This window comes from Serratia sp. ME47, from assembly GCF_903970925.1.
Classification (GTDB): domain Bacteria; phylum Pseudomonadota; class Gammaproteobacteria; order Enterobacterales; family Enterobacteriaceae; genus Serratia; species Serratia ureilytica.
This window is the reverse complement of sequence record NZ_CAJCKE010000022.1, coordinates 1-57,671: the sequence shown is the minus strand read 5'-3', so window position 1 is coordinate 57,671 and position 57,671 is coordinate 1. Positions and strand designations below refer to the sequence as shown.

Below are 57,671 nucleotides of genomic sequence, written 5' to 3'. Positions count from 1 at the left end.
GGCCAGCGACGCGAACTGCAGGCAGTTGAGCGCGCCCGATTCATTGCGCAGCAAACGCTGCGTATGACCCCGCACCATGTTGGCCGCGCCCCGGTGTTCGCACAGCGTGCCTTTCGGCCGCCCGCTGGTGCCGGAGGTGTAAATCACGTAGGCCAATTGCCGGGCTTCGACATTCGGCAGGCTCGCGGCATCCGCATCGGCAAGCGATTCATCCGCCGCCAGGCAAACGCCGTCCGGCGCCAGTCGCTGCGCCGCCCCTTGCAATGCGCTTTCCGTCAGGACGATGGGGCTGTTCACCTCTTGCAGAATATATTCCAGGCGCTGCGCCGGCGCCGCGGGATCCAGCGGCACATATGCGCCGCCCGCCTTCATGATGGCCAGCATCGCCACCACCGCTTCCGCGCTGCGCTGCAGATACAGCGGGATCAGCGTCTCTGGCGGCATGGCGGCGCCGCGCAACCGGCGATATTCTTCCCTCAGCCGTATTGCCAGGCGATCGCTGCGCTGCGCCAGTTGGCGGTAGCTGAGCGAACCGTTGGCATCGGTTACGGCGATGCGTTCCGGATGACGGCGCGCCTGGCGAGCCACGCCGTCGAGCAGTGTCGCCCCTGGGTCGGCCGTGTCCGGCTCGCTCTCCCAGGCGTCGCGGCAGCGTAAAACCTGCTGCGCCGTGAGCTGCGGCCACGCGGCTATCGGCGCGTCCGGTTCGGTTAGCGCACGCCGCAATAGCCCGAGATACTGATCCGCCATCTCCGCCATTTGCGTGGCGTCGAACAGATCGGGCCGATAACGCAGGCGAAACTCAAAGGCCTGCTCGGTCGGCTGATACTCCAGCAGCAGTTCCGAACCGGCCAGATCGACGTTGTAACGGTGATTGACGCCGATGCGGCAACCGTCAATCGCCAGCGGCGCATCTTTCAGGTAAGCCTGAGTGAAATTGACGTTCAGCTCGCGCACCGGGCTGAGGTTCAGCATGTCATAAACCGGCAATTGGCTGTGCCGCAGCTTGCCCGTCGCCTTGAGCGCTTTGCTGTAGGCCAGCGTCGCGCGGTACAGCTGGTTGAACGTGGCTTGCGGGGCGAGCGTTAAGGGAAACACCGCGGTGTTGACCTGGGCGCCGAAAAACAGCGGCTCGCCGCCGTCCGGCGCGACGGGATAACCGATATGCACCGTGTCCTGCGCGGATTGCCGGGCGATCAGCAACGCCCACAGCGTTTTGAATATCAGGAATGGGTTGGCATATCTGACGCCGGACTTCAGCGCCTGCCACTCGGCGAACGGCAACGTAAAGCGCACTTCACCGGCGCCGGGTGCTTCGGGGGCTTCACCGGGGAGATAAGGCAACGCTACGCGCGGGGCGCATTCGGCCAACCGGTCGCCCCAGAATGACGCGGAAGCGAAGTCCTGCTTCAACGCCGCGATATCCGCCTCATAGCGCCGGTACAATCGACAAATGTCCGTTTCATCCGCCTGCGGCGGCGCCACGGCAGCCCCGCGATTGTAATAGGCGGAAACGGCGTTGTAGAACTCCTGGCCGGACAGGCCGTCGATCAGGATGTGATGAACGACAATGATCAAATTATAGCGCTGCGGCGCCAACTCAATCAGGTAGAAGCGGCACAGCGGCCCCTCCCGGAGATCGAACGGCGTATTGATTAATTTACCGGCATCGCAATCGGCATCAAGCGTTTCCAACGCAATTTTCTTCTCCGTCTTTACCCAGCGTAATTGCGGCGAGCTGTCGTCGAGGACATGGTGAAACAGAATATAGTCCCGGCACACGCCCTCGACCGCCGCGCGCAGTCGATCGACGTCCAGCGCCCCCTCAATGGTCTGATCCAGCACCAGGTTGTACTCGCAGGAGTGTGGATTGAGGACGTATTCATTCCAAAACGTGTGGGTATAGGGTGAAGCGATGATCGCGCCCATGAATCAATTCCCTTTTAATATATTCCAATAATATATGAATAGATATTTATGCATGGCATAAATAACGTGATGGTTATGCGATTGAGCTGTTAGGCGAAAACTTAAAAAACATAAGAGCGAATATTATTTTATTTTTATAAAAAATAAAGCTACAAAAACACAAATAAACTAAAACCAATAAAAACAATGACATAAAAAATAATTTATCATTTAAAAATGAATCTTGGCTTTTCATTCATAAATAAAATAACTATTGTAAATAAATTAAAATCAAGGATGGGAATATATTTAATATAAATAAATCTAATTTAAAGGTATCGCGGAAAAATCGATAAAAAAGAGAATCTTCTTAAATTAAAACACGCATCTTTCAGTTGCGCTATTCCAAAGCGTACGGTGTCGGAATATCCTATACTCGTTGCAGGATGCAGTTTCCCTCCCATTGAATGCCAGTACAGGGAGTCACAAATGGCTATTTTCGCCCACTTGCGGGCAATTTTTTCAGCATTATTGGCAGAATTATCTGATGAATAAAAAACGTCCCGTCTTGACCCCGGCAACCCTGTTATTGCTGCAGCCGGTCTGCATCGGTTCGGCCCTGGCGGCGGATCAGAAAGACAGCGATACGCTGGTGGTAATGGCGCAACCCATCGGATTGACCGAGCTGGGATCGCCGGTGTCCGTCAGCGTGATCGACGGCCAGGACCTGCGCAACGCCGCACCGCAGATTAACCTGTCGGAAAACCTTGGCAGCGTGCCGGGTCTGCAGCTTCAAAACCGGCAAAACTATGCGCAGGATCTGCAGCTGTCGATACGCGGATTCGGCAGCCGATCGATGTTCGGCGTGCGCGGGGTGCGCATGTACGTCGACGGCATCCCCGCCACCATGCCCGACGGCCAGGGACAAACCTCCAACATCGACATCAACTCCGTCGAGCGCATCGAGGTGCTGCGCGGCCCCTATTCCGCGCTGTACGGCAACGCTTCGGGCGGGGTGATCAACGTTGACACCCAGACCGGCGCCCAGCCGCCAACGCTGGAGGCCGGCAGCTATTTCGGCAGCGACAACACCTGGCGCTACGGGGTGAAAGCGACCGGCGCCACCGGCGACGGCACCCAGGCCGGCGACGTCAACTACACTATCTCCGGCACCCGCTTCACCACTCAGGGCTATCGCGATCACAGCGCCGCGCGGAAAAACCTCGGCAACGGCAAGCTCGGCGTGCGGTTGGACGACGTCAGTACCCTGACGCTGATGTTCAACAGCGTCTCCATTGACGCCGGCGATCCGGGCGGCCTGACCGAAGCGGAATGGAAGGAAAACCCGCGCCAGGCGCCGCGCGCGGATCAATACAACACCCGCAAGTCGCTCGATCAGACCCAGGCCGGTCTGCGCTATCAGCGCCAGATGAGCGAGCGCGACGAACTGACGCTGACCGCCTACCACGGCGAGCGCCACACCACGCAGTACCAATCCATTCCACGCGGGCCGCAGCTCAACCCTACCCACGCCGGCGGGGTGATCGTGCTGGAAAGAAAATATCAGGGCATTGACACTCGCTGGAAGCATGAGGATACTCTCGCCTCGTTACCGGTAACACTGATCGGCGGTCTGGATTATGAAACCATGACCGAACGCCGGCAGGGGTTTGAAAACTTTATTCTGCGAGACGGCACAGTGGACTACGGCGAGAAAGGCGACCAGCGGCGCAACGAGAAAAACCGCATCTGGAACCTGGATCCTTACCTGCAAACCTCCTGGCAACTGACGCCGCACTGGACGCTGGACGCCGGCCTGCGCTACAGCACGGTCAGCTTCGACTCGACCGACTACTACATCACGCCGCGCAACGGCGACGACAGCGGCAGCAAACGCTACCACCAGTGGCTGCCGATGGGCTCGCTCAACTATAAAATCAATCCGGCGTGGAACGTTTATCTCTCCGCAGGCCGCGGCTTTGAAACCCCGACCATCAACGAACTCTCCTATCGCCCCGACGGCCAGGCCGGCCTGAACATCGGCCTGCAGCCGTCCACCAGCGACACCGTCGAACTGGGCAGCAAACTGCGCCTCGGCAACGGCCTGGTGAGCGCCGCCCTGTTCCAGACCGATACCGACAACGAGCTGGTGGTGGCGGAAAGCAGCGGTTGGCGCACCAGCTACGCCAACGCCGGCAAAACCCGGCGGCGCGGCCTTGAACTGGCGCTGGATCAAGAGTTCGCGCTGGACTGGCGCCTGCATATGGCCTGGACGCTGCTGGACGCCACCTACCGCAGCGAGATGTGCGGTAAATCCGGCTGTACCCCCGCCGGCAATCGCCTGCCGGGCATCGCCCGCAACATGGGCTACGCCTCGCTGGCCTATGCCCCGCCGGAAGGCTGGCACGCCGGCGCGGAACTGCGCTACATGAGCGACATTCAGGCCAATGACGCCAACAGCGCGCAGGCTCCCTCTTACACCGTGGCCGGCGTAAACGCCGGTTATCGCTTTACCTGGAACCGCTGGGCGCTGGACGTGTTCAGCCGGGTGGACAATGTTTTCGATCGCCGATACGTCGGTTCGGTGATCGTCAACGAAGGCAACGGCCGCTACTTCGAGCCGGCGCCGGGGCGCAACTGGGGTGGCGGCGCCACCTTGTCTTATCGCTTTGAATAAGGCAAAGCACCTTAAGGTTAAAAAACGGGATGGGTTTTACGTCACCCTAGCGGCTTCTCGCTGAAATAATAGGGAGAAACCGCGTGTTTTTTCCGATTTGGCTTAATCTCTAAATCGGGGACTTTCATTTTTGGTAAGGGTATTGCTATGCAAAATAAAGCGTCACTATCGCCGCTTATCGTCATAACGGCGCTGTTTGCCGCGCTGAGCGGGCTTTATCTGCTCGGCGGCGGCATCTGGCTGGCCAAGTTGGGCGGTTCGCTATATTACATCATCGCCGGGCTGGTGCTGCTGGCGACCTCTTGGCTGCTGTTCCGCCGTCGCGCCACCGCGCTGCTGCTGTACGCGGTATTCCTGCTGGGCACCACGATTTGGGCCCTGTGGGAAGTGGGCCCGGACTTCTGGGCGCTGACGCCGCGCCTGGACGTCACCTTCTTCTTCGGCCTGTGGCTGGTGTTGCCGTTTATCTACCGCAAGCTGGTGGCCAACGGCAAATTCGCCTACGGCGCGCTGAGCGCGGCGCTGGCGATCACCGTCATCGCGCTGGCCTATGCCGTGTTCAACGATCCGCAAGAGATTAACGGCACCCTCGACGCCGCCCAGGTACAACCGAAAGACGCCACCGGCGCCGACTGGCCGGCCTATGGCCGCACCCAGGAAGGCACCCGTTACTCGCCGCTGAGCCAGATCAACGACAAAAACGTTGGCCAGCTGCAAGAGGTTTGGCGTTTCCAGACCGGCGATCTGAAGACCGCCAACGATCCGGGTGAGATCACCAACGAAGTCACGCCGATCAAGATCCGCGATACCCTTTACATGTGTACGCCGCACCAGAAGCTGTTCGCGCTGGATGCCGCCACCGGTAAAGAAAAATGGAAGTTTGATCCGCAGCTGAAATACAACCCAACCTTCCAGCACATCACCTGTCGCGGCGTGTCTTACCACGAAACCGCCGCAGCCGCAGGCGCCGCCGGCGACGCCGCTCCGGCGATGTGCGCACGCCGCATCATTCTGCCGGTCAACGACGGCCGTCTGTTCGCACTGGACGCCGAAACCGGCAAACCCTGCCCGGACTTCGCCAACAACGGTGAGCTGAACCTGCAGAGCAATATGCCGTATGCGACGCCGGGCCACTACGAGCCGACCTCGCCGCCGGTGATCACCGATAAAGTGATCGTCGTCGCCGGTGCCGTGACCGACAACTACTCCAACCGCGAGCCTTCCGGCGTGATCCGCGGCTTCGACGTCAACAGCGGCAAGCTGCTGTGGGCCTTCGATCCGGGCGCGAAAGATCCGAACGCCATCCCGGCGGACGAGCACCACTTCGTGCCGAACTCGCCGAACTCCTGGGCGCCTGCCGCCTATGACGCCAAGCTGGATATCGTTTACCTGCCGATGGGCGTTTCCACTCCGGACATCTGGGGCGGCGATCGCACCCCGGAAATGGAACGCTACGCCAGCGGCCTGTTGGCGCTGAACGCCTCCACCGGCAAACTGGCCTGGTTCTATCAGACGGTCCACCATGACCTGTGGGATATGGACGTGCCGGCGCAGCCGACCCTGGCGGACATTACCGACAAGAGCGGTAAAAAAGTGCCGGTCATCTATGTGCCGACCAAAACCGGCAACATCTTCGTGCTGAACCGCACCAACGGCGAACTGGTGGTGCCGGCACCGGAGAAACCGGTACCGCAAGGCCCGGCCAAGGGCGATCGCCTGTCACCGACCCAGCCGTTCTCCGAGTTGACCTTCCGTCCTGAGAAGAAACTGACCGGCGCCGACATGTGGGGCGCGACCATCTATGATCAGCTGGTCTGCCGCGTGATGTTCCACAGCCTGCGTTATGAAGGCACCTTCACCCCGCCTTCCGAGCAGGGCACGCTGGTGTTCCCGGGTAACCTGGGCATGTTCGAATGGGGCGGCCTGGCCGTCGATACCGATCGCGAAATCGCCATCGCCAACCCGATCGCGCTGCCGTTCGTCTCCAAACTGATCCCGCGCGGCCCAGGCAACCCGATTGAGCCGCCGGAAGGCGACAAAGGCGGCAGCGGCACCGAGTCCGGCGTACAGCCGCAGTATGGCGTGCCGTTCGGCGTCACCCTGAACCCGTTCCTGTCGCCGTTCGGCCTGCCGTGCAAACAGCCGGCCTGGGGTTACATTTCCGCCGTGGATCTGAAAACCAACGACATCGTGTGGAAAAAACGCATCGGCACCGTGCGCGACAGCTCACCGTTGCCGCTGCCGTTCAAAATGGGCATGCCGATGCTGGGCGGCCCGGTGACCACCGCCGGTAACGTGTTCTTCATCGGCGCCACCGCGGACAACTACCTGCGCGCCTTCAGCGTGACCAACGGTGAAAAACTGTGGGAAGCGCGCTTGCCGGCCGGCGGCCAGGCGACGCCGATGACCTATGAGGTCAACGGCAAGCAGTACGTGCTGATCTACGCCGGCGGCCACGGTTCCTTCGGCACCAAGCTGGGCGACTACGTGGTCGCTTACGCCCTGCCCGATCAGAAGTAACCACCGCCGTTAGTACCCCGCAAAGCACGCCGCAAGGCGTGCTTTTTCTTTTCCCGCCCCGCCGGCTGCCCCCTCACAATACCCTTAATTTTTTCATTTCCATTATTGATAATGGTTATCATTCGCAATATTATACCTCTGCGGCCCCGGCAGCGGCTGCGATCCTCTCCAGCTTAATGGGCAATACAACGATCGGCCGCCTTCGGGCGGCCCTATTCGGAGGCGCATGGTCGACCATACTCGGAAGCATCGAAAGAAGATTTTGCAAGCGGCGGTGAAAACGCGACGCGCCGGCCTGACGTTCGCGCCGGCATCGCCGGCCACGTCGCCCTTTATCGGCCAGCACCGCCAGACGCAAGCCGTACTGATACACCTGATCGGCCATGATGACGCCCAGGAGGAACATGAATGAACCTGCAGCCCTTTACCGCCATGCTGATGTTCGCCTATGTGCTGCTGATGGTGCCGCTGCTCTACGTCATCGATAGCCGCCTGAGCGCCAGCAAACTGGTGCGCAAAGCCACGCAAAACCTCATCATCATCGCCTTGACGCTGTTGTTCTTCAGCGCGATGACGCTGCTGTATTGACCTTGCCGCGGCTGTCGGCGGCGGATCGTCACCCGGCGTCCGAGCGCCTGGCCCGCGGATATTTCCACAGCCAGCGCCCGCTGACCATGCGCCAGTAGAATAAGGCGCCGCGCACCGCCCAATCGAGGAACATCCCCAACCAGACACCCACCACGCCCATGCCCAGTTCGATGCCCAACGCGTAGCCGGCCACCACGCGGCACCCCCACATGCCGAGCATCGTCACCCACATGGCGAAGCGGGCGTCGCGCGCGCCTTTCAACCCGGCGGGCAAGACCCAGGAAGCGGCCCAGATCGGCATAAAGGCGGCGTTGAGCCAGATCAGGGTTTTCACCACCGTTTTCACATCATCCTGCGAGGTATAAAACGCGGCGAACACCCCGGCCAGCGGCGCGGTGCCCCAGGCGATGGCGGTCAGCCCAAGGGTCGACAGCCAGAAAATATGGCGCAGCTGCCGCTCCGCCTGGCCGATCTCGCCTTTGCCGAGCCGCCGGCCGACGATAATGGTCGAAGCCGATCCCAACGCGTTGCCCGGCAGGTTGATCAACGAAGCGATGGAGAAAGCGATAAAGTTGCCGGCGATCACGTTGGTGCCCATGCCGGCGACAAACATCTGCGTCAACAGCTTGCCGCCGTTAAACAGTACCGACTCGACGCTGGCGGGAATGCCGATCCCCAGCACTTCCCACAGGATGCTCATTTTGAGCGGCGTGAAATAGCTTTTCAACGTGATGTGCAGCGCCGGATTAAAGCCGATCGCCAGCACGTAGAGGATGGCGATGGCGCCGATATAGCGGGAAATCGTCAGCCCCAGCCCGGCGCCGACGAACCCCAGGCCATGCCAGCCCAGCATGCCGTAAATCAGGATGCTGCTGATGATGATATTGAGGATATTCATGCCGCCATTGATAAGCAGCGGGATCTTGGTGTTGCCCGCGCCGCGCAGGGCGCCGCTGCCGATCAACGCAATCGCCGCCGCCGGGTAGCTCCACACCGTGGTTTGCAGGTAAGAGAGCGCCAGCGCTTTCACCTCCGGCGAGGCCGCGCCGGCGATCACATCAATGATAGGCTCACCCGCCAGGTGAATGCCCGCCGCCAACAGCAGCGCCACGCCGGTCATCAGCACCAGCGACTGACGCGCCGCCGCCCGCGCCCGCCGGCGATCGCGCTTGCCGAGGCTGAAGGCCACCACCACGGTGGTGCCGAGATCCACCGCGGCGAAAAAGGCGATGATCACCATGTTGAAACTGTCCGCCAGCCCCACTCCGGCCATCGCCTCTTTGCCGAGCCAGCTCACCAGAAAGGTGCTCAGCACCCCCATCAGCAGGACACAGGCGTTCTCCAGAAAGATGGGCACCGCCAGTGGCGTGATCTCGCGCCAGAACAGCACGCGGTAGCTTTTCCGTTTGGCGTACCAGCGCGTATTTTCCACGCGCTGACGCAGTGCGGCATACAGGTTCAAGATGGGCTCGATGGGTAAAAGTGAAACATCATTTCAAATGATGATCGATAAATCGTTATCCTGCAAAGAATTTTGGGGCACCCATGAAGCGCGCCCGAAAGGCATGCCGGCGCGCTACTCCATGTAATCTTCCTGATCGGCCTGCGCCGCCGCGATAAAGCGGGCAGTACTGCGGCTGAGCGCAGCGCATTTTTCCGTCAGCAGCTGATTGTCCTGTTGCAGGGTCAGGTAACGCGCCTGGGTAAGCGCCGGCAACTGCCGATACCCTGCCACCTGCGTGTCCCAGCCGCGGCGCTGCGCCGCGCGCATTGCGGTGCGCTGCAGCTTCACGTCGTCCGGTATCTCGCTGCGCCCGCAGTCCACGCGCAGGAAGTGTCCGCCGGCCAGCATCGAAGCGATGTGATCCAGCTGCGCCTGCAGCGGCGGCGCCGGTTTATGCGCCGTCTGCTGACAACCGGCGAGCAGCAGCAATGCCAGCGCGCCGCAAAGAGACGTGCGAAACAGAGTCGACATGGGGGCTCCGGGAAAACCTGTGGGTGATGAGATGATCTTAGGTGAGCGGACGTCGGGCGGCAAGGCGAGCAGCACGCGCGGCCCGCTTAACGTCGGCCGCTGCTGACCTTGGTGGCGCGGGCGGGGTTGCCGGCGACGAATTCCAGCGTGGGGGAATAGTAAAACGGCAGCCAGGCGTTATAGCCGCTCTCCCACTCCCATTTGACCGGGCAAGGCCACAGCATGTCTTCATGCAGGATGTAATAGATCCACCGCCCGGGCGGGCGGCGCGGTTTGCGCGTTTTCATAGCGGGTTCGACGGCCTGATGGAATGCGATAGGGTCAACTGCTGCATTTTACCGCGATTTTCGCCGTGGGGACAGCCTGCATTGCCGGCTTCGCCCCGGCGCCGGCAAGCGCCCTTTATTCACCGCCGCCTGCCGGCGCGCCGCTCTCGGCCCCCAGCACCACTACCCTGTCGGCCGAGTCGATGGTCGACTTTCTGTGGGCGACGATCACGCGCGTAATATTCAGCGAAGATATCGCCCGGTTGATCGCCGACTCATTCTCAACGTCCAGATGGCTGGTCGCTTCATCCATAAACAGCACGCTCGGGCGGCGATAGAGGGCGCGCGCGATAAACAGACGTTGCTTTTGCCCGCCGGAGATGCCGTTGCCCAACTCGCCGATCAGGGTTTCGTAGCCCATCGGCATCTGCATGATTTCATCGTGGATATTGCTGTGTATCGCGCAGGCCATGATCAGCTCTTTATTGGCATTGACCTCAAACCCGCTGATGTTTTCCGCAATGGACCCGGAGAACAGCCGGTCGTCCTGCAGCACGCAGGCGATCGCGTTACGGTAGTTATTCACCCCGACTTTATGGATATCCATCGCGTCGGCCAAAACCTGGCCGGAAGTGGGGCTGAGCAAACCGCACATCACCTTCAGCAAGGTGGTCTTGCCCGCGCCGGAGGCGCCCACGACGGCCACGCTTTCGCCGGCCGCAATGCGCATGTTCAGGTCTTTGAAGATCGGCCGCGACAGCGCGTCATATTGATACGTAAGGTTTTTTACCTCAATGGCAATCCCCGTGCCCGAGGGGAAAACCTGTCGCGGCGCGGACTCCGTCTCCGCATCGGTAAAGACGATGTCGGATATCCTCTCATTGTGCAGCGACAGCATGCGCAAGCCGATCGCCAGGTCGATCAGGCTCGAGGCCCGCTGAGAGAACTGGCCGCGATAGGCATTGAACGCCATGAACATGCCGAGCGTCATGGAATTGTCGATGACCATCATGGCGCCAAGCCACAGGATCGCCACCTGATCGAGCGTCGTGATAAAAGTATTGATCCCGCCGAACATCATATTGAATCGAGTGATTTTGATATTGGTATTGGCGGCGTCGACGTTCAGATTGAGCCAATAGCTGGAGCGCGTTTCCTTGATGCCCAGCGCCTTGACGGTCGAGATGCCGTACAGCGTCTCCATGAAATGCGAGTTGGCCTTGGCCGCCTTGACGATCTGCTCCTCCGAGAATTGACGGTAGGTTCTGTAAGTCATCATCCTGATGAGGATGTAGATCAGAGTGAAGCCCGCCACGACCCAGACCAGCCAGCCGCCGTAGACCATCATCATCGCGAACAGCCCGACCGTCATGATGCCGTCGATGATCCCGCTGACGATATTATTGGTAAAGGTGGTTCTGATCGCATCCAGCGAGGAAAAGCGCGATTGAATGTCCCCCAGGTGCCGTTTCTCGAAAAAATCCAGCGGCAGCTTCATCAGGTGTTCAAACAGCGTCGTCTTCCACTGAATATCGGTCAGCGTCCCGAGCACGATGGAGATCCAGGCCCTGGCGATACTGACCACCGCGCGGAACAAGGTGAAGAAGATCAGCCCCAAACAGATGACCGTCAGCAGGCTGTAGTCATGCGCCTGAATGACATGGTCGGTCACCAGTTGCGTTCCCACCGGCAGCAGCAGGTTGACCGATTCGATGACTATCGATAACGCAAAGATCTTGAGCAGCGTCCCCGGCAGGCCCTCGATGTTTTTCATCAAATCCAGCAGGCGCAAACGGGTCTTGAGGGTCTCTTTTTGAAAGGCCCTGTCGGGCCACAGCTCCAACGCGATGCCGGTAAAGTGATTCGACATCTCCTGCAGCCCGATCACTCTGCGCCCGAAGGCCGGATCGTGAATGACAAAACCGGCGCGCTGCACCTTAACCAACACCACGAAGTGATTCATATTCCAGTGCAGTATGCAGGGCGTTTTCAGCTGATTGATTTCGTCGATGTCCAAGGACAAGGCGCGCGTCTTCAGTTGGATTTGCGACGCGATTTGAGAGATCGTCCCCAGGGTCGCACCCTGGGTGGAAATGCCGAATCGCTGCCGCAGGCTCAGCATATCCACATTAAACCCGTAATAGGAGGCGATCATGGCGAGGCACGCCAGGCCGCATTCCGATGACTCCGACTGCAAGATGCTCGGCACCCGCTTGCGCAGTGAGAATGTTAACTTCTCGTTGATCCGTTCAAAGAGATTATTGTCCTTCATCGACTCGCCCCACGACGCTGTTTTTTATGTCATACAAAGGCGCGATCGCCCACTGATAAAGCGGTTTCTTATCCAGGAAGACGATGACCCTGGCCTGCAGCCCGCTGCTGATTTCGAGATATTTGCCTTTATCGCTGAATTGCGTGTCGCTGATGGACGCCAGCACTTTGTAGTAGGCGTTCCTTTCCCTTTTATTTCCGCTGCTGTATTCCGACATTTCCTGCGGGGAGGCGGGGACCGACGAGATGGATTCTATTTTTCCCGGAAACTGACCGAATTTATCCGACGGGAAGGCTTCATAGCGAATGTTGATGCCATCGCCGATTTTCACGTAGGGCAAACTGTTATTCGGCAGCCATAAAACCAGATAATATTTGATGTTATCAATCGGTTTGATTTGCGCCAGACTGCTGCCGCTCTCGACCACCTGCCCGGCGGTCACGCTCAGCGACTCGATTTTCCCCTTGAGCGGCGCTTTGATAATGACCTGGCCGCCGGCATTGGACTCCGCCAGCTGGCGTTGTAAATCACTGCGTTGCGATTCGCTTTGCGATATCTGATTGTCGTAATCGGCGGCGCGAATCAGCAAATCGCTGCGCAACTGCGACAGTTGAATATTTTGCTGGATCTTTTGGCTGTAGAGCGCCTGATACGAGCTTTGCTGTTGTTGAAAGAGCGAGCGCTGATAATTTAACTGATCTTTGGTGATCAGGCCTTTCGTCAAATAGTGTTCGTAATTTTTCAGGCTATCGCGCATTTTATCCATCCCCTCTTTGGCGCTGAGGTTCAGTTTCTCGGTTTCTTTATAGGCGTTTTCATAGCTATTGATCTGTTTGCGCAAATTATCCAGCATGGCGGTTTTATTTTTATTCAGCTTGCTGATTATCGAATCCAGATTGCTAATCTGTTTGCTTATTTCGCTGGCCGCGATATGGCTGACATTGCCGGACGTGGTGCTTCTCGAGACATCAATCACATACAGCGGTTCGTCCTTTTCCACGACGTCACCGGCTTTATGGAATGCCTGGCTCACGTAACCGTATTGGGAGGAAAACACATTGGTGGAATGCGGGATGCTGATCACCTCGCCTTCAACATCGACCCGGCGCGTGTACTCGCAAAAATAGAGTGCGCCCGCCAGGATCAGAATAAAAGTGAAACAGGTGGCGGCAATCACATGGCTCGACGCGCCGGAAATTAACAGCGCCCTGCCGGTCCATCTTTGACGTTGATAATTGACCGCCTCCTGGCGGAAAATATTCCTGCTCTTATTATCACTCATAGGAAGAACCTGCGCTTGCCTGACCGGGAGACAGCCGCAGCGAGAACGCTGCGGCTTTGGACCGCGTATGGATTTAGCTGATGGTGCCGTTAATCAGCCCATCGAGGCCTTTTTTGGAGTATTCCAGCGTGGTGTCCCAGCCAATAACGGCTGCGGCCACGCCGCTGGCTACGCCGCCCAGGATGCCGCCGGCGACCATGCCTACGCCCTGGCCAATCGAGCCGACGCCCAGCAGGCCGCCGCCGTCGCCGCCGTGCTTACCGCCGATGACGGCGCCCGCCATGCTGCCCACGGAGGCGCCCAGAGCGATGGATGAAACGGCTTCCGCGGCATTGGAGACGGCGCTGCCAATCAGCCCCGACAGTCCATTGCTCATATCCCAGGAATAAGCGCCTGACACTTCATTCATTTCGATAACAGACAGTTCTTTCATTGGTTAATCTCCATATTTAAACGGACAAACACTGCCATACATGCGTGTTGTCATTGCATTGGCATCGGCCTGCAGCGCCTGATGCCACCAATAATGTCGCGCGAACAGACGACATTATATTTTTAATAGGGGTCTCTTTAATTCTGCGTAATGGTGAATGTCATCACCGCGTCGGCCTGTCCGGGGCTAATGGCTCCCGTTTGCTTATAGCGCGCCATCAAGGGGATCCTGATCTCTTTTTCAGCCGCGGTGTGGTAATTGATCGGTCTGGAAAACGTTAATGGATTACGGTTCTCATCCAACACTTCCACGGCGACGCCCTTCGCCGCATCGGCGCCGTCGGCGATATCAATCATTCCCACGCCTGGCGAATTTCCGGCCGCCTCGAACGTGACCTGAACCGGAATATTGTCCTCCTGACATTGCAGAACCACGGAAAAATTGCGTTCGGAAGACGCCGCCGTGCTGCCGACGCCGTTAAACTCGCTGCGTTTAGGGCTGCCCAGATTTACCGTTTGATTTTTATAGTTCAAATCAACCAGGCAACTTTTCTGAATGACCTTCATGCCGGAAATACTGATATCCAAAATGGAGGTCGAATCCAGATAATATCTGGCGATAATTTTCCCGCCCATATCGCCGCCGGTTTTGATCGGGCCGGTTTTAATAAACGTCAGCCGAACATCGTTTCGATTGATCCACGGCGTCAGCAAGTTGGGCGAAATCGCCGTGTTGACGGGCACGTTCTTATTGCTCTGCCATAAGTCTGAAATCGTCACCCCCACGCCCTCGATGCCCGTTTCAAATACGCCGGGCAGCACGCTCGGCGTCAGCGGCGACATGGAGCGATAGGCGACCGAACCGGAACAAAGAAAAGAAAACGTCGTGCCGTTAATGCTGTTCTCCGTTCGAACAGCCAACTGCTCGCCGACTTCAATGCGCGGATCCACGGCCAGCGTCAGCAATCCCATACGGGCGGTTTTCGCGTTGGTGGTACAGGTGCCGGCATAAACCGCCGTCGTGAGCGTCGCCAGCCACACCAGGGCGCCGTAACCGAATATCCTGAGAAAAACGTTCATTTTCACTCTCACTTAAAAGTCATGATGGAAATAGAGCGAGATCTATTGGCAAACGCCGTTTAGGGTTTGGAGACCCGCTGACGGCGGCTCCGCCGGCAACTGGTAACGGATGCGGCATTGGTTCTCGCCATTCCTGCCCCACTGCGCGATGAGCAGGCCCTTTTCCGCCATGCCGGTCAGATAGACCACGCCGTCGCCGCCGACCAGGAACGGCTGAGTCGCCCCCTCGGCAAGACGCAGGCTGGCGCCCAGCGGCAGGGGTGCCCCCTGCGAGTCCGTCACCTTCATCAAAATCCGTCTGCCGACGTTGGCTTTGAAATTCGCCCGGCTCACCGCGCCGCGAGTCGGCGTGACCGACTGGTTCGTCAACTCGAGATCGACATCATCCGGCAAGCTGTCGACATCGAGGCGAATCGAATTGTTGCGATAAGGAGTGGCGTAAGGAACGATCGCGTAGCCGCGCCAGTCGGTTTTCACCCCGACCTGATTGCCGACCGCCACATCGCTCGCGCCGGCCGCCTGTACCAGGGCGACGGTTTCGCCGAACGGTTGACCGAAGGTCACACCGTCTTCATGGGCGATCACCCCGCCCTTCACCCCGTAGTTGACGCGCTGTTGACTGCGATCGTAGGCATAGCCCGCCGTGAGTTCGCCGTACGTCGCGCGCCAGTCGGCGTTGGCGTTGCCGCTGTTGCCCTGGCCCTGGCTGCCATACCCTTCCTGTACGCTCCAGCTGAGGTTGCCGCCGGCCAGCGCCGTGCCGTTGAGGCCCGCCGTATGGCTGGTATTGCCTTTTTTGCTGGTGTTGAGGTTGTAGGTGGCGTAGGTGTTGCTCAGCCATTTCTCTAATGGCACGCTGATGTTGAAAGCGAAGATCTGATCGCGATCGTAAATGCGCCCGCGGTTCGAATCGCCGTAAATAGCCTGTGAATTCCGGCTGTAGCTGTAGTTAAAACCGTAGCTGATGCCATTCCAGCTATTGTTGTAACCCGCGCTCAGCGACTGCATATTGCGCTCGGAGCCCCAATAGTCTTCGGAGACCGCGCTGAGTGAAAGCGACCCCGCCCCTTCCCATAAATTCTGGTTCAGCGTGATTTCGCCGCGATTTTTGCGGCGGTCTATCGGGGCGTAACGGTTGCCGCTGCGATAGGTGTCCAGCACTTCCTGCAGCCCATAGTAGCCGCTGGTCGAATAGCGGTAGCCGGCGATGGCGAAGTTCGTCCCCGTCTCGACGATATTTTTGCTGTACCGCACGCGCCATGACTGACCATCGCTTTTCGGTTGATGCTCCTGCTTTGCCCACGCCTGGGTGACGTCGGCCGACAGGGCGCCGAACTCGCCCAGGTTCTTGCCCAGACCCAATGCCAGCGATTGATACGGCCCGGCGAATTGGCCGCCGCCATACAGGGTGAAACCGGCGGGCAAGCCATAAATCAGGCTGGCCTGCGAGAAGATCTTTTTATCCACGCTGTGATCGTAAGTGCGGTATTGCCCCGAGGTCAGCGCATATTTCAGCCGCCCTTCGCGTTGCAGCACCGGCAGGCTGGCGAAGGGAACGGTCAGGTGCTGTTCGCTGCCGTCCGCCTCCTTGATAGTCACCTCCAAATCGCCGCTGCCGCCGGTCGGGTACATGTCCGAAATTTCAAACGCGCCCGGCGCAACATAACTCTGGTAGATGACATAGCCGTTTTGGCGAATGACCACTTGCGCATTGCTGCGCGCGATGCCGCGCACCACCGGCGCATAACCTCGCAGGCTTTCCGGCAACATGTCGTCATCGGAAGCCAGCTGCGCGCCGCGAAACGATACGCTGTCAAACACATCGGACGGGCTGCTGCTTTCGCCGAGCGTCAGCAAGCTTTTCAGGCGGATGATATTGCGCTGGGCGTAGGTATAGACGGAGTCCCAACGATCCTCCGACGCTCGCCCGCCGCCGGCGCTGTTGTAGCTCCAGGTGGTGTAGTTCCGCACTCGCCAGGCACCCAGGTTGAAGCCCGGCCGCAGGTTGAGGTAATAACTGCTTGCGCTCTGGGTGAATCGATCGCGCCCCTTGCTGTTGCTGCCGGTGAAGCCATAGTTCAGCAGCATCGCCGGCAGGCCTTCATCCCATTGTTCCGGCGGAACGTATCCGCGCACCTTATTTTCCAACGCCGCCTGGGGGATACTCAGCATCAGGCGTTGGCGGTTAAATTGAAATTGCGCCGAGGCCTGCGGGATCGCGGCCAAATTCGCGCAGCGATCGGCACCGGCCAAACCGGGAAACAGCTCAACTTTCACCCCAAGCCGTTTCAGATCTTCCCGCGTCAGACAAGGCTGCAGATCGGCCTTCTCGTCGCTGCCGGCCCGCAGAGCGAACGACACCTCGCGCGTTTCCAGCAGCATGTCGTTCACCCAAATATCGACCCGATACGTGCCGGGAACCTGCTGGCCATTTTCAAAAATCGACAGATCGACGTGCTGCTGACCTGAGCGCCCGGTTTCCAGCAACGCCGGATTAAAATAGTCACGAGAGAAGGCGGGATTAGCCATGTTGCCGCATACCGCCGTTGTTGCCGTGAATAAGGCTATGCGTTTCAGCCAAGCATCCCGCTTCGCTAATATACGCTTTTGAGTTATCATTCATTAGCTCCATTATTGAAATGTTTTATCCCTCTGTCTGCCTTCCCTTACAGATTAAATACCTGACTGATGTTCTTTCCCTGTGCCGCCATAATCATTAATTAATTTCCAGCTTACCGACGTTGCGCCCGCCACGGGCAATGCAAACATTTCGCTGCTCATCGGCGCGATATACGCCACCTCTTTCATTTCCCGCCCCCCGATGCGGACATAATGAAAGTTCATATAATAAGGCGTTGGGTTGGTGAGTTTTAATTCTGAACCGACACGCTGCCATTTCAGCTGCTGCGTCACTTCTTCGGGCACTTGGCGGAGCAGCGGCGCCGGCCGATAAATCAATTTAATGCGGGTCTTGACCGCTATTTGCAGCGTATTCGATTTACCCGCCTGGGTTGTTGAAGGAATGGATTTAATATTCATCCAATACAAGCTTTCTTTATCTTTTGGTAAGTCATCGCCCACTTTCACGATGCGCAGCATATTTTCCTGGTTGCCGTCCAGCCGAAATAAAGGCGGCGTAACGATAAACGCGATTTTATCCACCCCGCTTTGTTGATTCTCCAGCCAGGACTGAATCAAATACGGTTCTTTATCCGGATTCTCCACGCTGATTGACGCTTCTTTTTTTTCGCCGTTGAATATCACCCGCGTCCCGCCAATCACCACGCCGGCGTGAACCGTAGACGCAAACAATAAAATAATGAAAGCCGCTAAGGCGCCGTAGCGATTAAAACGCATAATATTATCTCCGAGGCAATACAGCCCGCTGTGAACCAGCGGGCAAGAAAATATTATCAGTTATAATTCAGCGTAAAGGTGGCGACGCTATTGGCTTTACCGGCGGTAACATCTGCCTGCGTGGAAATATAGCGGGCGGTAAAATCGAGGTTATTTTTCACGCCGCTGCCGGAAGCCAACGGATAAGCCGTCGACGCCGTGTAAAGCGGCAGAACACTGTTAGAAATATCAGACAGTTGGATACCGACGCCGGTAGCGACATCCGTTTCCTGGGTCAGCTGCAATACGTTGCTGTCGCCGTTATCGGCCGCGCCGTCGAACTTAACGGTGGCGCTTTTTACCGTATCCGGACAATCGGTGACTTCCAGCGTGAATTTTGTCGCGCTGGACGTTGATCCTTTGCCACCCGCAAATGCCGTTCGGGCCACATCACCCAAAACAACATTTAATGGATTACTCAAGTCATTCGTGACCTTGCACGCAGCATCGACAATATTCCCGGTAAAATTAACCTGACCATCTGCTGCCAGAGCAGGTAAAGCGCTTGAACACGCTGCCGCGACAAATGCCAACATAATCACTTTTTTTTCCATCATGGGTACTTCTCCTTTTGATTAGACAGACTTCAAAATATCCCCGCCACGGAGAACCCGGACAGGGAGAATAGGAGCTCCGCTCCTTTCACAGTTAATTATGCTTAGCTTTCCCCCTTTAGCAATACATAAAATCAATGTAAAGATGAGAAAAGATAATTACCCCAAATAGAATTAGCATCATTCTTAATTTTATTTTGAAAAAACCGCCAAATCGGCGTTTCTTGATTCAATCATCTGGCCGCCAGGGAATTTATTCTCGCGCTATTCGAAGGCGCTTTCGCCAGATCCTCCTCATTTCCCCCTCAGCCGGAAAATCGGGCGACATCGCCGTAAAATGAAAGCCGGGCGATAAAACTCGCCCTGAAATAAATGACAGTTATATTACGAAAGGCATCACGACGCGGCGGCAGCGAGAGGAGCAGAAGAATAGGAAAAGCATGGCGATAACGGTTTATCGAACAGGAGGGAGAATAAAGCATTCGCCGTTATTGAAACCGGCGCGGTCATGTGACAACGAGAAAATGGCGTTACGCAGAAATATTCTGTCTGACGCCGTTCACTATTTCGAAAACAAGGCAACAATGCGCTCTGTCGCGCAGAATAACGCATTGCCGCCTTATTGTTTTTCGGCGCCGCTAATTAATCGTCATGGCGATAATCTTCCCCCAGCCCTCTGCCGGGTAGGGTTTCACACGCCAGACCATCGCCCGCGGGAACGGCGGACGGATAGTTATCGTCAGGCGTGATAAAGACCGGCGTGGTCGCGATAAACCCATCGTTGAACACCGCCTCGATAAAGGTGGCCTCCCAGCCTTGCGCCGGGGCGGCCAGACGAAACTCGCCGCGATCGGCCTCCGCTGTAGCCAACGGCTCCGGGGTAAAGCGTACGCCGCACGAATAACGAAAATCTCGGGCCGTGCGGTTGTGCGCGCTCCAACGCCGCACGGTGGCCGGCGGTTCGGAAAAACGCAGCGTGCGCACCGCAGCATCCGCGGCGCTGCCTTGCACCTCGATCGTCGGCAACGCGATATCGCGCTGGCGGCGCTTGATCATCGCCAGTATGGCGCGTTCGGCGGCCGGCCGGCTTGCCGCGCGATCCCCGTCGGCAATCGCGCGCAGCGAAACCTCTCCCGGTGAGGCGCTGAAATAGAATCGCGAGCTGTCCGGCGGATAACGTTCGTCGCCGCTGGCGATGATGACATATTTCGCCGCCGCTGGCCGCTCTCCCGCCGTCGGCGGCGGATAAGCGGTGGGATCCGCTATTTGCATCAGTTTGTCGAACGCCGGCGTCTCTATGCGCCGATCGATGCCGAGTTGGTAATAAGGATGAAACGCCAACGGCCAACGGCCGCCATACGTACGATAGGTATGCTTCAAGACCTGCCGCGCCGCGACCCCATCCGGGAACATGGCGACGACGGCATCGATGCGCTCATCCGACAATGACGCCAGCCACGCCGCGGTTGCGCCGCTCGCCGCGCCCGCCACGATGAATTTATCTATCCCCCATCGGCTCAATTCGCGCTGCGCCAGCGTCATGGTTTGCGACAAGGCCGCCGTCATGGGGATCGCCAGCGGCATCATCAAGTATTCATCCGCATCGTCCAGGAACAATCGCCAGCCTCGGGCCTGGCTGTCCTCCCCCGCACGACGCCGCCCCTCATTTTGATATTCCAGGTACGGATAAGGCAGCCGGTTGACGACAATCACGATGGTGTGACTTTCCGCCGCCAAGGCCGCCGGCGTAGCGACGGAAAACGCCGCATTTTGCTTGCCTGGCCCGCTCGCCCCTGCGGCGGCGCAAGCGCAGTCATCGCTCATCAGCACCAACGCTTTACGGGCAAGCGCCCCGTTGGGGATATAAATATCCACATCGTGCCACCATTGCGTCGGCCGGATGGCGTCTTGCGGCGACCAGGATTGCGACATCAACCGATAATGGCGTATCGACACGTCATGGCCGTTATCCACGCCCTTTAACGAATATGACAGAGGCAATATGGCCAACTGATTGTTATAACAAGGAATAACGGTGTGCAAGGCGGGATGTTCGTCCGCAAAGCAGCGGTCTTCCTCTGCCGCCATGGCCTGCCGGCCGCCGATTAAGGCCAGGCAAATCAGCGCGATGTATCCGATGCGTTTCAGCATTTTTTCCTCCCCCCTTTGTCCGTGGCAAATCCCTTGTACGCCGCCTGGCGGCAGGAAACCTTCCGCGCGCCTAGAGCACCTGATGAAAGCGTATCGGATAGCCAAAGCTGTCCTTTTCGAACGCCACGTCTCTGTCGTTCTCGCCCAGCAATAGGCTGTAAACGCCGTTTTCCTCATAACGGCTCATGGCGATATACAGCACCACCTCCCGATGGTCAGCGATCGTAAACTGTTTGCGCCTGGCGTTGATTTCCAAGGTAAACGCCACCACAGGATTGTTGTTCAGAAATACCGAGGTCTGCTGCATGGAGACGATCCTGCCCTGCGCTTTCTCGGTCACCTGAAAGGGCGTGGCGTCATTGGGGGCGCGTATATCCACCTTCTTTTGGATATAGATAAAGTTAAACACCGCCAACGCCACCGCCACGAACAGATTGATGACCATGATCAAGATGATTTTATTCGCCATGAACTCTCCCTTTGCCGTTCTTCCGGCTCCCGACATGAGCGAGGTAAAAGTGCCCTTGCGGGCACTTTTCATTAAGGGCCGGGCTTATGACGATTTACGGCCAAACAGCTGCGAGAAGGCGCTAATCCCGGCATCGATGACGGCGCCAATGCCCTCACCGAGTTTGGCGCCGGCGCCCGCCGCATCCGCGTGGATCCCGAATAGACCGGTACCGGCATCTACGATGGCGCCAATGCCATTGCCCAGGATTTTGCCGGCATCGGAAGCGATGCCTGCGCCGGAAACCGCCATGACTTCTGCTTCAGTCAGTTCTTTCATACTGTCTCCTTTGTATTTATCGACATGTTTAGTAATGAAAAAATGAAACCCTCACTGTTTGTTCACCTCCTTGTTATCTGCCCACGAAAGACCCTGTTGCCAATGCGTTCACCCGCGCGGCGGTGACAATGTCAGAACAGGCCGAACTCACGGCAGAGATAATCGGCGACGCCATTGCGGCTGTTGGGCAGCGCAATCGGGTTAAACGGCAGCGCGCGCTTCAATTCGCCCATGGCATTGCCCATCACCACCCCCGTTCCGGCCCAGCGCAGCATGTCCAAATCGTTCATCGCATCGCCGAAAGAGAGGCAATCGCGCATCGCTATCTGTTTGGCGCTCAGATAGTCGGCCACGCTTCTGGCCTTGGAAATATGCTTATCCATGATGTCTATCGTTTCCGCAGAGGACTTACAGATGGACAGCGTTTTTCCGAAAGCCTGACTGACCTCGTCGTAAAACCGCTCGATCAGCGCCGCTTCACCCTGCAGCAGCACTTTCAGGATCGGTTGCCGTTTCATCGCCTCCGGCTCGACATAGCGGCAAGCGACGCCCGAGGTTTTGATATAGTCGGCAAAATGCGGATTCTCTTCGGCCATCATCCATCCTTCCTGGGTGAACAACGTCACGTGGAGCGGACAGGCGAAGAGGTAATCCATCAACATCATTTGGCTGTCGCGAGGCAGGAAATAGCGTTTATCCGCCACCGGCCGCCCCTCGATATTGACCATCGCGCCATTGCAGGAGACGATCGCCGGCGAGAACCCCAAGCCATCCACAATCCCGCGCGCATCCGCATCGCAACGGCCTGTCGCGATGACGATTTCCAGCCCGCGGGCATGCAGGATATTGAGCGTTTCCACCGTCAGATCAGACAGATTCCCGGCAGGATCCAGCAAGGTTCCGTCAAGATCGCTCACGATCGCCCGGTATTTTATTTTGCCGTCGATAGCAAGCCACATATCACGCCTCCTCCGCCTGGATAATCCCGTCTTCGGCGCGGATTTCGCTGTCGGGCGGAAGGTGGGCGATCGCGATCGCAATGGCCTGAAAACGGCGTCCTACCGCAACGATGGTCTCCTGAGCTATCTCATGAGAATCATAAAACAGTGAAATGGCGAGCCGTTCCGCTTCGGGGAACAAGCACAGCACCGTCTGGTGGTTACTGCCGCTGACGATATCCGTCACCCGGAACGTAAACGGCAAGCGCGGATCCTTCTGCGGTTGCGGCATGTTTTCAAACACAAACAGGCTGCCGAACGGCGAAGTGGGCACCCATTGTTCGTCGTAGCGGTTCAGTTCGGAAAAGGCGTACTTCTGCCTCAGCGTCTGGGAATCCGCGATATCGGCCAGCAACGCATAAATGGGCCGGCGGCGAATCGCCTGCAGGCGCAGCACCGGGCTGGCGACACACAGGCCAAACAGCGTCTGCACCTGCTCAATGTCCGCCGGGCGCTCGCTCATGGTCGTACCGATCGCGATATCGTCACAGGCCAGCGCTTCGGCCAGCGCCAGCATCCAGGCCAGCTGCGTCAGTTGATTGACCGTGATCCCCTGGCGCCGGCAAAACGCGGTGAGGCTTGCCACCTGTTCCGCGGTGAATTCCGCGCCATATTGCCGCATGCGTCGCCCCTGCGGCGCGGCATCCGGCGAAGCGCTCAACGGCAAACGTTGGTTGACCGGCGCTCCGCGCAAATAGTCCGCCCAGAACGCCTGCGCTTCGGGATCGTCGCCGTGCGCGCGCACATAAGCGGCGAACGGCTCAAATCGGTTAATTTCCAGCGCCGGCGCGCGCCCTTCCAGCAAGGTGAGGTAGTCGTTGAACCAGTGTTCGAACAGAACGCCGAGGGACCAACCGTCGAACAAGATATGGTTAAAGGTCTGCACCAGATAGTGCTCATCGGCGTTCAACTTGATCAGGCGCCAGCGGATCAACGGCGGCGCATCCAGCTCAAACGAGGTTTCTCGTTCCCGGGCCAACAGCGCCTCCATCCTTTCTTCCAGCGAGGACGGCGGCGCATCGGTCCAATCCTCGATCGCGATCGGCGCCTGCAGCGTCTCGCAGATGAAGACGTTGGGCCGCCCACGGCGGGTTTGATCGCCAAACCCGGCGCGCAGCATTTCAAATCGCTGCAGCGCCAGCGACCAGGCCTGGTTCAACACCTCCGGCTGCAGCGGGCCGGCCACCTCATAAACGGCCTGATCGATCTGATACTCGCGGTTAAGCCGGTTGAAATACATCAGTTCCCGCTGCGTGACCGTAGCCTCGAAAACGGCGGCGATGCGATGACGTTGCTGCCAGTGGTCCAACTCGGCGAGGCTGACGTCGGCATGGGGGAAGTCCCCCGGGCTGGCGAGGCGAACGCCCTGGCTCGCCTCGTGGCAACAGTGTTCGACCAGCGCCGACACGCTCGCCCTATAGTGCGAACCGATCCGGGCCAGCGTCGCCTGCGGCAATAAGCCCGACATCACGATGCTCAGCCGGTCGCCGTGCACGTAGAGCACCAGATCCAGCACATTGTCGCTCGCCGGCAGCGCGCCGTTTTCCAGATCCGCCGTTTGGTCGATCAAGGCCCACAAGGCGTCGTCAGTCTGTTCGTTAAAGACCCCGAGATAGTTGAATGAAATGGCCGGCAAGCGGTGGCGCCGCAGACAGGCTATCGCTTCGTCGTCCGACGCTGAACCGTATTTCAGCGCCGAATAGCCGATGCCGTGATCCGGCATCTTTCTTAATGTGTCCTTGATGGCGCGCAGCGTGTGTTTTGGGCTCTGATGCGCGGTGATGCGCAAAGGCAGTAAGGCGGTGAACCAGCCGACGGTGTCGTCGAGCTGGATCTTATCGTCATTGATATCGCGGCCATGGTGTTCGAGCGTCAGGTAACTGTCCGCACGGCCATGCCAGGCCTGCAGCACCGGCGCCAGCGCCGCCAGCAACACATCGCGGGTCGAGGTACGGTAGGCCTGATGACAGGTGTCCATCAACAGCGTCGTCAACGCCGCGTCGCACTCTAAGCGGCAAAACGCCGGACTCTGCGCCCCCTCGCTGAGCGTGGCGTAATCGGGTTGCCCGGCGATCATCGCCAACCAGTAAGCGCATTGGTCATGCCGGCTCGCCGCGTAGTGCCTTAACGTCTCGCCCCACTGCCGGTAGCTGGTGCCTTTCGCCGACAGCGATTCGCCCTGATGCAACCGTCGCATGTCTCTGACGATGATGCGCCAGGACACCACGTCGATGATCAGATGATGGAATGCGCAGAACATCAACGCGTAGCCGGGCGCGCTGCTGTCGAAAATGTAGACCAAGCGGCACAGCGGCCCTTCTACCGGATCAAACCCCGATTGCCATTGATGCAGAAGTTCGGCGCGGCTTTGGCGACAAAGCGCCAGGTCATAGTATCCCCATGAAGGGCCGCCGTCGGCCACCGACAGATAGCGCTGCGCGACCAGCGCGCCGGCATCGTCGGCGCTAAACCGCGCGCGCAGCATGTCATGGCGCGACGCCAGCCCGTTCACCAGATCGGCCACGCGCTCGGCGGACATCGGCGGCACCCGCACCAAAAAAGTCTGGTTGAAGAAGGCGCGATGTTGCGGCGGCTGCTCGTTGTACCAGCGCTGAATCGGCAGCAATTCGAATTCGCCCTGCAGCTCGCCCTGTTCATTGAGCGGCGCAATCGCGTCCCGTTGCTGCAAGATGCGCTTGGCCAGCGCCCGCGCATTCCGGGTTTCGAACACCGCACGCGAGTTGCTGTGATAGCCCGACTTGCTCAATTCGCTGGTGAACACGATGCTTTGGATCGAATCGCCGCCCAGACGAAAGAAGTCGTCATCCACCCCAACCCGTTCAACGCCGAGGATCTCCGCCCACAGGGCGCAAATCAACGCCTCCAGCGCATTCTGCGGCGCGGCATATCGCTCGCTTTGCGCGAATTGCGGAGCGGGCAGCGCCGTGCGATCCAGCTTGCCGTTCACCGTCAGCGGTATCTCGTCGAGCGCGACATAGCTGGACGGCACCATGTAATCCGGCAGGATCCGCTCCAGCCGGGCGCGCAAATCGGCAGGATCCAGCGGCTCGCCCCGCGCCATCAGCACATAAGCGGCAAGGCGCTTGCTATCGCGATGGACGACATCCACCACGACGCATTTCTCGACGCCCTCCAGCGCATTGATCGTATTTTCTATTTCGCTGAGTTCAATTCTGAAACCGCGGATTTTCACCTGGCAATCGTTTCTGCCGAGATACTCCAGATTGCCGTCGCGCAACTCTCGCACCCGATCGCCGCTTTTATACAAGCGTCGCCCGTTCAGCGTAATGAAACGCTCTTGCGTCTGCTGCGGCTGGTTGAGATAGCCGCGCGCCAGCGCGTCTCCGCCGATATACAGCTCGCCGGCCAGCCCTGGCGGCAACGGCTGCAGCCAGCGATCCAGCACATGAAGTTCGCGCCCCGGTATGGCTCGCCCAATCGGGATGCTGCTGCGGGTTTCGTCCGCCGCGATGGCGTACATCGTGGTGAACGTGGTGCATTCCGTCGGGCCATAGCCATTGATGACCTGCTGCGGGCGGTTGGCTTGCCGCACCAGGCGCTGCATCAGCGTGGCGGTCAGCGCCTCCCCGCCCACCAGCAGACAGCGCAGCCCGGCGAACAGGTCGGGGTGACTGAGGTAAAGATGATCGAACAGGCTGCGCGTCGCCCACAGAATCGATACCTGCTGCCGACGCAGCAAGGCCTCCAGCTGCGGCACATCGCCGGCGATATCCTCCGTGTCGCGCACGACGACCAATTTGGCGCCGTTGAGCAATGCGCCCCACACCTCGAACGTCGCCGCATCGAACGCCGGGCTCGAGAGGAAGAGCAGCACATCATCGGGCGTGACAGCGATGCCGGACGCGGTCGCCAACCCGCACATCGCGTGTTGCTCGAGCATCACGCCTTTCGGGATCCCCGTCGATCCCGAGGTATAGATCACCGCGCCGAGCCGGTCGGCGCCGGTGACGGCCGGCAGATTCTGCCGCTCGTGCGGCAGGCGGTTCAGATCGCCCAGCGTGAGGACGGACACGGCGTGCGGCATCATCGCCGCCAGCGCCTCGGCGGCCGACTGCAGGCTTTCCCCGGCGATGAGCACCGGCGCGCGCGTTTCTTCGAGAATATGCCGAATGCGCGCCTGAGGATAATTGCAGGAGAGCGGCACATAGGCCGCACCGGTTTTCAGCACCGCCAACAGCGCCACCACCATTTCCAGGCTTTTCTCGCTGTACAGCGCAATCAGCGTGTCCGCCAGGGGGGCGCCCCCGGTCAGCGCTTGGTAGCGGAGCGTAATTTCGCGCGCCAGGCTATTCGCCATGCCGTTCAGCTCACGGTAGCTGACATGCAGCCCCTCAAACTCCAGCGCAATCTTATCCGGATAACGCAGCGCGATCGCCTCAAACCGGGCGCTGAGGGTTTCTCTCGGCAACGCGGGGGCCGCGTCATCATCTGGCGGCATATCGGCGGCGGGATAAAAGGCGAGGTGGCGTAAAGGCGCGTCAGGCGCGCGCATCGCCGCTTGCATCAAGCGCATGAAATGTTTCGCGCAGTCGCGCATGTCATCTTCGTCAAACATGTCCTGACGAAAACGCAGCCGGAACTGCAAGGCATCGCTGTCGGCCCGATCCTCATATTCCAGGGAAAGCGACGCGCTGGCCATATCGTGGTTGGCTTCAAACAACGGCGAAGTGGCGCAATCGGCCAGCGCCAATGCCGCATCGCGCAGGTTGGTTTGGGCAAAGGAAATCGGCATCGCGCGGATACCCAGCGCCTGCACCACCTGTTGCGTGGGCAGTTGGTTAAACCGTTGGCGCGAGTGCGGCGCCGCGGCGGTAATAAACGCCATCGCGCGTTGATAAACGGCGGCGAAGCCTTCGCCGTCACGCAGCGAGAGGGGCATCACGCTGGTGTTGACATGCCCGCCAAGCGCAAATCTTTGCCCCTTTTTTATCGACACCGGATAGCTGATATAGACCGTTTCCTGATTGCCGCTGCGCGCCATCAAGATGCCCCACAGCACCAGCAACGCCAGAAAGTCATTCATTCGCCGTATTCCCGCGCCCTGTTTCAGCGCTTTCCATTGCGCTTTGGGCACCTGGAAACGCAGCTCGGCCGCCTCATCGTTTCGCACGGCGCCGCTTTTCTCAAAGGGCACGTCTATCGCGCCCAAATTTGCCGCTTCGGCCCGCCAGTGCGCCAGCGCTCCATCGGCGGCCAGTTGTTCCACCTCGTGCTGCAGCTGCCGGTTGATGGCGGTAATCTCGGCCGCCTCGAGGCGTGTCGATAGCCGCTGTTGACCATAGTACTGGCTCACCAATGAGAAAAACTCGTCGGAAGACGCGCCGTCGATCACCAGATGATGGCCCACCAACGCCAGGGTATAGCGCCCCGGCCCCTCGGCGAAAAGCGCCCAACGATAAAGCGGCCCGCGGTAAATGTCGAAGGGCTGGCGAATCACTTGGGTCAGCAGCGTGCGGTCCGTGTAATGCTGCAAAGGATGGATTGCGTCATTGCGACGCCAATACAGCTCACCATTCCGTTCATGAATATGGCTGTTCAGCAGGACATGATCTTGCACCAGCGCATTCAGCGCAGCTTGTAATCTGATGGGATCCAGCGCGCCCTCAATACGCTGCAGCACCAATACGTTGTAATTACAGCCCTCTGGATGGCGGTCATATTCATCGATAAAAACTTTTGAATAGGGTGATACAGGAATCTCTTCCATGACAAACACTCCATTTAGAATACACGTGCCCTGCTTAACGGCGATCCATGCGGCATACCCAAACCTCTTTCGGCATCAGCTCGCTTATCTTTTCTGAGTAATAACCGATCAGCATGTTGATGCGCTTTTCTGCAATGACCTCCGCCGCCTGAGCGCAAATCGACTTGTAAAAACCAATAGGGATCATCACTTTGCAACGGCTATGCAGGTGCCGACAAACGCCGATGGCCCAGGAAAAACACTCCCTGGAAGGATTGGAAATATCCAAAAGTTCGGCACACTCACTGGAACAGCCAATCACAGCGTAGAGATTGCCTTTATTGATATAATGAATTTTATGATACAGAGGATGTTTTTCAATATATTCAAATGCGCGATGATCTTTTTCTCGCCCCAGATTATTGATAAAGCTGGCCTGCCGCGCTTGGTCGCCCTCGGTAAAACGAAAGGCCATAAACTTATCAGGCTTTAAGGTTAATTCGACGAAGGGATAGATTTGCGTATTGGTCGTTAAATACTTTCTAAAAATCTTTTCATAAACCCTGATCTTCCTGTCATCGGAAAAGCAGATATCCGCCGCCACATCCGAACGCCTGGCCTGCAGGAAAAAATCTTTCAAGACGGTGGAGGATTTGACCTGACGGTGGATCCCAAGATCGCCAAGCATATTGACATTAAAGGATAATTCATTGATTTTAAAAGGATAAAAACTGGATACAAACATCCCGAGATAACGCTCTTGATCCTTGTAAAATATGCCTGTTTTTTCCATCGGCGCCCCACAATGCGGATCGAGCAAATGCTTCCAGTGCAGGAAACGCTCCCCGCCCAAATCTCTGCCATAAAGCTCTTGCAATAATTTGAAATGATTATGAGAAACCGCTTCTCTCACAAAGACAGCCATGTTTTATCTCCCTATAAAACCGATTCCATGCCGGGCGGAAATCAATAAAAGATGACCGCTCAGCGCCGCTGATAATACGGCGCCGGACCGTTCGCTTCCTTTCCCTGATTAACAAGAGTCGCTGTGCATTTTTAACCAGCGCAAGAATTCAATATTATTATCAATGTTCAGTTTTCTCATGGCCGAACGTTTATGAATACTCACCGTCTTCGGGCTGATGCCGAGCAACATCGCCGTTTGGTTTTGTGAATAGCCCAGATGGATTAAACGGCACACTTTCCCCTCGCTAAAGGTCAACTGGGTACGACAACGCGGGCAATAGCTTGAAACCAAACTATTTTTCTTGCGATAGCAGAACATGACCTTGTCCACGATCGCCGCCACGCTGTCTTTGCGCGTAATACTTCCGGCTTCCAAATTGCAATGAATTTTAGGGAATGTCTTTTTATGCTCCAATATTGAAAAATAGAGCGGAATAGAAGAAAAGTTGCCCTGCAAAAGCTGGGTATGACAAAAATTTATGGACACCCGCTTGTCCGGCGCCCTGAATATGATGTTGGCACGTTCTTCTCCCGTGATCTTGGCCTTAATGCCATTCGTGAGAAAACCTTCTTGCAAGGCAAGACTCAACCCCAGCTTGAAGAATTGATTTTTATCCACAATAGCGATATTGACGCGCTCCATTAACAAACCTCCCTTTTGACTACGCTTGCTCACTCTCCTTACTGCAATATCATTGCTGTGATTATTTTTTGTTTTAACGTGCTTTTTAATAAAAAAGCGTTATAGGCGAAGCAAAAAAGACCTTGCCTCGCAAAAGTGCATTTTATATATAGGGTTATATAAATCATCTGCCCTGGAGAGCATACAAAAGCAAGACGCGGTAAGCTGCCGCGCTTCGCAAGGGAAATTGTTATCGTAAGGTATATTTATAAGGCATCATTGCCATCAGCATCACGGTGCTAAGATTTTTCTCTGATACGTTAATTTTACTCCAAGAGCGCAATATATCCAGATAAATATCGAAAAAACACATAATATAGAACATAACATTGCGTGACATTGATTGTTAAGAGAATCCGTTTATGCATTAGGAATTTACTTATGATAAAGGCAGGATAATGCTTTTTTCACACGAGGCGGCGGGGTCATCGCAGACCCTATTAAACAGAGTATAACCATATTCATTTTATTGTAAAAAAATTGCATAAAAAAAAGCTACACTTTATGGCAGTATGTGATTCCCGCCCTTTCATGTCGACGGCAACAAAAAAGAAGAAGGCGAACCCATCGGCCGCCCGCGCAAGAAATGCCTGGTAGGAGTAACGATTTTTCAGGAGTGATGCGCAGCGCAGAAAGATAACGCGGCATCGTTGACGAGCGGGATGATTTATATTTTTTTTATCCTCATCAATTTTTTAGCCTCCAGGCAGGAAACCAACCCGAGGTGATCTTTTTTTAGCTGCTTGTCGCTCCCAAGAGGAAGAATGACTTTGAACGTTTGCAACTTACCGTGATTATTATAGATATCAAAGACTATCACCGGCGGGCCATAACCCAAGATCATGCAGTCTAAAAACCGCAGAACGGCGCAGCCCAAGCGGCTCCTGGCCTCCCGGATGATTTTATCCGCAAGCTCATCATACCGGAAAGGTCTTTCCGGCGTCGTCAATACCTTCATAAGGTCTCCCTTCTGGTATATATCATTCCGATTTAAAATAATAACCTCATAAAACCGCCGCCGTTCAAGGCGAGTAAGATATAAAAACCCAGGTTTCGGCAATATATAATCTAACGATGCAAAATCAATCTAACAAAAAACACAATAGTATAAAAAAACAGCACGAGTTTTATTGAAAAAATGACCTGATTTGCAATAATGAAATTGCCTGAAGTAAAGGGCTAACTGAAAAAGGAGTTTCAATCATGAAAGAACTATCCGCAGTAGAAATTGAACAAGTTAACGGTGCTGGTTTTTTTGGTGACGTAGGCACACTGATTGGCAGTGCGGTAGGTACAGGTATTGATACCATTTCCGCGATTGCCGGTGTTAACCCGGATGCCAAAACCGTTGTCGGCACCATCGGTAAAGGTATTGGTCTGGCCGTCGATGCGCTGATTTCCAGCGGATTGCAGATCATCTCTAAACTGTAATAACAACTCATAATCATCCCTTCCTATTTTTTAATTCGCTTCATTTTAAGCACCTTCGCGGGTGCTTTTTTTTACACCAAAGAATCAAAAAATAGATAAGGTCAGAAAAACCAATATCCAAAAAAACAGGCTGGGTATCACCATGATAAAAAAACCCATGCGTTTATTGGCGTTTTTGAGCATCCAGTCATAGATCATCGCAACACTCCTTGTGAATACCAGGAGGCATTTCCGCCTCCCGGTATTTTATCCATCGAGTTTTTGATTACAGTTTCGGCACTTTGGAAAAGAAGTCCGCCATTTCGTGCGGGAACCCTTTCGCAATCGCCGGACGAAGATCGTCCATGGAAACATTAAAATCTTTCGGCTGCTCGCTCGTTTGCATTTTTTGGTGTGCGTTCACATTCGATTGCAGACCATTAAAAATGCCCTTCATATTGCCGAACATATCATCGCAAGATTTTGTCACATTACTCATGACCGACTTGGCCGCATCCGGCCCCGACATTTGAATATTGCTGACGCCTTGCATAAACGGTTGACTCAGCGACGATTGGGAATTGGTACCCAAATTGCCGCCGGCCTTCATGGTTTCTAAAATTTTTGCTGGATCTAACATGTTTATCACCTCTTTACGGTTGTGTTTACATCGCTTTCGGGCACGAGAATCCTCGCAACGCCCGTGACCAAAGTGGGAAATCTTTCATCGTCGAGCGCAATTCCAGTTTGAGCACGCCCACCACCGACGACATCGACATCGTCAGCTCTCGCCTGTCGCTGGCGAGCGGCACGGGATTGCTGGCGTCGAACATCCGGAACAAGGCCCAGGGCCCGTCGAAACTGGCGACCTGGATCTGGCCGGTGCCGGTGCGGAAGGTGAGTCGAACATAGCTGCCGCCTTTCGGGCCCGGCCAATCGATACGGGTAGGCTGGCTGAAGCCATGGCTGTAGTTAATCACCTGCCCATCGATATCCAGGGTCGCTTCCGTAATGGTCGGCGTCAGGGACAACGGCCTGATGAACATGGAGAAGGACAGCTTGTCGCCGGCGGTGAAGAAGGTGTCGCGGATCAGGCGGGCATTTTCAAACGCGCCCAGCGTGCTGGCATTGACGATCCCCTCTGAACCCGGTTTGGCATTCCATTTCTGCGCGTTGACGTCCACATAAGGGGCCAGGTTCTCATCGAAGAACTGCTGCATCGCGCCGCTTTGGCCAAACATGCGCGAGAAGTCCTCGATGCCGACCTCCGCTCTGGCGTTGCGCGAGAACGGATAACGCCCGCTGATACTGCTCTTGCACAAGCCGGAGGCCAGCGACGAAGCGCCTTTGCTCAGGTTCTTTTGGCTCTGCTGAATAGTCTGGCTGTCCCCGACCTGCAACAGATCCATCATCACGCTGCGCACCGGTTCCGGCTGGCGCGCCGCATCCAACTGCAGACGCTTCAGCGTGCCTCCGGCGGGCACCACCTGGCCGCCGCGCAGCGAGGTGGACAAGGTGGTCAACTGGCTGTACAGCGCTTCGAAACTGCGGCTCAGCGGATCGTTGCTGGCGTTGGTGGTCTGTAACAGCTGATAGCCCAGACGGCGCAGCAGCTCGAAGCGATCTTCCACCGCGCGTTCCGGCGTGAGACGAAAACGCGCGCGCTCGCCGGAAATCTCGCCGAGGATGTCGCGCCGCTGCTGCTCGATGCGATTGCGCTGGCGATCGAACCAGCTTGCCGCATCGCCCTGGTTGGTGCCGGTCATGCTGGTTTCGCGCGCGGCGAAGCGCACCAGATTGGCCAGCGGGGAAGAAGGGTCGGACAGTTGACGCGCCAGGATCGCCGCATCTTCAAGCCCGTTGACCGGCCGGGCGCGCACGTCGCGCATGAAAGCATCCCATTTGTCGGCATACTCGATGAGGTATAGCTTCCTCGCCTCGTCGGCCAGCTTCTGCGCCGAGGCCAGCGAGTTCACCGCGTTTTTCCCTTCCGCGCTGTCGCGCAGCACCCAGGACTCTTCTTCGATCATGTCCTTGGCGGCGTCATCGAGCTGCGCCAGGAAAACGTCGCGATAGCTGGCGCGGGTATAGAACCCCGGCACGGCGGTATCGGTGACCGTCGCCTGGCTCTTGCGGCGCAGCATCAAGGAGACGTTCGGCCCGGCGGCGTCGGCTAACGAAATATCGTTGATCGCCGCCGGCAACGGTTTCTCTTCGATGCGGCGCACCACCCGCACCTGCATCGGAATGTTCATCGCTTTCACCCGCGCCAGGCGCAGCAGATCGCCGTTCATCTTCATGACCGGCGCGTCCGGCAAAGAGAACATCTCCCGCAGATGGTAAGCGAAGATGCCTTTGTTCATGTCGGTGTAACCCTGCGGCATAAAGGTTTCCCAGCGCGCCATGAACCAGTCGACCAAGGCTTCGGCGGAGCGATGCGAAGGTTCGCCCATCATCAGGTACACTTTCAGGGTGCCGTAGACGTCCTTGTTGGACGCCGAGACGTCATTCTTGAGTTCGTCCGCGATATAGTTTTCCACCGCCGGCCAGAAGATCTGCAGCAAATGACGTTGGTAGGTTTTTTGCGCCGCGCTGTTGATCAGCTTGTGCTCGAAATAGGGATTCGGCACCGGCGACACTTCGCCGCCCAATTGCGCGTTCATGTACCCCAGCTGCTCATAGGCGGAAATGACATCGTCGCTGACGCGGTTAGTCACCGGAATTTCGCGCACGATGCGCTTTGTCTCATCGAAGCGCGCCGCAATGTAGGAGATGTAATCGCTCTCCCACAGGTAACGCATCGCCAGCAGGTTAAACGAGACCGCCAACAGAATGAGCACCAGCACATAGCGGCCCAGGGAGCTCATGCGGCTGCCGAGCGGCCTGGCGTGCGAAGACTGCTGCATCACCCCGCGTTCTTGCCGGGCGTAATCCAGCTCCGGGTGATAAATGCGCCCGGTCGGGCGAGCTTCATAGATATCCGCCGCTTCCGCGTTGTAGATCGCCCCCTGCGGCGGCAAGGCGATGGTGCTGCCCAGCCACACCTGCTGCAGATGGCAGGCGTAGCCCACCGGCGTTTGCGGGAAGATCTGCTCTAACAGGGAATACAGCGGGTTGCCCAGCGACCCGAGCGATTCGGTGAAGAACAGCAGCTGTTGGCGGTTTTGGCCGTCCGGCGCATCGTGCAACAGTTCGAGCACGTGATGGCTGACGCGCGCCACCATCTCCCGGTAGAGGGTTTCATACTGCTCGAAGGGGGTTTCTCCCTGTTCGGCGCGGTTCAGGCTGAAGCCCATGCCTTTTTGCAACAGATCGTCGCCCAGCATGGACAGGAAGGTCTCGCCGCCGACCAGTTGATCGAGGTGGCTGATGGTGAGATAGACCGGCAGCTCGCTGCGGAACCACGAGGCCATCTCCAGCAGGCGCACGCGCAGCGCGTCGGCGACCGACTTTCTCTCCGTCAGCGAGGCGTGCAGCAACCAACGCGCATCCAGACACAGCATGATGCCGTCGATGCCCGGATGGCGGCGATGGCGGCGGATCAGTTTGAACAGGGTGTCGCGCGCCCTGGCGCCCTCTTCCCCCAGGCCGTTCAACTGCAGCCATTCGCCGGAGGTGTCGACATACACCGAATTCTCCGCCAGCCACCAGTTGCAATCCTGGGTCGGCCCGACGTCCACCGTCTGCTGCAGGCCATAGTGCTCGGCCAGCAAGAAGCGTTCGCCGCTTTCTCCGATCAGCGAGGTTTTGCCGCTGCCCGGCGGCCCGATGACCAGAAACCACGGCTTTTCGCTGACGTAACGGCGCGTCAGGCGGTATTTGAAGCGCTGCCAAGGGGTGCGCTGCTTCGCCGTGCCGACGTACTGCAAGGTGCGCAAAGCGTCGTAAAAGCGCGAGGTCACGCGATCTCGCTGGGCGGTCTTGCGTTTGGCCGGGGCCGGCGCTCGCGCGTGGCGGAACACCCAGGATAAGAATGTCGCCACGAACGGCCACAGCGCCCAGCACAGGATCAGCGTGATGATGATGCCCCTGACCCAGACCGACAGCAGCGGCCGATAGGTGCCGATGGCGATCAACGGCCCAATCCACCACACCACCGCACACAGCAGCAAGGCAATCACCAATATGAATGATCTACGTATCATATAATTTCCTTATTATCTCTACGCCGGCGGATGTCTTAGTTATCCTCGGGGACCTCGGCGGCTACCCCTGCCTGATTTAACGTTGCAGACGGTGAAGCCATCTCCCTCTCGCCGATTTTCCAAAGGATGTCCACGCGGCGGTTGCGGCGGCGCCCTTCTTCCGTCGCGTTGTCGTCCAGCGGCTCCTGATCGCCCTTGCCGACCGATGTCACGGTGCGGTTGTATTTACTGTTGGCCAAGGATTCGCGCAGCTTGTCGGCGACCGTCTGCGCGCGAGCCTCGGACAGTTTTAGGTTGGAGTTGTTGGAGGTGTTGCGATACGGTTTGTTGTCGGTATGCCCGATGACCTCCAGATCGCCCGGCCACGGCGCCAGCGCTTCCCCCAAACGCTCAATGTTGCGTTTCTTTTTAAACTCTTCCGACAGCTTCGACTGCCCGGTGGCGAATGCGCCGTCGGAGGTGAAGATCAACAGCCAGCCGCGCGGATCGGCGCGCACCTCCAGCCACCCTTCGCTGAGGATTTGCGGCAGCGGCTGCGGCAGCGTCTCCATGATGTTGATTTTGCGCGGCTGCGGCGGCGTCCAGGCCAAAATGGCGTTGCGCAGCGCGCGGGACTGATCGTGCAGATACCAGGCGGCCGAGGCATACGCCAGCAGCGCGATGGCCAGGCCGTAGCACAGCAGCTTCAGCGGCGTGATGCGGGTCGCCTTGCGCACCACGTTGCTCGGCTCGGCATCGGCCAGCGTCTGCGTCGGGTTCTGGCTGTACAGATAGCCGTCAAGACGGTTGCGCACGTCGGCCAACAGCACCGCGCCGCGTTCCATCACGTGGTATTGCCCTTCGAAGCCCAGCGACAGGATCAGATCGTAAAACGCCAGGATCTCCTTGTTGCGCGGCGAGGCGGCCAGATAGGCCTGCAGGTGCTCGAAGCACTTTTCCCCGCCCCAGGCGTCGCGATAAAACTCCACCAGCAGGCTGAGATTCAGTTCGCCGGATTCGAGCGTGCTCATGCAGCACTCATCCACGTAGGAGCACAGCAGATAGGCCAGCTTGTCCACATCGCTCGGCGCGATGTGATCCGCCAGCAGCGTCTGCTGAAACTGTTGGATCTCACGCACGATCTGCGCGCGCACCGCGCCCGGATTCAGCTGTTTCTGATCGCGCACCCGCTCCACCTGCAGCAGGACCGGGATAGCGGCGGCGATCAGCGGGTTGTCCCAATGGCCCATCATCACGCCGGGCTTGCTCAGCGCGGCGCGGCCGAACAGCCCGCTCGAGGTCGGCGCCGCCTCGGCCGGGCGCTCGCCCGGCGCGGGCTCGCTGCTTTCCGGCGCAACGCTTTCCGCTTCATAAGGCTTGGGTTCGGGGGGCGTCGCCACCCCGGCGCTTCCCGGCCGCAGCTTGGCGGCCAGCGCCCGCGCGCCGAAGGACAGCGCGGCGATCTCCGCCGTCGTTTTGCCCACCGAGCCGGACGCGGGAAGGCGCGGCGTCGCGTTGTTGCGCGTTACCGCCATCGCCTCGCGTATTTTTCTCTCGAATTCGTTCATCCCACCCTCCCTTGCCTTAATCCCCAGACGTCAAAACGCAGGTCGGGGAAATCACCCACGATGCTGAGCGCCATCGCCGAGCCGGCCATCATTTCCTTATAAATCGGGTCGGCATGATCAACCTCGAAATAGATGCTGTTCGGGTAATACGGTATGTGCCGCGGCGGCGAAGCCATCGGCAGCAAGCGAGCGCCCGGTAATTGCAGATCGATCAGCTGAATGATTTTCTCGACCGGCCCCAGTTTGACCTGCGCGGGGAAATACGAGCGCAGATGCTCGATGGACAAACCGCAGCTGACGGCGAACACCAGTTTCTCCAGGCGCAGCTGCGAGTCGTTCGGGCACAGATAAATGCTGTCGCCGCGATCGATAAACGGCAACGCCACCGCCGGCGCTTCGATCACCAGCGACAGCGCGCGGCGAATCGAGGCAAACAGCTGGAAGTAGCAGTTGTGCGGTTCATCGTGCAGATACACCAAATCGGCCCGATCCCAGAGGCGTTCGCCGCCGGGAATGATGCTGAGCCGCCCCAGCAGGCTCAGCAACGTGTCGAACAGGGTTTCAGGATGCACCTGCGGGCTGGCCAGCAGTTGGCTGATGCGCAAATTGAACTCGCTCAAGGTTTGCAGCAACAGCAGTTCCAGCAGCTCGGAAAGCCCGCCGATCGTCATATGCACGTCCGGGCGGAAAACCGACTCCAGACGCTGGCTGATCAGCCCAAGCAATTCGGTGGTGAACGCGGGCAGCCAGCCGATGGCGCGGAAATCCAGCATCGGCGGCAAGGCGCGCTCATCCAGCAGCACCCGACGATCGCTGGTCAGCTCGCGCACGAAACCGACCGGCAGCACGCTTTCCGCGCTGCTGACCGCGTCCTCCAGGCTTAGCCGCGTCACCAGGCTGCCCAGTTGCATCGTGCACACGCGCGGGGTCCCCTCCAGGCTGACGCCGTGGTTGCGATCCGGCACCTCGGCGTCCATGGTGCGAAAACGGCTGCTTTTTCGCGCATCCTGGATAAGATCGATCTGGGCATTGCCGGCGATGTCCATCAGCACGGACAGGCACACCACTTTCCCCTGGCAGCCTTCTCCCAGCACCAGCGGCGGCGGCAGCGGAATATCCTCAGGCATGCTGAACGCCGTGCCGTCGGGGAAAACGCCCTTGGCTTTCTTCAGCGCAAACTTGCCCTGTTCCAATAGCCCGTTGTCGATCTCCAGCGTCAGGAACCCCCAGGTGAAGGTTTCGACGCTGCGCAAGCGCGCTTCAATCAAGTGCTCGAAAAAACGTTCCTGCTGCTGGAAATGCTGCGGTTCCATCAACATGCCTTCTACCCAGGCGACGCGTTGTTTAGGTAACATGTCATTCATCCATTTTGTCGTTAGTCACTATGCTGAGTGACGTCATCCCCACCATCACCTTCATTTGCGAATCAGCCTGCGCAGGGGACTTTTGCTCGGCGAGCGGCAACACGCCGCTGATTTGCTGAAACTCCGCCCCGACGACGACCCATCGCTCTTGCCCCGCCGGCACCTCGAAGCGATAACGCAACGTCTCCCTCGGTTGCAAAATGCTCTGGTGCCGGCTCAGCGCCCCTTCCGACGGCGCCGTCTCGCGGCAAGGGGCGCCGTCGCCAATTCCCTCAGGCATCCACCCCGATCGATTGGTTTCTATCACGCACACCTTGACCGGCTGCGCCTCCCCGGCGGCATTCGGGTTCACGTTGTCGTTGGCGGTCACCTCGACGTCGATAAACCGCAACCGACGCCCCGCATCCGCAGCCTCATCGTGAGAAAACCAGCTGCATCCGCCGAGCATCCCCACCGCCAACAGTCCCCCTGTCGCAATCCCCCGGAGCGTTTTCACCATGCTGAACTCCTATGCATTAACGAAACATTTGGTCTGGCTCGGCGCGACCTGAGTGCAGACCATGTTGTTGTTGTTCGTCGTGCTGGAATCACCTAGCCGCGTGACCGGCATGCCGCCGGAGAAATATTTTGACGATCCCTGCACCGGCTGCGCCTGGGCCGAATGCGTCCCCGAGGCGGCGCCGATCACCCCGCCCGAATCGGCGGTGGCCATGCGAATGGTGCCGAGGTTTTGTTCATTGCCGCCGCAAATGAAACAGTTTTCCACATTCGGTGTGCCGGTGTTGTTGGGCGAAGTGTTCGGGCCCGGCACCGGTACCATCGGGTCACAGCCGGCAAAGCCGATCCCGCCCATGTTGGTATTGGCTGCAGTCATGGTGGTTTACCCCATATGTATCTGGCCACCGTCGATCTTCAGCACCGCCGAAGACTTCAGGGAACCAATTTCACTGTTGATGACGAGGGATTGCCGCGCATCCTGAATGATGTGCTTCGCCAGCACCTCGTCGGTTTCCTCCACCCGCCGGCTCGCGTGCTTGCTGCGCACAAACAGGCGTTGAGAGATTTGGTGCAGCGTTTCGGCAACCCAACGGCTGCTGCGCGTCAGCAGCGTGAAGTGCGGGCTGCGCAGCGTCAGCCGCTTGCCGCCCTGCAGCTCTATCTCCGGCGCCACGATGCGCAAGTTGGCGCAGCGGCTGTCCAGCGTCATAACGGCGTTCGCCTGTTGCCGCGACAGGATCTCGGTGATGACCAACTTGTCGCCGTCGGCGATGACGCAAACGCGATCGCCCGCCAGCGGCTGAACCAGGCAGCTGGTGGCGACCGCCAGACAATGCGCGCGCATGCCGTCGACATACAGACCGCCGTTGGCGTCGGCCGCCAGCGTCACCACCTTGCGCCCCCCTTGTTCGGGAAGCGGAGCGCTGCGCACCAACTGCAAAGGCGTCACCCTGGCGTTGGCATAGACCTTCTGATGCTCTCTTCTGGATTTATACATATCTGCTTACTCCTGTTGGCCGTTGATACGACGGTTGCCGCGGCCCCGGTTGTTGATGCGCATACCAGGCGTCGATCGCGCTCAAGAACGGATCGGCGGTAAGCGGCACGTTTTCGGCGCGATGACGCTGCGCGCCATGCAGGCGAGCGCTCTGTTGCTGAGCGGCGGTCAACGGCTGTTCGATCAGGTTCGCTTCCCGCAGCTCGGCCTGCTCAAGATTGGCTAACGCCAGATCGCACGCCCTGAATTCCGCTTGCGGCAAGATGGCGCGCCCCCAGTTGGCGCCGCCCATCGCACATTCGCTGAACCGGGCCTTCTGCCCCTGCGCCAGGATCAGCGTCGCGCGCTCGAAATCGCAGCGCAGCGCCTGCGCTTCAGCGAAGATCGCCGAGGTCAGATCGCTGTCGGCGAACGAACACCCCTCCAGCTCGCTACGGTGAAAACTGGCGCCCTGCAGCTGTAGCTGAGCCAAAGTGCAGCCCGACAGGCGGCAGGTGAACCAGATGCGCGCCTGCCCCGCGATCGTCTGCCAGCTGCACGTCTCCAGCCGGCAGCTCCCCATGATGTGGCGCTCGAGGGTCGACGCCTGCCACAGGCACTGCGTGAGCTGGCAGGCGTACCAGTTGGCGTCCTGTATCACGTCCTGGTGAAACATCAGGTTGGTCAGGGTGCTGGACTGCACGGCCAGATGCCCCAGGCTGCTGCGTTCAATTTCCGCGCCGTTGACCTCGCACCGGATCAAACCGCAGTCATCCAGCAGACAATCGCCGACGTAACACCCCTGCAGCGTGGTGTCGTTGCACGCCAAATTGCACAGCAGCCCCTGTTGCAGCGTCAGGTTCTCAAACCGGCATTCGTTGAAGGACAGGCGCATCAGGCTGCCGCCGACCACGTTGACCTGCTGCAGGGTGCAGCCCTCAAAGCGCACCGCCCGCAAATCACAACCTTCAAACGTGACGCGTTCGAAATGACAGTCGATGAAAAAGCAGTCGCTCAGCGTCAACCCTTTCAGCTCGCGATCGTGAAACCGGCGTTTCTTGAAGATCCGCGGCATGGGCGGCGTCTGCGCCACCGCCTGGGCGACCTCCAGTTCGATCGCCTCTCGGTCAGGCAGCGCCTGTTGAATCACGCGGCTTTCAGTTTTCATGCGCATAGTCCCCATGAATGATTCTGCGCGGCACCCAACACGCGCGCTCCAGCAGACAACCGCTGAACCGCGTGCCGGCGTCCTGCCAGGTCATCGCCAGATGCGCCGCCGCCAGATTGCACTGGTCAAATTCCGCATCGCGCAGATCGGCGTTATAAAACAGGCCTTGCTGAGCGCTGCTGTTTTGCCAACGTGAGTGCGTCAACAGGCTGTCTTTAAACCGTACGCCGGCCAGATCGCAGCCGGCGATCGCGCAGGCCGTCAGATCGGCCTCGTCAAAGTTGCATTCAGTGAAAACGCTGTACAGCAGTTGGCACTTCTCCATGCGCGCCGCTTTCAATCCCACTTTGGTGAAACAGCTATCGCTGAACACGGCGTGGGAAAAGTTCGCCTGCATGCCCGCCGTCAGGCTCTCGACGCGGCAGCGTTCGAAGCGCACGCCGCGCCAGTTGCCGCCAAGGAACGAGTTCTTGGTGAGCGTCATCTCCAGCGCAACCGCCTCTTCGGCGAGACAGCGGTTAAACACGCACGCGTCCAGCTCGCCTTGCAGAAACTGCGCGCGGATCAGCGTCGCGCCATTAAACATGCCGTTGCCGATCGCCGCGTGTTCAAAGCGGCTCGCGGTGAAATCGCCCCGCTCGAAAACGCAGTTATCCAGCTTCACGTGGTCGGCGCGCAGCCCTTGCCCCTGAGGCTCCGCCAGCGTCACCCGTTCCAAGACCGCCTCTTGCCACACGCTTTCCGCCAGCAACGGCTTTTGCAGCGTGCACGAGATCATGCGGATCTGGCGCAGCGCCGCCTGCGTCAAATTGACCGCATCAAAAACGCAGTTTTCGAAGGTGCAGCCGTCGAGGGAAGCCTGCGAGAAATCGCAGCGCTCAAAGCGGCACTGCAGAAAATGCCGGCCCGACAGCGCCTCGCAGCGCAAACCGGTGAAAGTCTTCCCTTCCACGTTCGCGCTATCGGGGAAAAACGCGTCATTGCCGTCTTCGGCGGGAAGATCCGGCAAATCGGGCAACGTCACGGAAGCGGGCTCCGCCGCCGCTTGTTGCTGGTGCAAGGCGATCGCCTCGCGGATGCGTTGATAGAACACGGCGGAATCGCCCAGAGAGGTGGGCGACGGATCGTAACGCAAATCGCTGGGGTGATCCGACACCGCCTGGATGACGTTCAACCCCATCTCCGCCGGCATCAGATCCGGATCGAACAGAAACTCAAAGGGCGAGGCGTCATCGTCGCTGCGCTTGCGGAATACCTGTTGGAAATAGTCGAACGAGCGCGGCGCATCGCAGCGATCCAACGCCAGCATGACGGACTCGATGGACTCGTCCAGCAGATGCGTCAACGGCGCATTGCCGGTGAAGATAAGCAAAGCGATGTCGCTGTCGGGCAGGAACCACAGCGTTTTGCGCTGCAGCTCGATTTCCTCGAGGCTGTCGCTATCGTGACGGCGGATGAACGCCCGTCCGCGCACCGCCGGCAGCTCGCCGCGAATCGCTTCGCTTTGCGCGCCGACGCCCTGCAGCTCGAAGGGCACCCGATCCGGCCACGCCGCTTCCGGCAACCACTGCGCCGGCGGCGCCATCTGGAAATAACGCCGATCGATATTGGCCGGCAGCCCGGGGAATGCCGTCTCGAGATAGGCTTTGCCGGCGATCTGGCCCGCCACCTTATCGATGTGCGCCTTGCGCAGCGCAAACTCGTGCGGCACCGGCGCCGGCGCCGCCAGCGGAGAGCGCTCCTGCGCGGTCCCCTCGGGGGACAGCGTCATCAGCAGCGGCCGCAGCCCGTCATTGCAGCCGCGGCCAAACGGGTTCTCCTTGTTGTCTTTGCCGCCCCAGGCGGAGGTGTGATCCAGCGGCACGCTGAGGAAGGGTTCCACCTCCATCGCGCCGCGCCGTCCCTCGCCCTCGACCCGCCAACGGCGCTTCAGCCCGCCGATGTCGGCGCTGACATTCAGCGTTTTCACCGGCTGACCGATGCCGGCATGGCCGGCGATCAGGTATTCGGCGAACGGCTTCGGCTCGGCAACATCCAATATCGGCAGGCTGAGCGGCACGCGCTTCCATGCCTCCCAGATTTCGGCTTCGTTCACGAAGTGCTCAGGCCGGGACAGGTAGCATCCGGCCACGACGCTGATGCCGAGCCGGCTGTCTGTCCCGATCTGGTAACTTCCTTTAATCGCCACCAATTGCTGTGGCCGTATGATTCTCATTGCCGCGCCTCGTTAGTTTTTGCTTTGCATCCCGACTTTTTTCAAATCGACGCCGGTCTCGGACAGTGACGCGCCGGTATAGCTGATCGACACCCCTGTCGTGCTGGTGCTGCTGCCGGTATTGCTGACGCTGCTGCCGGTATTGCTGACGCTGCTGCCGGTGCTGCTGACGCTGCTGCCGGTGGTGCCGACGCTGCTGCCGGTGGTGCTCACGCTGCTGCCGGTGGTGCTGATGCTGCAGCCGGTGGTGCTGGTCGACGATCCGGTGGTGCTGATGCTGCAGCCGGTGGTGCTGGTCGACGAGCCGGTGGTGCTGACGCTGACGCCGGTAAAGCTGGTGCTGCTGCCGGTCTGGCTGGTGCTGACCGTGGTGTAGCTGTTGCTTTCGCCGGTCATGCTGTTGCTGATGCTGGTGAAGGAGTTGCTTTCGCCGGTCATCGAGTTTGATACGCCGGTGCAGCTGGTGCTCTGCCCGGTGAACGAGGTGCTCAGCCCGGTGAACGAAGTGCTCACGCCGGTAAATGACGTGCTCACGCCGGTGAACGAGGTGCTGACGCCGGTAAACGAGGTGCTCACGCCGGTGGCGGTGAGGCTGACGCCAGTCATCGACGCGCTGACGCCTTTAATCGAGGCGTCAAACCCGGTAATGCTGAAGACGTAATCCTTGTAAGAGACGTGGTTGGTGAACCAGTCGGTAAAGGTGCGGCGGATGATGTCGAACTTGTCCATCCCCACCTCGGTGGCCTGGTTGCGCTCCACCGTGGTTTGCAGATCGCGTTCGGCATGCAGCATGACGCGTTCGTTGTTGCGGTTGTCATCGAAGGTCAACTGGCTGGCATGCTGCGGCTTGCCGAAGCGCAGCGAACGCGACACCATGCCCGAGTAGTTGATGTATTCAGGTAACTGATAAGGCGGCGGGTTGTCGCCGTTATACACAATCCCGGTCACCATCGGACGATCGAGATCGCCGTCGACATAGGTCACCAGCACTTCCTGACCGACGCGCGGCATGGCGATCACGCCCCAGCCTTTCCCGGCCCAGGCCTGCACCACGCGGATCCAGCAAGAGCTGTCTTCCTCGGTGGTTTTGTAGCGATCCCAGTGGAAATGCACGCGGATGCGCGCAAATTTGTCGGTATGCACTTCGGAGTTGGGCGCGCCGACCACGGTGGCGCTCTGGATGCCCGGCATCTGCGGCTTTGGCGTTTCGCGCAGCGGGCGGAACGGCACGTCGTCGTTCAACGCATTGAAACGGCAGGTGACGTTGCGGCCGTCGCTGCTGCTGTCCGGGCCGTCTTGCACGAACACATAGTCGCAGCGAGTCAGCTTGAAGCGGCGATTGCGGTTGGCGTCCGGGTGCAAAATCAAGGAGAAATCCTTGCCGGCCATCAGCCCGACGGCGTTGCTCTCGCCAAACAGCAGATGGCCGTCGCTTTGCATTTCTTCAAGGCGCAGCCGCGCCAGGTTTTCACCGCGTTCGGTATCCACATAACCCGCCGCGTAGTCATACCACTCCAACGGGGTGTTCTGCAGGCCGAGGCGGCTCTCTTCCACCTTGGTTTGCAGGTTTTTACGCGGGTTCTGGAAGTCGAAGTCGCGCAGCACGATTTCATTCGGGCGCACTTTGCGTGAACGCTGGATGCGCTGGATCCCTTCGCGGATGGCGCGGTTTTCTTCGCTGTCCGGCATGAACGGCAACACGGCGTAACCGAAATCCAGATCGTCGAAATTCTGCCGGTCGGTGATCACCAGCGTGTGTTTATCCTCGGCGTGATCGAAGTAATACCAGATGCCTTCGTCTTCAAGCAGGCGGCTGATAAACGCGAAATCCGTTTCGGAAAACTGCACGCAATATTCACGCGTCGGATAAGTGCCTTGAATATCCAAACGGTAGTCGGCAAAACCGTAGCGCGAGAAGATTTGCTCGATGATGTCGAGCACGTTCAAATCCTGGAAAATGCGGCTGTTGCGGTTCTGCATCAAAAACCACAGCCAGGTGCTCAGCTCCAGCTTATAGACGAACTTATCCTGATGCTGCCCCGAATCGGAGGCGCCGATCACGTAAGCGTAAAACGGCCGCGCGCCGAAATCCGGCCTTTCTATTTGAATGCTGATCCCTTGACCCAGCAGAGATTCATAATCAACGTCCGCCTGTTCACATTCGAATTCGAGCGTATATTGCGAGTTGCTCGACAACCCTTCTTTGGTGGTGAAGCTGAGTGGAAACGCATTTAATTCGGCTAACACCGGGTTATCAATTTCGATTAAAGGCATAACAACCTCTCTGATCCGATATCGAACCCCGCCCCGCGTTTGCGGGCCGGCGGCAAATTAAAAATCAGTCGAAATAAACACTTAAACTATCGTTCTCGACCATGAGTTGGATATTCTGCAGTTCCTGTCCCGTCCGTTTGCGCTGCAGCACTTCATTGCTGATGGGCGGCAAAATCGCCTGCTGCAGCAGCGACTCGACCGCTCTGCCGCGCGAAGGATGGGCGCTGATGCGTTTGGCTATCCAGCCTGGAATGTCGCCTTCCAGCACCAGCGACACGCCCACTTCTTTGTGCAAACGCTGTTGTAAACGCGAAATCTGTTTGGTGGCGATATGGGTTATCGCTTCGGTAGAAAGCGGCACGTAGGGAATGACGTTCATGCGCGCCAACAGCGCCGCCGGGAAGAAGCGCGCCAGCACGTCATGCAGCATCGGCCGCAGCGCTTCGGTTTTCAGATCCGGCGTTTCCGCCAGCGTCGCTTCTATTTCGCCGGCGCCGATATTGCTCGTCATTAAAATGAAACACTGGCGGAAGCTGATCATGCGGCCCTCACCGTCTTCCATCACGCCCTTGTCGAAGACTTGATAAAACGCCTCGTGGATATCGGGATGCGCCTTGTCGAATTCGTCGAGCAAGACGATGGAATAAGGTTTGCGGCGCACCGCCTCCGTCAACTTGCCGCCCTTGCCGTAGCCGACATAGCCCGGCGGCGCCCCTTTCAGGGTGGAAACGGTATGCGATTCCTGAAACTCGCTCATATTGAAGACGATCAGGTTATGCGCGCCGCCGTACATCGCCTCCGCCAGCGCAAACGCGGTCTCCGTTTTGCCGACGCCGCTCGGGCCGGACAGCATGAAAACGCCCAATGGCCGATCGTGCGCCTGAATGCCGGCGCGGGAGATGCGCACCGCCTGCGCGATTTCATCGATCGCCGTCTGCTGGCCGAATATCTGGCGGCTCAGCAGTTGGTTGAGATTGAGCGCATTGTCCAGATCGCTTTGCAGCATGCGGCCGGTGGGGATGCCGGTCCAATCCGACAACACCTCCGCCACGACGCGGTCGTCCACCCACGGATACACCAACGGCAGGCCGCCGTCTTGCAAGGCTCCCAGCTCGGAGGCCAGCTGCGGCAAGCGCTCCGGCGACTGCCGCTCCGCGTCGAGCAAGGTGGTGACCGCCTGTTGCTCCTGCGCCTGCCGCTGACGCAGCGCATCCAGTTCGCCTTCCATGTCGCTGAGGGTCTGCTGCAATTCAGTGATGCGGGTAAGCGCCAGATCGTCGAATTTGCTTTCCTCCTGCAGGCCGTTCATTTCGGTGCGCTTCACCGCCAACCCGGCCTCGAGTGACTCGATTTTTTCAGGCAGCGCATGCTGGCTCAGCGCCACCCGCGCGCAGGCGGTGTCCAGTAAGCTGATGGCTTTGTCCGGCAGTTGCCGCGACGGCAGATGGCGCAGCGACAAATGCACCGCCGCCTGCAGCGCCGACTCGCGGATCTTGACGCTGTGGTGCTGCGCAAAATGCGGGGCGATGGCGCGCATCATGTTCACCGCATTCTCTTCGTCGGGTTCAGAAACCAACACGTACTGGAAACGGCGCGTCAGCGCGGCGTCCGGCTCGATGAACTGTTTGTATTCCGACCAGGTCGTCGCCGCCACCATGCGCAGCGCCCCCCTGGCCAACATCGGTTTCAACAGGTTGACGGCGTCGCCGGTGCCGGCCTGCCCGCCGGCGCCCACCAGCGTATGCGCCTCGTCGCAAAACAGGATCACCGGCACCGCCGAATGCGCGATGGCGTCGATCAGCGCTTTCAGGCGCGATTCGAATTCGCCCCTCATGCTCGCCCCGGCCTGCATGCGCCCCAGATCCAAAGACAGCAACCGGGCGCCCTGCAGCAGCGGCGGCACCTGCCCCTGGGCTATCTTGCAGGCCAGCGCTTCCGCCACCGCCGTTTTGCCGACCCCGGCTTCACCCACCAAAATCGGGTTGTTCTGCCGGCGACGCAGCAAGATGTCGATCACCTGGCGCAGCTCCGCTTCGCGGCCAATCACCGGGTCGATTTCACCGTCGCGCGCCTGGCGGGTCAGATCGGCGCACCATTTATCGAGAATATCGACCGTCTCGGACGCCTCCGGCGCATCGCCGTGGGCGCTGTAGACCTCTTCTTCCTCTTCCTCATGCTCGACGGACTCCGCCAGAATCGCCGGATAATCGTCGAACAGCTGCGGGATCGGCAGTTTTTTGAACTCGTCGCTCAGCCGGTACAGGCTGCGCTGCAACGTGGGATCCTGCAGAATGCCGACCAGGATATGAATGGTGCGCACCCCGCCGGACGGCGTTTCGGCGAGCTGGCTCATCAGCAGCCCTCTTTCCACCACCGTTTCCAGTTGCGTCGACAGGTCCACCACCGCATTCGTCCGGTTAGGCAAGGTATGAAGAATGCGATCCAACGCATCGCTGATGCGCTGACTGTTGATGGCGTAGTGCGCCAGGATCATCGGCAAGTCGCCGCGTTCCTTGTCCACCAGGACTTTCAGCCAGTGTTCCAGCTCCACGTATTCGTGCCTGAAGGTTCGGCACAGCTTGGTCGCTTCGACGAACGACTGATAGGCAAAGTGGCCCAATCGCGAAAAAAGACGTTCTCGTTGATACACCTTAAATTTCCTTATATTAAGTTGTTGATTGATAAACCAGCTGCCTAAACGTCCCTGTCTTAGGTTTCAGCCAGCTGTCTTTACTCAGCGACTTGCCGCCCAGCTGCGCCGCCATGCCCGGCTCCGTGGCAATCAGCAGGCTGACATCCAGCATCAGCTGATGGCTCGTAAAGTCATGACAGATGCTCACCAGCGCCTGCAGCCGCCGGCTGCCGCGCTGATACTGCTGATACTGCGGGGCCCCCAGCGGGCCGATCTGAATATGCGCGCCGTACTGGGCATCGAAAAAGCGGCTGCCGATGCGCGTGCTGCCCAACTTGCCCAGCTTTTGGCTGCCGCTTTGCTTGCCGTCGTCGATCCATTTGGCGTAGCGCGGCGTAATCGTGATGGGAACGGCGAAATAGGCCGCCAACATCTTGTTGAGTTGCCGCAGCGAGCGGCGACCGGGCAGATAAGTGCCGGGGTACGCCTCGCGCAGGCGCTGGATATGCGGGTTCACCGTCAGCGCCGTATCGACGCCCACCGTCTGGCGCAAATGGCGCAAGAACGGGTTTTTATCATCGTCATGCTCATGGCCGATCATCGCCTTCAGCTGCGCCCAGGCCCGGTAGTGCAATACGGCGAAGCGCTGGCTAACGATGCCGACGAACTGCTGGAACGCCTGGTTGCGTCTGGCGATGACTTCGGTGCGCGCGTGCTCGGTCACATGGATCGGCAGCGGGCCGTAGGGGGCGAACATGCCGAAATGCCGCGCCTGAATCAGCACTTGCTTAGGGCGCTGCACGATAGAGGCGATTTCACGCGAAGCGAACGCCATATCCGCCGGCTGGGTAATGCAGAGCCTTTCGCGGCTGCGATCGTTTGAGACGCCGAGCCGCGGCGCATCCGGCTGCGCGCGTTCGATACGCCGCAGCAGCTCGAAAAAATCCTGTCGATTGGACAGCCCGCGGATTTCGGCCTGGCCCGCGCTTTCGCTTTGCGCCCCCGGCGTCGGCGCCGGCTCCAACGAGAGCGCCGTTTCACGCATCAACGACATATCAGCCATAGTAGAGCGCCCCCCAGTCGGCGTGGGTTTCCCCATCCAGCAACAGCTTCATGCTTAACGTTTGGTTCAGGTCGCCGTATTGGCTCAACGCGTGGTGCAATATTTTGCCGAACAGATAGGCGCCGTGGTCGGCATGATGGTTGGCGCTTAAGTTGACGGCGATCTCGGCTCCGCGGATCCAGGCCAGCGGCCCCGGCCCCTGATTGCGTTCGAAGTGGTGCTCCACCCAGGCGTTTTTGATGCTGGCGATGCGCTTGCGCTGGCTGGAGTCATCCTGATGGCAGAACAACGACAGCCAGTCGCGCAACAGCGCCGAACAATCCTGAACGTCGGGGCGCGCATGGCGCAAAGGATTGGAGGCCAGCATCTGGATCGCCTGCCACGCCTGGCTGATGTTCGGCACCGCGACCGGATTGCTCGGGTAGCGGACGATCTCCACCTGGTGGATCGGCATCGCAGTTTCCAGCTGGAAATGCGGCTGCTGAAGGTGCGCCGGCACCAGATGCCGTTCGCATACCAGCGCCTCGACGCTGAGCGACGTGATGTCGTCGATGTCGATGCCGCTTTTGCCCGGCGAGATGGCGATGAAGGTATCTTCGTTGGGCAGGTGCGGATTGTTGTACTTGGAGGGCGACGGCTCCCGGCGACGGTGCAGCGTATAACCGGCCGGCTCCCGCTCGCAGTCGTACTGCACGTCGGCCTGCAGCGAAGAGAAAATCACCGGGTTGCCGTCGGGCAGCATGCCTTTCACTTGTTTTACGCTGTGTATCTCATACAGCGAGGTGTTCAAACGATCGACCACCAGCTGGTGCTCCGTGCGCTCATCCGTCAGCAGCACCGGCGAGCAATGGCGGCGATACAGGTTGATGACCGGGGTCGCGAAAAGATGAAAATCCCTGGCGTTGACGCGACCGATCAGAGTGAGTGGGCGTTGCTCCAGCGCAAACAAGATCTCGAACTCGTGAACGCGTTCACATTGGCGCAGAAAATCCTGCACGCCATGCAGCTCCAGGCTGAAGAAGCGGCTTGGCGCGGCGAAGTATTCGCGCATCAGCCGGTTGCCGGGCAATTCCCCCACCACGGTGGGCAACAAGGCTTCTTCATCGCTGACGCCGCCCAGGCGCAAGCTGTCCGGCTGCAAGACTTTGACGATTGGCCGGTCGTCGCTTTTCGCCCATAGCACGATGCGCAAGGTGCGATTAAGCAACGCGGCCAGCAGTTGATTGGCCCGCACCGTATCTTCCGCCAGCGTCAGGTGCAGCGGCTCGAGATCCAGCTCCGAGACGGGAAGCACGCCGTGCGTCGTCAGGCATATCCTGACGTAGGCCGAGCAATCCTGCATGTGTCTGGCGGCGCCGTCAGGCAAATGGTGCGGCGGCAAAATCTCGCATTCCGCCAGTGAAATCTCAACGGGCTGCACTTTAATATGCCGTGCCGTGGTGAACGTGGCGGGTTTGTTGTTCAGCGAGATATCGTTGAGGGTCATGCGGCTCCCGCGCGGCAGGTCAACCTGGCTGTGCCACTGGGGAAAAGAGAGATCGGGCTTAATCGCGACGGTGGCGATCGCGGGAACCGGCGTATACCACAGCGGCGCCAGGCGTGAGAGCATTTGCAGGGCAAATTCCGGCTGCTCATTGTTCAGCTTTTCCTGGATGCGGGTGCAAAGGAACGCGGAGCCCTCCAACAGACGCTCAACGAAAGGATCCAGCACGCCGTCGATATGCATGCCTAAATGCTGGGCGACCTGGGGATGAGAAGAGGCGAACTGACGACCGGCCTCGCGAAAATAACGCAGCTCATCATTATATAATTGGAGAAAGCGCTCACTGAACATAGTCACCCCTATTAATCAAATACGTGTACGGCGCCACAGGAATAATCAAGAGCGATGCGCAAATTAACCAGCATTTCGTCACCCGGTAATGAGCAGGTGCCATAAATATCGAATAAAATCGCCAGCACATACGATTGGCGTTCATTCACTACAGGCACCACACGAATCGTTTTCGGATCCAGACGCGGCTCAAACGAAGTAATGATTCTTTGTATATGTCTCGCCAGCGTTAACGGATCGGTATTAATCGGTATGCGTTGGCTCAGCGACGGCAGGCCATAATTCAATACCGAACTTTCGCTGTGCGCATAATCATGAAGTTTCAAATCAGCGCTGCGCGATGCGTCATTCAGTAAAAATTCGATATCACGCACCAAAACACGCCGCCAATTATCGGCGCTGGCGCTTTGATGTCTCACGCTGAGCTTATCGAATAGCATGGGCAATGACGCTTTCATTTAACACCTCGCGATAAGGCTTATGTCTGCCCGCAATCGCTGCGGGCAGACAGCCTGCAATTAGTGTTGTGACATCAATGATCAGATACGGGCATTAAGCTTGAGGTCATACCCCGTCTTAATTACCGCACCCATGGAGCCATCATTGTTTTGCTCTTTGTACTCAACTTCGATACGTGCGAAATTCAGCTTGATAACGTCGGTTGGCAGCACGGTATCGATTTCAGTACCGATGGTGGAATTCAGCGGCATATTACCCACGGTCTTGAATGAGGAAACCAGGCAGTTGCTGAAGGTCACGGCAATGAAGTCTTGCTGACCCTGGCCTGATTTACGGCAAACAAGTTTTGCCTGAGGAATATGCTCGCCGGTGGCGCACATCAGGAACAGTTTCGGCGAAGCCTTATTGCTCACCATGCGAAACTCAAAGTCTTTCATCTCGACTTTGCCTGAACCACCGCCGCTCCCGAACCCCCAACGGCCGGCGTTTTCTTCCGCCCATTGCCAGGCTTGCAGCTGAATCCAGCCAGGGTAGGTTTGGTCGGGTGATTCACCATCAACACCCTCAATTTTCAAAAAATAGTCTACTAAAGCTTTCGTGCTCATTTTTTGTCTCCTTGACTGATAGGTCTACTTCGTTAATTGAAAAGTCTATTCAGATAAGTCGTTATATTGCCTACGCGATCATTGAAATAGCGACAATGAGAACCCATTAGCCATTAATAAATAGCAATAGCGTAAAAAAACAGCGCCACTAAATTTCAATGAAATATCAATTCCCACCAACGCCATTTAATAATTAACGTCGGCAATATCCAAACCAATGACCAGCCGTAACTTATCTGCTCCCATCTTTTTTGGCTGACGGAAGTTTTGATACAAGTCGCAAGGACACGGTCATGCCTTCCAACTGGTAATGCGGGCGCAAATAGAAATGCGCGCGGTAATAACCCGGATCGTCTTCTACATCCTCAACGCGCACCTCGGCGGCGGCTAATGGACGACGCGCCTTGGTCGCCTCGGTCGATACGGAAGGATCGCCATCGACGTAGTTCATCAGCCAGTCATTCAGCCACAGCTGCATATCGTCCCTGGACCGAAAAGAACCGATTTTGTCGCGCACGATGCATTTCAAATAGTGCGCGAATCGGCACGTGGCGAAAATATAAGGCAAGCGCGAAGACAGCTTGGCGTTGGCCGTCGCGTCGGGATCCTCGTATTTCGCCGGCGCGTGCATGGTGCAAGAACCGATAAAAGCGGCGAAATCGGAATGCTTGCGATAGACCAGGGGCAAGAACCCGGCGTCGGAAAGCTCTTGCTCGCGCCGATCGGAAATGGCCACTTCCGTCGGGCACGTCAGTTCATATCCGCCCTCATCGGATGGAAACGCGTAGGCGGGCAGTTCTTCCACAGAGCCGCCGGATTCGATGCCGCGAATCTTCGAACACCAGCCGTACTCATGGAACGCGCGGTTGATGTTGACGCCCATCGCATACGCCGAGTTGGCCCAGGAAAAATCATCATCCACATCCGGCCTGACGGACTCCTCGAAAGCGAACTCTTCGATCGGGTTGGTTTTCGCCCCATAAGGCAAACGCGACAGGAAACGCGGCATCGTCAACACCAGGTAACGCGAGTCGTTGCTTTCGCGCAGGCGGCGCCAGGACGCATATTCCGGCGTGGTGAAAATCTTGCCGATATCCCGCGGGTTGCCCAGTTCGTTCCACTTGCTCATCTGCAGCAGCGACGGCGACGCGGCGGAAATGAACGGACAGTGCGACGCCGCGGAAATTTTCGCCAGCTCGGTCAGCAGCGTGACGCTCATCGGGCTGTGATCGAATTCAAAATCGCCGATGATGCAACCGAACGGCTCGCCGCCGAACTGACCATATTCCTGTTCGTAAATCTGTTTGAACACCGGGCTTTGATCCCAGGCGGAGCCCCGATAGCGGCGCAAATTGCGCGTCAGCTCATCCTGACTGATGTTCAACACCCGGATCTTGAGCGTTTCGCTGACGTTGGTGTTATCGACCAGATAACTCAAACCTTGCCAGGCGGACTCCAGCTTCTGGAACTCCTTGTGGTGCAAGATATTGTTCATCTGTTGCGAAAGCTGTTCGTCGATCTGGGCAATCAACGATTCAATGGTCAATACGACATCCTGGCTGACCTTGACCTTGCCTTTATTGGCATATTCGGACAGCGTGCCGATAGCCCGACGAACCGCTTCCGAAGCCTCGTTCGTTCTGGGCCGGAATGAACGCTTGAGCAAACCGTCAAGCTCATTTTCCGTTTCCTGCGTTTCAACTTCAGCGACTGCCGTAGCCTGCTGCTTAGCCGAATAGCGTCGTTGCCTCGCTCTCATTCCTCATCTCCTTTATTGCCGGAATCCTGCACATCCTGTTCTGCATCCGCGACCGTTTTACGCGCATCCGTCACCAAACGATGCAGAAAATCGGGTTTCTCCAGCAGATTCTTCACCACTTCTTCCGCGCTGGATTTACCATCCATATAGGTGATCAGCTCCGTGAGATGCTCCCGGGCTTCAAGCAGGCGTTGCATCTGCGGAACCCGTTTGGCGATGGCGCCAGGCGTGAAGTCATCCATCGATTCAAACTCCAATTCCACGTCCAGCAACGCATCGTCTTCGCTCAGGGTGTTCTCTACGTAAAATTGCAGACGAGGCTTGATGGCGCGCATGCGATCGTTGAAGTTGTCCTGATCAAAGGTCAGGAATTTCCGCTCTTCGATCGGCAGCAAAGGCTTTTTCCGATGCCCAGAGAGATCGGACATGACCCCCGTAACAAAGGGCAACTCCACTTTCTTTTGTGAACCGTAAAGCTCTACGTCATATTCAATTTGCACGCGCGGCGCGTTATTTTTACCGATAAATTTCTGAGAGCTTGAGTCCTTAGCCATTGGAAAACTCCTTTGTGATAAAAATTACTTCCCGGACAATTGATTTAACGAGGCCAGAGATTCCGGCAAAAGCTCCTCAACAATCGTCGCGAAGTCCATACCGATCATTTTTTGTGAACGTCGAATAAGAATGGGGGCCGGATGGCTGGGCTCATAGTTTTGGAAATAGTCCAAAACCTGATCCAACAGCAAGATGACATCCTGCCGGGAACGGATATATTTGCCGGGCATGGCGACAGGCGCGTCAGCATCCGGCGAGTCAATCTCCGCGTCATCCCGTTCAGCCGGCAATTCCTGCTGTTCCAGTGAAGCCAGCTGGCGGTTGAACTGTTTCAAATAGTCGCGCACCTGCCGGCAGTCCAAACGATAATCTTCGGCCTGCAGATTGGCGTAATTCTCGACGCGCTCCAGCGCATCGATTTCCAGCGCCAATTGCTCTTTCAGCGAAGGCAGATTTCTGCCGGCAAAATAACTGTCGGCTTGCCCCAGCACCTTTACCACCTCCGAAAAATGCAGGCTTTTGCCTTCCTGCTCGTCAAGCCGCATATTCAGCAGCTCGTCGGTGGTTAACGGCGTGTCGGGAAAAATCTTGCTGTTCTTGATTTCGTGCAGACAGGACGATGTGGCGAGCCACCCTAATGCGGCCGCATGAAAGCTGTCCGATGAGGGTTCCATATCCGCCTGAGGGAAAATGGTGGCGCCCTCCTCGGCATATTTGGCGTCAATATCCTTAATGCCCTGGTAGAAGGCCGAAAAACCGTCGATATGAAGATTGGCGCGCATAAACCACAGCACGACATGTAAATCGAAGCACTGTTCCAGCAACGCGGCAGACTGCTCGCGAATGGCGTGCCAATTGATATCACGCGCATTGTCTACGGCATTAAGCGGATCGGTTTGGCTGTCATATTCCGAAAGCGTGAATTCAATTTCACTGTATCGTGGATCAAATTCGACGCCATTCACTTCCGTTGAGATGACTTCATTCATGGCCTGATATCCTTTTCAATCAGCACTAGAAACATAAAGCCTAATAAAGCGGGCTTTTACGTTCGCCAGTCTTTCCCAGAGTCCTTTTAGCGTAAGTTAGTCGTCACCAAGCTCGCAAATTGTTTAGATGTATTAATATTAACAACAATAATAGATTGAACCTATCAATAGAATCACAGTGATCGGTTTAAACTATTTTACATTTACATATTTATTTTTTCCTTTTAAAATCAATAAATTGCAAACAATAATTATGCAAGCTAAGAATAGGAAAAAAATCAAAAACTGCCCTAAAAACAACGTTTCATCCTTGGTAGGATAATTCCAGTAATACCACTGGATACAAATAATTTAATTAGCAAATGATAACTACAGTAAATAGTGAAATTTTTTCATAAAACCATGACAGCCAGTCGTTTCTTGCAAGCGGGTAGCACGCAATGATCAATAGAAGACGATGGCAGTGTGACTTTCATTTCCAGCACTCAGTACTTACACATGCGAAACCTGGTGTGAAAATAAACAATTTGGCGAGAGTTTTGATTATTAATTTTAAAGCTAAAGCACAGATTAACATTCCGCCGTGGTGCACCGAATACCTATTGGTACACAAACAGCCTGGTGGATAAAGCATCGTTCTTTTATAGTTAACTCAGGGTAATGATCAGAATAATTTAAGATTCAATTCCCCTTCATGTGTGTTCTCATACGTCTTACCGCGGCAAAAGCACCACTGCAGTAAAGGGTCTCGCAGACTAAAGTGGCATTAGAGATATCATTTACTATAACCGCGAAATAACCACGTAAGCGCTGCAACGACAGTAACCGTGTTAAGACCAGCGATCTGTTCCATATACAAGAAATGTTTCCCTAACTGATAAGACCACTAATTTGATACTAGCAAAGGCAAACCCAATATCAAGAAAAAATATTATTTTTTTAATAAAAAAATAACAAATCAATATACATAAAACAAACAATTCAATAACTTAAAACAGCGCTGAATCGATTACTTTTACGCCAGGAAAAATAGTTCATGGAAATTTACACCCACTCATAACCCCCTCAGTCAATCTCACTCATTCTCTTCGGCATTGAATTGTCATCAAAAAATAAGAAAATCTATAAAAATAAAACCCGCCACTGGCCGTGCGTCCCACAGGATCAACTTTCGCAAGGCAAAATAAGCAAGATAATTCCCAATAAAAAGGCCGAAAAAAAGCGTTAATGATTTAGCGGTTCAAAATAAAAATAAAGGTAACTCTATTGGGTTATTAAAGCGAAAACGCGCACCTTTTCATTGCTGCAAAAAAACCTTATGAATCTTTACGTTGCCTGTCCTTTGACAATCATTGATGAAAACGCAAATCAGGTAGCCAACACATACAGAAAAGAGATGGGCTACGCGGCGGGCCAACCCTGCCGATGACTTTTCTCATCCCCGGTTCGGCCCGTGCGCACAGGTTATTCCGCCTAAAAATCAGGCAGCATCGCTGGCCTCGTCCGGCGATTTAGCGCCAAGCCCGCCGTTTTCCTGATCCAGAACAGCTTTCGCATTCATCCGACTGATATATTGATTGAAAATCATTCCTATTCAGGAGAAAAAGCCATGGTTAAGTCACTCAATGCGGCATTCACTCGCTTTTTTGACCACCCGGACGCAGGCAAATTGGCGCTCAGGCTAACCTTCGGCGGGCTGATGCTGTTTCACGGCGTCGCGAAAGTTCAGCATGGCGTCGGCTGGATCGCCGATGCGTTACAACAACAAGGGCTGCCCGCCTTCATCGCCTATGGCGTATATGTTGGGGAGATCCTGGCGCCGATACTGATCGTTTTGGGGCTGTTCACCCGCCCCGCCGCAGGGGTTTACGCCCTCACGCTGGTGGTGGCGTTTTTGATGGTAGGCACCGGCAAGG

General features: G+C 57.5%; 43 protein-coding genes (1 of these 43 running past the window's edge). 6 read left to right on the top strand and 37 right to left on the bottom strand.

Translation table 11 applies throughout. The features are described from left to right. Nucleotides 1–1,929 carry the 5' end (the start) of a non-ribosomal peptide synthetase gene (locus H7A77_RS19270; RefSeq protein ID WP_182074516.1) on the bottom strand. 8,088 nt of this gene lie to the left of the window's left edge, so the window shows 1,929 of its 10,017 coding nt (coding positions 1–1,929); it begins with the start codon at nucleotides 1,927–1,929; the stop codon falls past the left edge of the window. 526 nt (nucleotides 1,930–2,455) lie between these two features. Here H7A77_RS19270 and pqqU point away from each other — a divergent pair. The 4 genes from pqqU (at nucleotide 2,456) to H7A77_RS19250 (ending at nucleotide 7,693) form a co-directional block, all read left to right on the top strand. Beyond that, nucleotides 2,456–4,585 (top strand): TonB-dependent receptor PqqU, encoded by a 2,130-nt coding sequence (pqqU, locus tag H7A77_RS19265; RefSeq protein WP_370528349.1) that lies wholly within the window; start codon nucleotides 2,456–2,458, stop codon nucleotides 4,583–4,585. Nucleotides 4,586–4,732: 147 nt separating this feature from the next. Further along, nucleotides 4,733–7,105, top strand: a complete 2,373-nt coding sequence (locus H7A77_RS19260) for a glucose/quinate/shikimate family membrane-bound PQQ-dependent dehydrogenase (RefSeq protein WP_033650791.1) — start codon at nucleotides 4,733–4,735, stop codon at nucleotides 7,103–7,105. A gap of 226 nt (nucleotides 7,106–7,331) precedes the next feature. Continuing rightward, nucleotides 7,332–7,517, top strand: a complete 186-nt coding sequence (locus H7A77_RS19255; RefSeq protein WP_033643635.1) for a hypothetical protein — start codon at nucleotides 7,332–7,334, stop codon at nucleotides 7,515–7,517. Beyond that, entirely contained in the window at nucleotides 7,514–7,693 is a 180-nt protein-coding gene (locus H7A77_RS19250) for a hypothetical protein (protein ID WP_015378373.1), read from the top strand. The genes H7A77_RS19255 and H7A77_RS19250 overlap by 4 nt, the downstream gene beginning before the upstream one ends. Before the next feature lie 28 nt (nucleotides 7,694–7,721). Here the strand turns inward: H7A77_RS19250 and H7A77_RS19245 are convergent, their stop codons facing one another. The 18 genes from H7A77_RS19245 to H7A77_RS19160 all read right to left on the bottom strand — a co-directional run bounded on the left by H7A77_RS19245 (nucleotide 7,722) and on the right by H7A77_RS19160 (nucleotide 31,220). Continuing rightward, nucleotides 7,722–9,155 (bottom strand): EmmdR/YeeO family multidrug/toxin efflux MATE transporter, encoded by a 1,434-nt coding sequence (locus H7A77_RS19245; protein WP_033650790.1) that lies wholly within the window; start codon nucleotides 9,153–9,155, stop codon nucleotides 7,722–7,724. Nucleotides 9,156–9,269: 114 nt separating this feature from the next. Further along, on the bottom strand, nucleotides 9,270–9,668 hold the full coding sequence (gspS, locus tag H7A77_RS19240) for a type II secretion system pilot lipoprotein GspS (RefSeq protein ID WP_182074515.1): 399 nt from the start codon (nucleotides 9,666–9,668) through the stop codon (nucleotides 9,270–9,272). Between the two features lie 86 nt (nucleotides 9,669–9,754). Continuing rightward, the gene (locus H7A77_RS19235; RefSeq protein ID WP_015378375.1) at nucleotides 9,755–9,955 is read right to left on the bottom strand and encodes a hypothetical protein; all 201 of its coding nucleotides are present in this window, start codon (nucleotides 9,953–9,955) and stop codon (nucleotides 9,755–9,757) included. A 115-nt stretch (nucleotides 9,956–10,070) separates the two neighbouring features. Then, nucleotides 10,071–12,206 carry a peptidase domain-containing ABC transporter gene (locus H7A77_RS19230; RefSeq protein ID WP_004935271.1) on the bottom strand — a complete coding sequence of 712 codons (2,136 nt, stop codon included), beginning with the start codon at nucleotides 12,204–12,206 and terminating at the stop codon, nucleotides 10,071–10,073. Then, on the bottom strand, nucleotides 12,193–13,488 hold the full coding sequence (locus H7A77_RS19225; protein ID WP_004935276.1) for an HlyD family secretion protein: 1,296 nt from the start codon (nucleotides 13,486–13,488) through the stop codon (nucleotides 12,193–12,195). Before H7A77_RS19225 ends, H7A77_RS19230 begins: the two co-directional genes overlap by 14 nt. Nucleotides 13,489–13,561: 73 nt before the next feature. Next, a complete protein-coding gene (locus H7A77_RS19220) occupies nucleotides 13,562–13,921 on the bottom strand; it encodes a hypothetical protein (RefSeq protein ID WP_004935280.1) in 360 nt (119 codons plus the stop codon). A gap of 137 nt (nucleotides 13,922–14,058) precedes the next feature. Next, nucleotides 14,059–15,000, bottom strand: a complete 942-nt coding sequence (locus H7A77_RS19215; protein ID WP_042784949.1) for a fimbrial protein — start codon at nucleotides 14,998–15,000, stop codon at nucleotides 14,059–14,061. Between the two features lie 42 nt (nucleotides 15,001–15,042). Further along, complete coding sequence (locus H7A77_RS19210) at nucleotides 15,043–17,619, bottom strand: fimbria/pilus outer membrane usher protein (RefSeq protein ID WP_033643646.1); 2,577 nt, start codon at nucleotides 17,617–17,619, stop codon at nucleotides 15,043–15,045. A gap of 54 nt (nucleotides 17,620–17,673) precedes the next feature. Beyond that, a complete protein-coding gene (locus tag H7A77_RS19205) occupies nucleotides 17,674–18,357 on the bottom strand; it encodes a molecular chaperone (protein ID WP_033632666.1) in 684 nt (227 codons plus the stop codon). 56 nt (nucleotides 18,358–18,413) lie between these two features. Continuing rightward, complete coding sequence (locus tag H7A77_RS19200) at nucleotides 18,414–18,953, bottom strand: fimbrial protein (RefSeq protein ID WP_004935293.1); 540 nt, start codon at nucleotides 18,951–18,953, stop codon at nucleotides 18,414–18,416. Nucleotides 18,954–19,592: 639 nt separating this feature from the next. Further along, a complete protein-coding gene (locus H7A77_RS19195; protein ID WP_182074514.1) occupies nucleotides 19,593–21,101 on the bottom strand; it encodes a PhoPQ-activated protein PqaA family protein in 1,509 nt (502 codons plus the stop codon). Between the two features lie 70 nt (nucleotides 21,102–21,171). After that, nucleotides 21,172–21,570, bottom strand: coding sequence for a hypothetical protein (locus H7A77_RS19190; protein WP_042784953.1), 399 nt, complete (start codon nucleotides 21,568–21,570; stop codon nucleotides 21,172–21,174). Nucleotides 21,571–21,654: 84 nt separating this feature from the next. Further along, on the bottom strand, nucleotides 21,655–21,888 hold the full coding sequence (locus tag H7A77_RS19185; protein WP_004935304.1) for a hypothetical protein: 234 nt from the start codon (nucleotides 21,886–21,888) through the stop codon (nucleotides 21,655–21,657). A gap of 131 nt (nucleotides 21,889–22,019) precedes the next feature. After that, entirely contained in the window at nucleotides 22,020–22,847 is an 828-nt protein-coding gene (locus H7A77_RS19180; protein ID WP_033643650.1) for a Cof-type HAD-IIB family hydrolase, read from the bottom strand. 1 nt (nucleotide 22,848) lies between these two features. Continuing rightward, nucleotides 22,849–28,635, bottom strand: coding sequence for a non-ribosomal peptide synthetase (locus tag H7A77_RS19175; RefSeq protein WP_182074513.1), 5,787 nt, complete (start codon nucleotides 28,633–28,635; stop codon nucleotides 22,849–22,851). A gap of 34 nt (nucleotides 28,636–28,669) precedes the next feature. Then, nucleotides 28,670–29,539, bottom strand: a complete 870-nt coding sequence (locus H7A77_RS19170) for a hypothetical protein (protein ID WP_033650782.1) — start codon at nucleotides 29,537–29,539, stop codon at nucleotides 28,670–28,672. Between the two features lie 108 nt (nucleotides 29,540–29,647). Next, nucleotides 29,648–30,223 (bottom strand): LuxR family transcriptional regulator, encoded by a 576-nt coding sequence (locus H7A77_RS19165; RefSeq protein WP_004935315.1) that lies wholly within the window; start codon nucleotides 30,221–30,223, stop codon nucleotides 29,648–29,650. A 706-nt stretch (nucleotides 30,224–30,929) separates the two neighbouring features. Further along, nucleotides 30,930–31,220 carry a hypothetical protein gene (locus H7A77_RS19160; protein ID WP_004935318.1) on the bottom strand — a complete coding sequence of 97 codons (291 nt, stop codon included), beginning with the start codon at nucleotides 31,218–31,220 and terminating at the stop codon, nucleotides 30,930–30,932. Nucleotides 31,221–31,465: 245 nt separating this feature from the next. Between H7A77_RS19160 and H7A77_RS19155 the strand changes: the two genes are divergently transcribed. Further along, the gene (locus tag H7A77_RS19155) at nucleotides 31,466–31,693 is read left to right on the top strand and encodes a hypothetical protein (RefSeq protein ID WP_004935320.1); all 228 of its coding nucleotides are present in this window, start codon (nucleotides 31,466–31,468) and stop codon (nucleotides 31,691–31,693) included. A 265-nt stretch (nucleotides 31,694–31,958) separates the two neighbouring features. Here H7A77_RS19155 and H7A77_RS19150 read toward each other — a convergent pair whose 3' ends face one another. The 18 genes from H7A77_RS19150 to H7A77_RS19065 form a co-directional block, all read right to left on the bottom strand. Further along, complete coding sequence (locus H7A77_RS19150; protein ID WP_033632662.1) at nucleotides 31,959–32,312, bottom strand: DUF6277 family protein; 354 nt, start codon at nucleotides 32,310–32,312, stop codon at nucleotides 31,959–31,961. 25 nt (nucleotides 32,313–32,337) lie between these two features. Then, the gene (gene tssM / locus H7A77_RS19145; RefSeq protein ID WP_147838481.1) at nucleotides 32,338–35,817 is read right to left on the bottom strand and encodes a type VI secretion system membrane subunit TssM; all 3,480 of its coding nucleotides are present in this window, start codon (nucleotides 35,815–35,817) and stop codon (nucleotides 32,338–32,340) included. A 35-nt stretch (nucleotides 35,818–35,852) separates the two neighbouring features. Further along, complete coding sequence (icmH, locus tag H7A77_RS19140) at nucleotides 35,853–37,364, bottom strand: type IVB secretion system protein IcmH/DotU (protein WP_033643654.1); 1,512 nt, start codon at nucleotides 37,362–37,364, stop codon at nucleotides 35,853–35,855. Beyond that, on the bottom strand, nucleotides 37,361–38,719 hold the full coding sequence (gene tssK / locus H7A77_RS19135) for a type VI secretion system baseplate subunit TssK (protein WP_021505816.1): 1,359 nt from the start codon (nucleotides 38,717–38,719) through the stop codon (nucleotides 37,361–37,363). Before tssK ends, icmH begins: the two co-directional genes overlap by 4 nt. A 1-nt stretch (nucleotide 38,720) precedes the next feature. Then, complete coding sequence (locus tag H7A77_RS19130) at nucleotides 38,721–39,227, bottom strand: type VI secretion lipoprotein TssJ (RefSeq protein ID WP_033643655.1); 507 nt, start codon at nucleotides 39,225–39,227, stop codon at nucleotides 38,721–38,723. A gap of 9 nt (nucleotides 39,228–39,236) precedes the next feature. Continuing rightward, complete coding sequence (locus H7A77_RS19125) at nucleotides 39,237–39,602, bottom strand: PAAR-like domain-containing protein (RefSeq protein ID WP_182074512.1); 366 nt, start codon at nucleotides 39,600–39,602, stop codon at nucleotides 39,237–39,239. 6 nt (nucleotides 39,603–39,608) lie between these two features. Beyond that, complete coding sequence (locus H7A77_RS19120; protein ID WP_033643657.1) at nucleotides 39,609–40,223, bottom strand: DUF3540 domain-containing protein; 615 nt, start codon at nucleotides 40,221–40,223, stop codon at nucleotides 39,609–39,611. Further along, nucleotides 40,216–41,370 (bottom strand): pentapeptide repeat-containing protein, encoded by a 1,155-nt coding sequence (locus H7A77_RS19115; RefSeq protein WP_228287357.1) that lies wholly within the window; start codon nucleotides 41,368–41,370, stop codon nucleotides 40,216–40,218. Before H7A77_RS19115 ends, H7A77_RS19120 begins: the two co-directional genes overlap by 8 nt. After that, nucleotides 41,360–43,585: a DUF2169 domain-containing protein gene (locus tag H7A77_RS19110; protein WP_182074511.1), complete on the bottom strand. Its 2,226-nt coding sequence runs from the start codon at nucleotides 43,583–43,585 to the stop codon at nucleotides 41,360–41,362. The genes H7A77_RS19115 and H7A77_RS19110 overlap by 11 nt, the downstream gene beginning before the upstream one ends. Nucleotides 43,586–43,597: 12 nt before the next feature. Then, entirely contained in the window at nucleotides 43,598–45,859 is a 2,262-nt protein-coding gene (gene vgrG, locus H7A77_RS19105; RefSeq protein ID WP_004935351.1) for a type VI secretion system tip protein VgrG, read from the bottom strand. 64 nt (nucleotides 45,860–45,923) lie between these two features. After that, entirely contained in the window at nucleotides 45,924–48,509 is a 2,586-nt protein-coding gene (tssH, locus tag H7A77_RS19100) for a type VI secretion system ATPase TssH (RefSeq protein WP_033643660.1), read from the bottom strand. Nucleotides 48,510–48,525: 16 nt separating this feature from the next. Then, nucleotides 48,526–49,554 carry a type VI secretion system baseplate subunit TssG gene (tssG, locus tag H7A77_RS19095; RefSeq protein WP_046687388.1) on the bottom strand — a complete coding sequence of 343 codons (1,029 nt, stop codon included), beginning with the start codon at nucleotides 49,552–49,554 and terminating at the stop codon, nucleotides 48,526–48,528. Then, complete coding sequence (tssF, locus tag H7A77_RS19090) at nucleotides 49,547–51,388, bottom strand: type VI secretion system baseplate subunit TssF (RefSeq protein ID WP_033643661.1); 1,842 nt, start codon at nucleotides 51,386–51,388, stop codon at nucleotides 49,547–49,549. Before tssF ends, tssG begins: the two co-directional genes overlap by 8 nt. An 11-nt stretch (nucleotides 51,389–51,399) precedes the next feature. Then, nucleotides 51,400–51,846 (bottom strand): type VI secretion system baseplate subunit TssE, encoded by a 447-nt coding sequence (locus H7A77_RS19085; RefSeq protein WP_015378391.1) that lies wholly within the window; start codon nucleotides 51,844–51,846, stop codon nucleotides 51,400–51,402. An 81-nt stretch (nucleotides 51,847–51,927) separates the two neighbouring features. Next, complete coding sequence (locus H7A77_RS19080) at nucleotides 51,928–52,452, bottom strand: Hcp family type VI secretion system effector (protein WP_004935369.1); 525 nt, start codon at nucleotides 52,450–52,452, stop codon at nucleotides 51,928–51,930. Nucleotides 52,453–52,684: 232 nt separating this feature from the next. After that, a complete protein-coding gene (gene tssC, locus H7A77_RS19075) occupies nucleotides 52,685–54,211 on the bottom strand; it encodes a type VI secretion system contractile sheath large subunit (RefSeq protein ID WP_033643662.1) in 1,527 nt (508 codons plus the stop codon). Further along, nucleotides 54,208–54,765 carry a type VI secretion system contractile sheath small subunit gene (gene tssB, locus H7A77_RS19070; RefSeq protein WP_033643663.1) on the bottom strand — a complete coding sequence of 186 codons (558 nt, stop codon included), beginning with the start codon at nucleotides 54,763–54,765 and terminating at the stop codon, nucleotides 54,208–54,210. Before tssB ends, tssC begins: the two co-directional genes overlap by 4 nt. Before the next feature lie 24 nt (nucleotides 54,766–54,789). Beyond that, a complete protein-coding gene (locus H7A77_RS19065; protein ID WP_033643664.1) occupies nucleotides 54,790–55,755 on the bottom strand; it encodes an ImpA family type VI secretion system protein in 966 nt (321 codons plus the stop codon). A gap of 1,609 nt (nucleotides 55,756–57,364) precedes the next feature. On the opposite strand from H7A77_RS19065, the gene H7A77_RS19060 reads away from it, so the two are divergent. Beyond that, a partial coding sequence (locus tag H7A77_RS19060; RefSeq protein ID WP_182074510.1) for a DoxX family protein occupies nucleotides 57,365–57,671 on the top strand: 307 nt, incomplete at its 3' end.

Excerpts from the sequence above, each read along its gene's own strand:
- pqqU (WP_370528349.1), top strand. The coding sequence starts at position 2,456 with ATGAATAAAAAACGTCCCGTCTTGACCCCGGCAACCCTGTTATTGCTG.
- H7A77_RS19260 (WP_033650791.1), top strand. The coding sequence starts at position 4,733 with ATGCAAAATAAAGCGTCACTATCGCCGCTTATCGTCATAACGGCGCTG.
- H7A77_RS19255 (WP_033643635.1), top strand. The coding sequence starts at position 7,332 with ATGGTCGACCATACTCGGAAGCATCGAAAGAAGATTTTGCAAGCGGCG.
- H7A77_RS19250 (WP_015378373.1), top strand. The coding sequence starts at position 7,514 with ATGAACCTGCAGCCCTTTACCGCCATGCTGATGTTCGCCTATGTGCTG.
- gspS (WP_182074515.1), bottom strand. The coding sequence starts at position 9,668 with ATGTCGACTCTGTTTCGCACGTCTCTTTGCGGCGCGCTGGCATTGCTG.
- H7A77_RS19235 (WP_015378375.1), bottom strand. The coding sequence starts at position 9,955 with ATGAAAACGCGCAAACCGCGCCGCCCGCCCGGGCGGTGGATCTATTAC.
- H7A77_RS19230 (WP_004935271.1), bottom strand. The coding sequence starts at position 12,206 with ATGAAGGACAATAATCTCTTTGAACGGATCAACGAGAAGTTAACATTC.
- H7A77_RS19225 (WP_004935276.1), bottom strand. The coding sequence starts at position 13,488 with ATGAGTGATAATAAGAGCAGGAATATTTTCCGCCAGGAGGCGGTCAAT.
- H7A77_RS19220 (WP_004935280.1), bottom strand. The coding sequence starts at position 13,921 with ATGAAAGAACTGTCTGTTATCGAAATGAATGAAGTGTCAGGCGCTTAT.
- H7A77_RS19215 (WP_042784949.1), bottom strand. The coding sequence starts at position 15,000 with ATGAACGTTTTTCTCAGGATATTCGGTTACGGCGCCCTGGTGTGGCTG.
- H7A77_RS19210 (WP_033643646.1), bottom strand. The coding sequence starts at position 17,619 with ATGATAACTCAAAAGCGTATATTAGCGAAGCGGGATGCTTGGCTGAAA.
- H7A77_RS19205 (WP_033632666.1), bottom strand. The coding sequence starts at position 18,357 with ATGCGTTTTAATCGCTACGGCGCCTTAGCGGCTTTCATTATTTTATTG.
- H7A77_RS19200 (WP_004935293.1), bottom strand. The coding sequence starts at position 18,953 with ATGATGGAAAAAAAAGTGATTATGTTGGCATTTGTCGCGGCAGCGTGT.
- H7A77_RS19195 (WP_182074514.1), bottom strand. The coding sequence starts at position 21,101 with ATGCTGAAACGCATCGGATACATCGCGCTGATTTGCCTGGCCTTAATC.
- H7A77_RS19190 (WP_042784953.1), bottom strand. The coding sequence starts at position 21,570 with ATGGCGAATAAAATCATCTTGATCATGGTCATCAATCTGTTCGTGGCG.
- H7A77_RS19185 (WP_004935304.1), bottom strand. The coding sequence starts at position 21,888 with ATGAAAGAACTGACTGAAGCAGAAGTCATGGCGGTTTCCGGCGCAGGC.
- H7A77_RS19180 (WP_033643650.1), bottom strand. The coding sequence starts at position 22,847 with ATGTGGCTTGCTATCGACGGCAAAATAAAATACCGGGCGATCGTGAGC.
- H7A77_RS19175 (WP_182074513.1), bottom strand. The coding sequence starts at position 28,635 with ATGGAAGAGATTCCTGTATCACCCTATTCAAAAGTTTTTATCGATGAA.
- H7A77_RS19170 (WP_033650782.1), bottom strand. The coding sequence starts at position 29,539 with ATGGCTGTCTTTGTGAGAGAAGCGGTTTCTCATAATCATTTCAAATTA.
- H7A77_RS19165 (WP_004935315.1), bottom strand. The coding sequence starts at position 30,223 with ATGGAGCGCGTCAATATCGCTATTGTGGATAAAAATCAATTCTTCAAG.
- H7A77_RS19160 (WP_004935318.1), bottom strand. The coding sequence starts at position 31,220 with ATGAAGGTATTGACGACGCCGGAAAGACCTTTCCGGTATGATGAGCTT.
- H7A77_RS19155 (WP_004935320.1), top strand. The coding sequence starts at position 31,466 with ATGAAAGAACTATCCGCAGTAGAAATTGAACAAGTTAACGGTGCTGGT.
- H7A77_RS19150 (WP_033632662.1), bottom strand. The coding sequence starts at position 32,312 with ATGTTAGATCCAGCAAAAATTTTAGAAACCATGAAGGCCGGCGGCAAT.
- tssM (WP_147838481.1), bottom strand. The coding sequence starts at position 35,817 with ATGATACGTAGATCATTCATATTGGTGATTGCCTTGCTGCTGTGTGCG.
- icmH (WP_033643654.1), bottom strand. The coding sequence starts at position 37,364 with ATGAACGAATTCGAGAGAAAAATACGCGAGGCGATGGCGGTAACGCGC.
- tssK (WP_021505816.1), bottom strand. The coding sequence starts at position 38,719 with ATGTTACCTAAACAACGCGTCGCCTGGGTAGAAGGCATGTTGATGGAA.
- H7A77_RS19130 (WP_033643655.1), bottom strand. The coding sequence starts at position 39,227 with ATGGTGAAAACGCTCCGGGGGATTGCGACAGGGGGACTGTTGGCGGTG.
- H7A77_RS19125 (WP_182074512.1), bottom strand. The coding sequence starts at position 39,602 with ATGACTGCAGCCAATACCAACATGGGCGGGATCGGCTTTGCCGGCTGT.
- H7A77_RS19120 (WP_033643657.1), bottom strand. The coding sequence starts at position 40,223 with ATGTATAAATCCAGAAGAGAGCATCAGAAGGTCTATGCCAACGCCAGG.
- H7A77_RS19115 (WP_228287357.1), bottom strand. The coding sequence starts at position 41,370 with ATGAAAACTGAAAGCCGCGTGATTCAACAGGCGCTGCCTGACCGAGAG.
- H7A77_RS19110 (WP_182074511.1), bottom strand. The coding sequence starts at position 43,585 with ATGAGAATCATACGGCCACAGCAATTGGTGGCGATTAAAGGAAGTTAC.
- vgrG (WP_004935351.1), bottom strand. The coding sequence starts at position 45,859 with ATGCCTTTAATCGAAATTGATAACCCGGTGTTAGCCGAATTAAATGCG.
- tssG (WP_046687388.1), bottom strand. The coding sequence starts at position 49,554 with ATGGCTGATATGTCGTTGATGCGTGAAACGGCGCTCTCGTTGGAGCCG.
- tssF (WP_033643661.1), bottom strand. The coding sequence starts at position 51,388 with ATGTTCAGTGAGCGCTTTCTCCAATTATATAATGATGAGCTGCGTTAT.
- H7A77_RS19085 (WP_015378391.1), bottom strand. The coding sequence starts at position 51,846 with ATGAAAGCGTCATTGCCCATGCTATTCGATAAGCTCAGCGTGAGACAT.
- H7A77_RS19080 (WP_004935369.1), bottom strand. The coding sequence starts at position 52,452 with ATGAGCACGAAAGCTTTAGTAGACTATTTTTTGAAAATTGAGGGTGTT.
- tssC (WP_033643662.1), bottom strand. The coding sequence starts at position 54,211 with ATGAGAGCGAGGCAACGACGCTATTCGGCTAAGCAGCAGGCTACGGCA.
- tssB (WP_033643663.1), bottom strand. The coding sequence starts at position 54,765 with ATGGCTAAGGACTCAAGCTCTCAGAAATTTATCGGTAAAAATAACGCG.
- H7A77_RS19065 (WP_033643664.1), bottom strand. The coding sequence starts at position 55,755 with ATGAATGAAGTCATCTCAACGGAAGTGAATGGCGTCGAATTTGATCCA.